46 protein-coding genes and 5 tRNA genes (2 of these 51 cut by a window edge) are annotated in these 57671 nt (G+C 44.2%); 8 read left to right on the top strand and 43 right to left on the bottom strand.

What is annotated here, in order from left to right; translation table 11 throughout:
• The 3 genes from X939_RS0108980 to X939_RS0108970 form a co-directional block, all read right to left on the bottom strand.
• Nucleotides 1–431 carry the 5' portion of a head GIN domain-containing protein gene (locus tag X939_RS0108980; protein WP_229236033.1) on the bottom strand. The gene continues 256 nt to the left of window position 1, outside the view, so only the first 431 of its 687 coding nucleotides appear in the window; its start codon is at nt 429–431; its stop codon lies off the left edge, out of view.
• A gap of 75 nt (nt 432–506) precedes the next feature.
• Nucleotides 507–3029: a PspC domain-containing protein gene (locus X939_RS0108975; RefSeq protein WP_025762923.1), complete on the bottom strand. Its 2523-nt coding sequence runs from the start codon at nt 3027–3029 to the stop codon at nt 507–509.
• A 39-nt stretch (nt 3030–3068) separates the two neighbouring features.
• On the bottom strand, nt 3069–3431 hold the full coding sequence (locus X939_RS0108970; protein WP_025762922.1) for a PadR family transcriptional regulator: 363 nt from the start codon (nt 3429–3431) through the stop codon (nt 3069–3071).
• A 248-nt stretch (nt 3432–3679) separates the two neighbouring features.
• Here X939_RS0108970 and X939_RS0108960 point away from each other — a divergent pair, with 248 nt between their 5' ends.
• The 5 genes from X939_RS0108960 (at nt 3680) to murA (ending at nt 11702) form a co-directional block, all read left to right on the top strand.
• Nucleotides 3680–4180 carry a dihydrofolate reductase gene (locus tag X939_RS0108960; RefSeq protein WP_131694722.1) on the top strand — a complete coding sequence of 167 codons (501 nt, stop codon included), beginning with the start codon at nt 3680–3682 and terminating at the stop codon, nt 4178–4180.
• A gap of 45 nt (nt 4181–4225) precedes the next feature.
• Nucleotides 4226–8134 (top strand): putative type IX secretion system sortase PorU2, encoded by a 3909-nt coding sequence (gene porU2, locus X939_RS22965; protein WP_025762920.1) that lies wholly within the window; start codon nt 4226–4228, stop codon nt 8132–8134.
• A gap of 23 nt (nt 8135–8157) precedes the next feature.
• On the top strand, nt 8158–9396 hold the full coding sequence (locus X939_RS0108950) for a hypothetical protein (protein WP_131694723.1): 1239 nt from the start codon (nt 8158–8160) through the stop codon (nt 9394–9396).
• A gap of 196 nt (nt 9397–9592) precedes the next feature.
• Nucleotides 9593–10285, top strand: a complete 693-nt coding sequence (locus X939_RS0108945; protein ID WP_025762918.1) for a DUF4290 domain-containing protein — start codon at nt 9593–9595, stop codon at nt 10283–10285.
• A gap of 109 nt (nt 10286–10394) precedes the next feature.
• Nucleotides 10395–11702: a UDP-N-acetylglucosamine 1-carboxyvinyltransferase gene (gene murA / locus X939_RS0108940; RefSeq protein WP_025762917.1), complete on the top strand. Its 1308-nt coding sequence runs from the start codon at nt 10395–10397 to the stop codon at nt 11700–11702.
• An 86-nt stretch (nt 11703–11788) separates the two neighbouring features.
• Here murA and X939_RS0108935 read toward each other — a convergent pair whose 3' ends face one another.
• The 17 genes from X939_RS0108935 to X939_RS0108855 form a co-directional block, all read right to left on the bottom strand.
• Nucleotides 11789–12118 (bottom strand): DUF3467 domain-containing protein, encoded by a 330-nt coding sequence (locus X939_RS0108935; protein ID WP_025762916.1) that lies wholly within the window; start codon nt 12116–12118, stop codon nt 11789–11791.
• A gap of 368 nt (nt 12119–12486) precedes the next feature.
• Nucleotides 12487–16809, bottom strand: coding sequence for a DNA-directed RNA polymerase subunit beta' (gene rpoC, locus X939_RS0108930; RefSeq protein ID WP_025762915.1), 4323 nt, complete (start codon nt 16807–16809; stop codon nt 12487–12489).
• A gap of 78 nt (nt 16810–16887) precedes the next feature.
• Nucleotides 16888–20748 carry a DNA-directed RNA polymerase subunit beta gene (gene rpoB, locus X939_RS0108925; RefSeq protein WP_374754296.1) on the bottom strand — a complete coding sequence of 1287 codons (3861 nt, stop codon included), beginning with the start codon at nt 20746–20748 and terminating at the stop codon, nt 16888–16890.
• A 344-nt stretch (nt 20749–21092) separates the two neighbouring features.
• A complete protein-coding gene (gene rplL / locus X939_RS0108920) occupies nt 21093–21476 on the bottom strand; it encodes a 50S ribosomal protein L7/L12 (protein ID WP_025762913.1) in 384 nt (127 codons plus the stop codon).
• Between the two features lie 94 nt (nt 21477–21570).
• Nucleotides 21571–22104, bottom strand: coding sequence for a 50S ribosomal protein L10 (rplJ, locus tag X939_RS0108915; RefSeq protein WP_025762912.1), 534 nt, complete (start codon nt 22102–22104; stop codon nt 21571–21573).
• A gap of 1 nt (nt 22105) precedes the next feature.
• On the bottom strand, nt 22106–22804 hold the full coding sequence (gene rplA, locus X939_RS0108910) for a 50S ribosomal protein L1 (protein WP_025762911.1): 699 nt from the start codon (nt 22802–22804) through the stop codon (nt 22106–22108).
• Nucleotides 22805–22834: 30 nt separating this feature from the next.
• Nucleotides 22835–23284 (bottom strand): 50S ribosomal protein L11, encoded by a 450-nt coding sequence (gene rplK / locus X939_RS0108905; RefSeq protein WP_025762910.1) that lies wholly within the window; start codon nt 23282–23284, stop codon nt 22835–22837.
• Nucleotides 23285–23360: 76 nt separating this feature from the next.
• A complete protein-coding gene (nusG, locus tag X939_RS0108900) occupies nt 23361–23915 on the bottom strand; it encodes a transcription termination/antitermination protein NusG (protein WP_025762909.1) in 555 nt (184 codons plus the stop codon).
• 34 nt (nt 23916–23949) lie between these two features.
• Entirely contained in the window at nt 23950–24141 is a 192-nt protein-coding gene (secE, locus tag X939_RS0108895) for a preprotein translocase subunit SecE (protein WP_025762908.1), read from the bottom strand.
• Nucleotides 24142–24158: 17 nt separating this feature from the next.
• Nucleotides 24159–24232: transfer RNA gene (locus X939_RS0108890), tRNA-Trp, on the bottom strand.
• 108 nt (nt 24233–24340) lie between these two features.
• A complete protein-coding gene (tuf, locus tag X939_RS0108885) occupies nt 24341–25528 on the bottom strand; it encodes an elongation factor Tu (RefSeq protein ID WP_025762907.1) in 1188 nt (395 codons plus the stop codon).
• A 117-nt stretch (nt 25529–25645) separates the two neighbouring features.
• Nucleotides 25646–25717: transfer RNA gene (locus X939_RS0108880), tRNA-Thr, on the bottom strand.
• Between the two features lie 338 nt (nt 25718–26055).
• Nucleotides 26056–26128, bottom strand: a tRNA-Gly gene (locus X939_RS0108875).
• 59 nt (nt 26129–26187) lie between these two features.
• Nucleotides 26188–26270: transfer RNA gene (locus X939_RS0108870), tRNA-Tyr, on the bottom strand.
• A gap of 169 nt (nt 26271–26439) precedes the next feature.
• Nucleotides 26440–27522 (bottom strand): outer membrane beta-barrel protein, encoded by a 1083-nt coding sequence (locus X939_RS0108865; RefSeq protein ID WP_025762906.1) that lies wholly within the window; start codon nt 27520–27522, stop codon nt 26440–26442.
• A 61-nt stretch (nt 27523–27583) separates the two neighbouring features.
• Nucleotides 27584–28384 (bottom strand): hypothetical protein, encoded by an 801-nt coding sequence (locus X939_RS0108860; protein ID WP_025762905.1) that lies wholly within the window; start codon nt 28382–28384, stop codon nt 27584–27586.
• A complete protein-coding gene (locus X939_RS0108855) occupies nt 28365–28955 on the bottom strand; it encodes an RNA polymerase sigma factor (RefSeq protein WP_025762904.1) in 591 nt (196 codons plus the stop codon). Before X939_RS0108855 ends, X939_RS0108860 begins: the two co-directional genes overlap by 20 nt.
• A gap of 149 nt (nt 28956–29104) precedes the next feature.
• Between X939_RS0108855 and murI the strand changes: the two genes are divergently transcribed.
• Nucleotides 29105–29914 carry a glutamate racemase gene (gene murI / locus X939_RS0108850; protein ID WP_025762903.1) on the top strand — a complete coding sequence of 270 codons (810 nt, stop codon included), beginning with the start codon at nt 29105–29107 and terminating at the stop codon, nt 29912–29914.
• Between the two features lie 57 nt (nt 29915–29971).
• Here the strand turns inward: murI and X939_RS0108845 are convergent, their stop codons facing one another.
• The 20 genes from X939_RS0108845 to smpB all read right to left on the bottom strand — a co-directional run bounded on the left by X939_RS0108845 (nt 29972) and on the right by smpB (nt 50115).
• Nucleotides 29972–30241 (bottom strand): CAMCR motif-containing small membrane protein, encoded by a 270-nt coding sequence (locus X939_RS0108845; protein WP_025762902.1) that lies wholly within the window; start codon nt 30239–30241, stop codon nt 29972–29974.
• On the bottom strand, nt 30238–30777 hold the full coding sequence (locus X939_RS0108840; RefSeq protein WP_025762901.1) for a DUF420 domain-containing protein: 540 nt from the start codon (nt 30775–30777) through the stop codon (nt 30238–30240). Before X939_RS0108840 ends, X939_RS0108845 begins: the two co-directional genes overlap by 4 nt.
• 4 nt (nt 30778–30781) lie before the next feature.
• The gene (locus X939_RS0108835; protein WP_025762900.1) at nt 30782–31429 is read right to left on the bottom strand and encodes a hypothetical protein; all 648 of its coding nucleotides are present in this window, start codon (nt 31427–31429) and stop codon (nt 30782–30784) included.
• 9 nt (nt 31430–31438) lie between these two features.
• On the bottom strand, nt 31439–31768 hold the full coding sequence (locus X939_RS0108830) for a cytochrome C oxidase subunit IV family protein (RefSeq protein ID WP_025762899.1): 330 nt from the start codon (nt 31766–31768) through the stop codon (nt 31439–31441).
• A 31-nt stretch (nt 31769–31799) separates the two neighbouring features.
• Complete coding sequence (locus tag X939_RS0108825; RefSeq protein WP_025762898.1) at nt 31800–32570, bottom strand: cytochrome c oxidase subunit 3; 771 nt, start codon at nt 32568–32570, stop codon at nt 31800–31802.
• Nucleotides 32571–32583: 13 nt separating this feature from the next.
• Complete coding sequence (locus tag X939_RS0108820; RefSeq protein WP_025762897.1) at nt 32584–33171, bottom strand: cytochrome c oxidase subunit 3; 588 nt, start codon at nt 33169–33171, stop codon at nt 32584–32586.
• Nucleotides 33172–33191: 20 nt separating this feature from the next.
• On the bottom strand, nt 33192–34085 hold the full coding sequence (gene cyoE, locus X939_RS0108815) for a heme o synthase (protein ID WP_044198850.1): 894 nt from the start codon (nt 34083–34085) through the stop codon (nt 33192–33194).
• Nucleotides 34085–35089 carry a COX15/CtaA family protein gene (locus tag X939_RS0108810; protein WP_025762895.1) on the bottom strand — a complete coding sequence of 335 codons (1005 nt, stop codon included), beginning with the start codon at nt 35087–35089 and terminating at the stop codon, nt 34085–34087. Before X939_RS0108810 ends, cyoE begins: the two co-directional genes overlap by 1 nt.
• Nucleotides 35064–36944 carry a cytochrome c oxidase subunit I gene (locus tag X939_RS0108805; protein WP_025762894.1) on the bottom strand — a complete coding sequence of 627 codons (1881 nt, stop codon included), beginning with the start codon at nt 36942–36944 and terminating at the stop codon, nt 35064–35066. Before X939_RS0108805 ends, X939_RS0108810 begins: the two co-directional genes overlap by 26 nt.
• Before the next feature lie 30 nt (nt 36945–36974).
• Complete coding sequence (locus tag X939_RS0108800) at nt 36975–38084, bottom strand: cytochrome c oxidase subunit II (protein ID WP_025762893.1); 1110 nt, start codon at nt 38082–38084, stop codon at nt 36975–36977.
• Nucleotides 38085–38105: 21 nt separating this feature from the next.
• Nucleotides 38106–39443 carry a hypothetical protein gene (locus X939_RS0108795; protein WP_025762892.1) on the bottom strand — a complete coding sequence of 446 codons (1338 nt, stop codon included), beginning with the start codon at nt 39441–39443 and terminating at the stop codon, nt 38106–38108.
• 37 nt (nt 39444–39480) lie between these two features.
• Entirely contained in the window at nt 39481–40089 is a 609-nt protein-coding gene (locus X939_RS0108790) for a c-type cytochrome (protein WP_025762891.1), read from the bottom strand.
• An 11-nt stretch (nt 40090–40100) separates the two neighbouring features.
• Nucleotides 40101–40631, bottom strand: a complete 531-nt coding sequence (locus X939_RS0108785; protein ID WP_025762890.1) for a DUF3341 domain-containing protein — start codon at nt 40629–40631, stop codon at nt 40101–40103.
• A 36-nt stretch (nt 40632–40667) separates the two neighbouring features.
• On the bottom strand, nt 40668–42113 hold the full coding sequence (nrfD, locus tag X939_RS0108780; RefSeq protein WP_025762889.1) for an NrfD/PsrC family molybdoenzyme membrane anchor subunit: 1446 nt from the start codon (nt 42111–42113) through the stop codon (nt 40668–40670).
• A 52-nt stretch (nt 42114–42165) separates the two neighbouring features.
• A complete protein-coding gene (locus X939_RS0108775) occupies nt 42166–45261 on the bottom strand; it encodes a TAT-variant-translocated molybdopterin oxidoreductase (RefSeq protein ID WP_025762888.1) in 3096 nt (1031 codons plus the stop codon).
• A 47-nt stretch (nt 45262–45308) separates the two neighbouring features.
• Nucleotides 45309–46538, bottom strand: a complete 1230-nt coding sequence (locus X939_RS0108770) for a c-type cytochrome (RefSeq protein ID WP_052353445.1) — start codon at nt 46536–46538, stop codon at nt 45309–45311.
• 314 nt (nt 46539–46852) lie between these two features.
• Nucleotides 46853–46926: transfer RNA gene (locus X939_RS0108765), tRNA-Cys, on the bottom strand.
• Between the two features lie 87 nt (nt 46927–47013).
• The gene (gene rpsA / locus X939_RS0108760; protein WP_025762886.1) at nt 47014–48816 is read right to left on the bottom strand and encodes a 30S ribosomal protein S1; all 1803 of its coding nucleotides are present in this window, start codon (nt 48814–48816) and stop codon (nt 47014–47016) included.
• A gap of 187 nt (nt 48817–49003) precedes the next feature.
• Nucleotides 49004–49516: an HNH endonuclease gene (locus X939_RS0108755; protein WP_025762885.1), complete on the bottom strand. Its 513-nt coding sequence runs from the start codon at nt 49514–49516 to the stop codon at nt 49004–49006.
• Nucleotides 49517–49656: 140 nt separating this feature from the next.
• Nucleotides 49657–50115: an SsrA-binding protein SmpB gene (smpB, locus tag X939_RS0108750; protein ID WP_025762884.1), complete on the bottom strand. Its 459-nt coding sequence runs from the start codon at nt 50113–50115 to the stop codon at nt 49657–49659.
• A gap of 391 nt (nt 50116–50506) precedes the next feature.
• Between smpB and X939_RS22960 the strand changes: the two genes are divergently transcribed.
• Nucleotides 50507–53731 carry a polysaccharide lyase family 8 super-sandwich domain-containing protein gene (locus X939_RS22960; protein WP_025762883.1) on the top strand — a complete coding sequence of 1075 codons (3225 nt, stop codon included), beginning with the start codon at nt 50507–50509 and terminating at the stop codon, nt 53729–53731.
• Between the two features lie 84 nt (nt 53732–53815).
• Here the strand turns inward: X939_RS22960 and X939_RS0108740 are convergent, their stop codons facing one another.
• Nucleotides 53816–54793, bottom strand: a complete 978-nt coding sequence (locus X939_RS0108740; protein WP_025762882.1) for a radical SAM protein — start codon at nt 54791–54793, stop codon at nt 53816–53818.
• A gap of 1 nt (nt 54794) precedes the next feature.
• Complete coding sequence (gene accD, locus X939_RS0108735) at nt 54795–55637, bottom strand: acetyl-CoA carboxylase, carboxyltransferase subunit beta (protein ID WP_025762881.1); 843 nt, start codon at nt 55635–55637, stop codon at nt 54795–54797.
• A gap of 249 nt (nt 55638–55886) precedes the next feature.
• On the opposite strand from accD, the gene X939_RS0108730 reads away from it, so the two are divergent.
• Entirely contained in the window at nt 55887–56429 is a 543-nt protein-coding gene (locus X939_RS0108730; RefSeq protein WP_084299369.1) for an NADPH-dependent FMN reductase, read from the top strand.
• Between the two features lie 26 nt (nt 56430–56455).
• Here the strand turns inward: X939_RS0108730 and ftsZ are convergent, their stop codons facing one another.
• On the bottom strand, nt 56456–57671 hold the 3' portion of the coding sequence (gene ftsZ / locus X939_RS0108725) for a cell division protein FtsZ (protein WP_052353429.1). It continues 200 nt past the right edge of the window; the window shows 1216 of its 1416 coding nt (coding positions 201–1416); the start codon falls outside the window, past its right edge — the gene reads right to left on this strand; it ends in the stop codon at nt 56456–56458.

Raw genomic sequence — 57671 nt, 5'->3', positions numbered from 1 at the left:
CTTAGCTCCAGAGAAACTTTTTCGGCCGACAAATCCATGACTACCTTAGACGCTCCAGACACCTCCACATTCATATTTTTCGTTCCGCTAAACCGTGCTATCTGGGCATTACTGGCCCCTGAGAAACTAATAGCCTCCAGGGAGGGCATAGTAATATGTAGCCTAACTTCATTACGTCGGTTTTGTTTAATATTTTTATCATAACCCAGACTGAAGGTCCCTCCTTTTACAGTAGACCGAAGGGCCGAAAGGTCTTCTTGGCTTCCAGTGGCTACAATATCATATTCAGCGCCTTGCACTATCTCCACTTTAAAGGCACTACCTAGTGATATCCTTGAGAATCCTTTTTCCGAGAATCGGCGGGTCTCTTGGCCATTTGCAACGCATGATAGTGCCAGTAAAAATAATAAAGTAAGAATATTGGTTTTCATAATTTCAGTTGTTTCTATAATAGATGTCCGATTTCCCAAAAGGTTGCACGGATTCCTATTCAAGAATTATAAAATTTATTGGTTCACTTCCACCTTACTAGCCCCAGAGGTATGCTTTTCCATATTTCCTACCCGGCCCATTTCGGCACGGGAAGCTCCTGAGGCAGAAACATCCGCTCTTTCTATCCGCATGCGGGTGGCATCTACCTTACAAGCTCCCGAAATATCCATTTCGACCTGATTGGCCGTCCCTTTTAAGGTCAATTTGGAAGCTCCCGACATGTCTACAACGAGCTGCTCCGTTTCTACATCTACCTCCGATTGCGTAGCTCCACTTACATCGATATAGAGCTTATTCAGGCCCTTAAACCCAGATACACGTGCTTTGTTGGCCCCGGATAACTCGAGACGTTCCAGACTGGGTGTAGTAATTACTAATCCTACCCTTCTCCATTTATTATTCCCAAAAATACTGAAATCGTCGGATCGGCTGACCCGTAGAGTGCCTCCTTCCACAGTTACCTCCATATCATCCACATCTTCCATATCTCCGTCTACGGTCAGGCTATATTCAGCCCCTTGTCGAATGCTAATGGCATAGGCCCCACCCAGATCTAGGCTATTAAAATCTCTTACTGGAAATTGCTTGATATACGTACCCCTCTCGCCGAGTTCCACTTCACTATTTGAATCATCTTCATAGGAATAAGACTCACCGGATTGCTCCTCTTCTGTCCTCAGGAAGCGTTCTGGCATATTGGTACATACTAGACCTGAATCGCGGAGCATGACCCAGCGAAGAGATTTCCAGTTGACATCCCCGTCATCAAGGTTATAGCGTTTCGCTGCCGATTGAGCATCACCCCAATGCTGACTGGCATGGTAGAAATTCTGACTCATGATAAATGTTTTACCATAGGGAACGTAAATGGTGAGGTCGATACGCTGGTTTCTAAAATTAGACAGCGCACCTAATGTCGGCCCTTCGTTCACTACCAGAGTAGAGTCATGCCAGCCTACCTGGTAGTCCAGTTTACCTGCAATGCGTCGGGCATCTTCTCTGCTGCGTCCTCGAGAATGTAACCTTTTCTCGATTCGGATGCTGTCTTCTACTGCAAAACCAGCCAGATGAACTTCCAGATCTAAGTGATCGGATTCATAATCTTCGGCTCTGTCTAAAGTCAGTGTCCCTGATGGCATTTCAAAAGACTCGGTTTGAAGGACTTCACCTCGGGTAGCAAAGTTGCGCTGATAAGAAATCCCGCCAATGGTCGCGCCAATGATCCCCACGATCCAGAGCCCGGCAAGAGTCAACCATACGGATGGGGGAGCTATCCGGCGGTTGGATAATAGAGTAAGTCCTAATAGTAAAAATACAATAAGTGGTATGGCTGCAGTCAGAATCCCAAACAGGATAAGTGTTCCAGGCAACTCCTGAAAGATCAGAAAAAAGACGGGCATACCATCCAGTGGAACCCAGCTCGTCAGACCCAAAACCACGCTGGCTCCAATAATGAGTCCGAGCAGAGAAGAGGCCGAAAAACCGACCAGCAACACCCCTACCAATACCCTAAGCACTGGGCCAAGGCCCTTAAATAGCTTACCCAAAGCCCCTATGATCATGGCAATGGCACGAAATGGGAATAGCACGATTTTAGAAAGTGCCGGCTCTTCCCCTGCACCCGCATCCAGATTAAGACTTTGTTTGATATTAGATTCAATATTAGACAGGGTAATAGGCTCCCCTTGCATTTCCATCTTCTCCGTAAGGGTATTGGCCGATGGAGCAATAACCCAGAGAACGATATAAATTAGTAATCCAGTACCGAAAAATAATATTGATATAACCCACAGGAAGCGGGCTACCCCAACGTCTATTCCAAAATAGGAAGCTATACCTGCTGCTACCCCGCCTACTACCTTCCGGTCGGGATTACGATAAAATTTCTTGATATTAACATCCTCTTCTAAAGTGGCAGATCCTGGAAAAGCCACCCACATGGCAATATATAAGATTACGATCAGTCCCGACAACGAACCAAACTCATCTTCCATATTAAGGTGCATCATGCCAGAGCCTGCAGGAAGCCCTACCACACCAATTAAGAAGCCTAATCGAACCCAAATAGCATCGATAGCGAAATAATTACCCAGCCCAGCTGCTACCCCTCCGATCAGTTTACGTCGTAAATCCCGATATAACTTACGTGGACCGGTTCTCGGTGCGAACCGAGCCTTTTCCTGCTCTGCCGTTTCGAAGGCCGGTTTAGGCTCTGATTGATCCTCACCGGAAACTTCCAGTGGATCGGCCATGATATCCTCCGACTCTTCTAATTCCTGAAAGTCGGCCACTGTCCCCATTGCCGTAATTAACTCCTCTACATCCTCCAGAGAAATTACCTGCTTGGCTTCCGACTTTTGTTTGCTATAAAAGCGCTCTGCTACTCGCGCTTCAATATCAGAGACAATCTCCTTACTATCGGCAAAGGAACTGAAGTAACGCTGTATCGACGCTAAATAATTTTTTAATTTGTCGTAGCCGTCTTCTTCTATGTGGAAGATCATGCCACCAATATTGATGCTAATTGTCTTTTTCATGATGCTGATAATCAAATATCTGTATAAGGATCGTTAGGTTCAGGATATCTCGGAGTCGCTCTTCCGTACTTCCTCTGTGCGCTTAATAACAAATGTTACCGAATCGACTAGCTCGAACCAAGTGGCCTCCATCGCCTTCATAAAAATCTTCCCCTCTTCGGTTAGTACGTAATACTTGCGCGGCGGACCAGATGAAGATTCAACCCATTTGTAATCCAGCCAGCCTGAATTTTTCAATCGGGTCAATAAGGGATAAAGGGTCCCCTCTACCACCATCATCTTGGCCGATGTCAACTCATCCAGCATGTCGGAAGCATATACCTCCCCGCGCGATATGATATGCAGAATGCAGAATTCGAGAATTCCCTTTCGCATCTGCACCTGGGCATTTTCTATCTTCATATCTTTGAATTATTTTAAAATCTTGCTTAATTTTTTTCATGGCTAATAGCTGCAAGCGTCATTGGTTCTCACAACCAACACTACAAAGGTATACACAGGTACTTTGCGATGCAAGGTACTGTGTTAATTATATTTTATTTTTCTGTTAAATGGACGGTTTTCAGGATAGGTGGCAATATGGAGATCAAAAACGTATTTTATAATATTTATTAATATATTGATGACTGAATTAACGGGATCTAATATCTGTGAAAGCGATACCAAAAATATACATCATTGCTGCCATGAGTGAGAACCACGTAATAGGCAAAGCCAATAGACTTCCGTGGCACTTACCAGATGAGTGGAAACATTTTAGGAGAATAACAGACGGGAAGGCCTTTATCACTGGACGAAAAAGCTTTGAGGCACCCGACGCGCTTCATTCTACTTACAAGAATGTCGTTCTCAGCAGGAGTGGCGCAAATATTCCCGATAGCACATTAGCACCAGACCTAGATACCGCTCTAGAACTGCTTCAAGATGAAAAGGAGATATTTATATTGGGAGGAGCAAGCGTATTCGAACAGGCGATCGATAGGGCTCAGCGATTATATCTGACGGTCGTACATGCACATCTGGATGGGGATGCCTTTTTCCCATCTGTCAACAGGGACCAATGGGAACTTACAACATCTGAATACCATGGAATTGACCAGGAGCATGTCTATGCTTTTTCTATGAACGTATTTGAGAGAAAGACTAAATAATGACTAAGTTTTTGTGTATATTAAGACCTGAAAGCGTCTGGAGACATGAACTTCGCTCAATCGCTTGGGGGCTTATCCATCTGGATTCTACTGTGGGGAAGTAATTTACTCAGAGCTCAACCCGATTGTACCCTAGACTGGACAGAGTCTGATCAATCATATCTACGGATTCCCATAGTACAAACGGGTTTTTATCAAATCTCCCGTGCGTCACTGCTTCTGGCAGGAGTGCCGGTAGACCAGGTCGACATAGACCAAATCAGGCTTTATAGACGAGGGCAAGAGCTCTCTCTGGAAGTAAAAAAATCAAAAGATGGAAGTTTTCAATCTTTAGGATTCTATGCTGAAAAAAATGATGGTCGCCACGAAGCGGCATTATACCTTAAGCCAGAATATCTTCCGCATCCATTCTACAGTCTTTACAGTGACACCGCCGTTCATTTTCTTGCCTGGCACCATAGACCCGAGCCAGCACAGAGGATAAAAGATTCCCAAGATTCGGGCAGTTACCAAGTTATCGACCATCATCTTCATGAGCATTTAAACATGCTGACAACCGACTATGTTGCCGGGCAATTTTACCCTCCTGAGAGCGGATATTCTAATGGATCGGTCCGAACAGAGTATGACCTTGGTGAAGGCTGGACAGGGCCCGCCATCAAACAAAATATCCCTTACATCTGGTCTATCCCCTTAGACCAGGCCCTATTTTACTCAGATTCCAGTATACATTTAAAGTTGTTATTGGCAGGAAGATCGGCAGGGCAGCACCGTACTACCCTCTTTGTCAGATTGGCCGATGGTTCAGCCCGAATGTTAGGAATACAACAATGGAGTGGCTACCACACCCTGGTCTATGATACCTCCTTATCGATTACCGACTTTTTCAACGCAAAGGAATTGAGGTTAGAAATACATTCCAATCTGGACAAAAGTGTCGTGTCCCTATCCTATGCCCTGCTCCGATATCCAAAAAAAAGTATATTCTCTTTGGGACAAGGTCAACATATTTGTCATTTCGAACCCGGAGCTAAGAGCTGGAAAATTGATAAAGACCCCTCATGGCACTTTTATGATATAAGCCACCCAACGACTCCCGAGAGAATCAGTGCAAAACAGGAGATACTATCCTGGAAGGGAACCAGAGTTCTTGCCATGAGCGAGCCTCTCAATATTTCTTTCCCAAAATTAGTACACTTTCCCTCTCTGCCATTCCAATCGGTCGACTATCTTATTCTTACACATGGTTCCTTGCGTCGCCCCCTAGAAGGGAAGGATGCCGTCCAAGAATATGCCAACTACCGGCAATCGGCCAATGGAGGGAACTTTCGAGTACTAATGATGAACATGGATGAGGTCGCCGACCGATTTCAATATGGTGATAGGGGACCTTTAGGGATTCGTAAGCTTATTACTTCCCTTCCATCCCTCCGCTATGTTTTCATCATTGGAAAATCCATAGACCCTCAAACGGCCCGTAAATCCACCAAAAGAGAAAGCCTGGATCAGGTGCCCAGTGCAGGCTGGCCCGGATCTGACCTCCCTTTGACAACGGCGCTTAATGGAAGAGGTGAATTTATCCCCTTAATCCCTGTCGGCCGCCTAAATACCGACAATCCTCTCCACATTCTAGATTATATGGAAAAGGTAAAAGGAATAGAGGGGGAGCCTGTAACTGCAGCTTGGCGCAAACGCATTCTGCACCTTAGCGGAGGACTTAGCCTAGCGGAGCGATCTGTTTTTCGGGAATATGTCGATGCTTTTGCAGGAAAACTCGAGGCCTCAAATCTGGTGCCCGATATATCTACTATTTCCAAACAAGGAGAACAAGCATCCGAACAATTTGGAATCCATGAACCGGTCAATCGGGGAGTAGCCCTTATGACTTTATTTGGCCATACCGGCCTCAACCGCTCCGATATTGATATAGGCCTAGCCTCAGACCCCCGCCGCCTTTACCAGAACCATCCTTTTTATCCTGCCCTGCTGGTTAATGGCTGCGCGATAGGTAACTTCTACTATAGCCAACCCACCCTGACCAACGACTGGATACTGGCGAAGGGCAAGGGAGCAGTTTTAGCGATCGCACATACACATAATGGATTAACAGCTCAGTTAAAACATTATACCGACAGTTTCTATGAGGTTCTCGCCGACTCATCTTTCCGCTCTAAAGGCTTCGGTGACATTCAACTGGAAGCCATCAAACGAAATATGGAGCGTTATCCGCATATACTTGATGGCATTACCAGCACACAAATGGCCCTTCAAGGTGATCCGGCAATAAAAATTTTTCCTGCCACCCTGCCCGATTACATCTGGCCACCTGGACACCTTCGCATTACCTCAGTATCCAGCAGCGAAGCTTCGGCCGGGCATGACAGCTTAAGATTGCAAATCAATCTATCCAATCAAGGAATATATCGGCCCGACAGCCTTTCTATCAACGTTTCCAGATATCAGGAGAAACAGCTGATTCAAGTTGAGAACCTTCGCACGGAAGCTCCCAGGTCTAAAAAATTGCTGGATATTATTATTCCAAACAGGATATTATCGGGTGGAAACGAGCAATGGTTTTTAACTATAGACCCTGACCATTTGTTAACGGAAAGCGATAAAAGCAATAACAGCGTTTCTCATACCTGGTATCTCCCTCCTGCAGGGGCCCAACCTCTATGGCCTGGAACAAATTTTACTACCGGAGCTACTGAAGTAACGGTAATGGCTCAAACTGCAAATGGGTTTCCAGATGGTCTAATTAAATTTGAATGGGATTCCGACAGTAGTTTTACCAGCCCAGACTATCAGCAACAACTGGTGTCGGCTAGGGACGCTTTAGCAAGTTCCCGCCAAATCCTCCCAATTAACTCTACCCTCTATTGGAGGGTTAGTATGGCAGGAGAAGGGAATAAATCGTCTCCCTGGCGTAGTATCAGTCAGCAAACCCCATTTTCGCCCTCCACCCCAGCACTGCCTGAAGGGATTGCGCTACCTACTTCAGGTGCTATTAGGCAAGTAATGGAAGGAGCCCCTTTCTCCTCCATCATTGTATTCAGGAATCTCGCACCCATTGAATTTACAGACTCTATAAAAGTTAGTCAAACCTGGCAAGCTGGCGGAAAATTCTCAGAAACGATTTATACATTCCCACCACCCGCTCCCTATGCAGAAGCTGAATTGACGATCCAATTACCTACCCTCGGTAAAGTAGGTCAAAATAAGCTTAGAATTGAATTTAACAGCAGCCGCATAGCGGAATTGAGCTACCATAATAACATCTGGCACCATGAATTTGAGGTAATACCCGACCTGGCTCCACCGGTATTGCAAGTACGTGTAGACGGACGACTGGTCAAGAATTATGAGGCCATACATCCGGAAGCAATTTTCGAATTCCAGATTATCGATAATCATCTTACTTATCCTCCCACAGACACTTCAGCACTACTCGTTTATCTTACCCGGGAGTGTTATGGCTGCTATGCCGAACGTCTGTATCTGGCATCAGCAGGTTGGGAACTTTCCCCATCCGGTACTTTAAAGATCACAACCCGTCCCGGCCTTCCCCTAGTCGCTGGCACCTATCTGCTGCAGGTTTATGCCCGGGACCGTAGCCATAATTGGGCGAAACCATACGAGGTAAAACTGAAAGTTCTTACGCCCCAACCTATCCATGATTATCGCGTGTATCCCAATCCCTCCAAAGATTGGGTGGTCTTCGAATGGACATTAGAAGGGGAACACCCTCCTCCTGGCTGGCAAGTGGAAGTATGGGACGCAAGTGGCCGGTGCATTATTCGGCATCATGGTTTACCCATTATAGGCCTAAACAGATGGTTATGGTTACCACGCGGACTTACTGCTGGCAGCTACTTTTACCGCATCCAAATCATTGATCCGAACATCAACTGGGGGTACACTTTGTCGGCAGGCCGGCTTGATTACCTACCATAAGACATTTTCTGAAAACTATAGTCGTGATGCAACCTAAGCTGGTAACCGACTCTTTCGACCACTATCTGCTGGCAATATGGCTCCTGCAAGTGTCACTTGTGCTGGGGCTCGCCTGTAGCAATCCCAATCATTATACTACAGTCGACTCCAGATATTATCTGGAAGGTGCCCAGAACATTTTGAATGGAAAGGGGTACAAGGTCCTGCAAAATGGGGTATTGAGTTGGAATAGTACTTTTCCTATTGGCTACTCAATAAGCATAGCCGCTATGGCCCAGATCACAGGCCTTTCGGTGCTTTGGGCTTCCAAATGTGTAAACTTAGCTGCTTCTGCCCTACTGCTTTATTGTTTTCGCCATTGGTTTGGTCCTTACCGTGCTGTATTAATGGGTAGTCTTCTATTGTCGGGGCCATTTATAAAACTTTGGGCCCATAGCTGGTCCGAACCTTTGTTCCTACTTGTGGTAATAAGCTGGCATAGGGGGTATACGCTCTTTTTGGAAAAAAAGAGCGTAAATCTCGCTCTAATAAGCCTTCTTTTGGGGGTGTTATTGTTTGTTGTTCGTTACGCAGGGGTGTTTATTCTACCCTTTGTTATCCTTCAGGGTATCGTGAAGCTTAGGCACCATTACAGGTGCGGAACCCGGGAGGGTGCACACCTTCAAGTGCTCATTATCTGTGGATGGACTTTCTCCATGATGGCGTATCTGTTTTATAACTATCTGCAATCGGGAAGTTATTATGGGGGAGATCGCTTTTCCGTCACATCCGAAGCAACAGCAATCTTCGGTCCATGGAGTTGGCCCGATATTGCTCTATGGGCAAATGTTTGGAGTAATTATCCTCCGCCCTGGAAAGAGGTCATCTACTTTTCCCGGTGTTTCCAAATTCTTTTAGGCCTTTATGTTATTTTCAGAATCTTAAGACGATGGGAACCTATGTCGCAAACGATCAGTCGCTGGGTGTGGCAACTCGCGTCACTGGGCTTCGTTTACCTGATATTTTTGTTTATCTTACGAATCTATAGCCCCTTTGATCAGTTGGGATATCGATTATTAGCTCCCTTTACATCCTTAATATGCTGGGCACTTTTAATATCCATTTCTACCCAGACATTAAGCCGAAAGTTGCATTTTATGGGCTTAGTCATACTGCTAATCAGCTGGATTACGCTTCTACCTGTAAGTCCACAAGGCATTTTGCGCCTCCAGCTGATGACCGGGCAAAGTCTTCCATCTAAAAGCGATTATAGAATGCCATGAATTGTTTCATCAAAACTTCTTATTTTTGTAAAGCCTGTTTGTAAGGTATACTTGATGATCCTAAGTTCTTTGAGTCAAGCAGGCATTTCCTGCGGGCATGGCACAGCCATCGCTCAGGAAGAATGGCAAGGTGTAAGCACGCTGCGGCATATATACTGAATGTTAACAGGCTCCTTAAGCTTTAAATACTATTTCCTTGAAAGAATACGGTAGTAACGTACAAAAATTAGCCGATCAGATCGTTAAAATGGAAGATCGGTCCAAACGAACCTTATATGCCCATATTTTGGTCGAACTCATGAGACAGATACATCCGAACATGAGGGATAACCAGGATTACACCAATAAGCTATGGGACGACCTTTATATTATGTCCGGCTTCGAACTGGACGTAGATAGTCCTTATCCCCCTCCATCCAAGGAGCTACTTGGCAAAAAACCACTGACGGTGGGCTATAATCAGCACAATTTGTCTTATCGGCATTATGGTCGGAATATTGATTTGCTATTGGAAAAAGCAATTCAAGCGGAAGATCCCGACGATCGCCTGGCCTTTGTTTCTTATATTTTCAAATTAATGCGCTCTTTTTTCAATACCTGGAACAAAGACAATCCGGAAGATCATGTCATTTTGGGACAACTGGAAAATCTGTCGAAAGGTAAACTAAAAGCCGAAATCGACTATATAAGGGCTAATGGCCCAATTGATGCGACGCCTAAGGACCGCAACACCAACGTGCATGAACGAAATAGGGCTAACCAGGCTAATTTCCGTCCCCCGAATCCTAATCAGGAGCGATACGGATCGCAGGGGCAACAGAACAGAAGTAGACCTAACAATAAATTCAGCAATAAAAACAATCGAAACAGGAAGAAAACGGGCAACTAATTTCTACCGGTTCAGCTTTAGAGCCTGTTGCATGGACTGTATCTGTAGTCCTTGCATGGTGGTTAGCATCAGTGCACATTTTTTTACCAAGATTTCGTCTTAAAGATACATGGCTTCATTTAAAATTACAGGAGATCGCCGCCTAAAGGGCGAGATACAGCCCCAGGGAGCAAAAAATGAAGCATTACAGATAATATGTGCTGTAATGCTTACCAAAGAGGTGGTGACCATACATAACATCCCAGATATACGAGATGTAAATCAGCTTATCAGTCTATTAGGGGACCTGGGCGTAAAAATAAATCGGCTGAGCCCATCCAGTATTCAATTTCAGGCCGACGATATTAACCTGGAACATTTGGAGTCGGAAGATTACCGAATCAAAGCGGCTGCCTTAAGAGGATCTGTTATGTTGTTAGGACCCATGCTGGCACGCTTTCGTAAGGGCCGTATACCACGCCCTGGAGGCGATAAGATTGGCCGCAGAAAAATGGATACCCACTTTCTTGGTTTTGAAAAACTGGGCGCTACCTTTAGTTATGATCGGGAAGACGGAGGCTTTTATAAGGTCGATGCAGACAATCTGAAAGGTGCCTATATGCTACTTGACGAAGCTTCGGTGACCGGTACTGCCAATGTGCTTATGGCTGCTGTGATGGCCGAAGGCCAAACAACTATCTATAACGCAGCCTGTGAGCCCTATTTACAGCAATTAGCAAAAATGCTGAATCGAATGGGGGCCAAAATAACAGGAATTGCTTCCAATCTATTGCGCATTGAGGGCGTATCTGAACTTAAGGGTACGGAGCATACGATTTTGCCCGACATGATTGAAATAGGCAGTTTTATCGGCCTTGCCGCCATGACCCAATCAGAAATTACCATCAAAGATTGCCAGATACCGGAATTAGGGATAATCCCTGATGTATTCAGTAAACTGGGTATCAAGATGGAATTCAGAGGAGATGATATTTTTATCCCTGCTCAGGAACATTACCGAATCGAAAACTATCTGGACGGTTCCACTCTTTCAGTAGCCGATGCCCCCTGGCCAGGCTTTACCCCCGACCTGTTAAGTATAGTATTGGTAACAGCCATACAGGCGCAGGGAACCGTACTTATTCACCAGAAGATGTTTGAAAGCAGATTGTTCTTTGTTGACAAACTTATTGAAATGGGTGCACAAATCATCTTATGCGACCCGCATCGCGCCACGGTAATTGGGCATAATAGAGAGGCTCAGTTAAGAGGGATACGTATGACATCCCCGGACATTCGCGCCGGTGTAGCCTTATTGATTGCAGCCATGTCGGCCAAGGGCGTCAGTATCATCGATAATATCGAGCAAATAGACCGGGGCTACCAGCATATCGATAGCCGTCTCAACGCAATTGGAGCCGAGATTATCCGCCTATAAAGGAACAAACTTTCATTTTATAAGAATCAGCCCTGTTTTGCCAAAGTGCAAGGCAGGGCTAATTTATTTGTTCTCTCAGGAGTAGATCAGGCTTCTCCTCCCGGACCTCCGAAGCTTATCGGAAAATCCATGCGAGGGTCGTTATCCTGAGTTTGCTGTATCGGTCCATATTGATCCTCATATTTCTCTATATTCTCTCTGAGTGCGCCAATCAGTCGCTTCGCATGCTCTGGAGTGAGAATGATTCTCGCCTTAACCTTAGCCCTGGGAACACCGGGCATGAGTCTGATAAAGTCCAGAATAAATTCTGAATTAGAATGAGCGATCATAGCCAGATTGGAATAAACTCCTTCCGCCATTTCTTCTGATAGCTCTACGTTAATTTGTTGCTCGTTTTCCTTGTTGATTTCTTCCATCTTATTATTTAATTTTTCAGGTCACTTCTCACCGCCCTGAAAATTACTAAATTTAAAAACCTATTCAAGTTAATTTTCAGGAAAACATCTCAGTTGTTTCACTAATCGTATGCCTCTACATCAAAAGTATCAAGGTATTCTTTGCCTAAAATGGCTTTAAGAGAAAAGTAGATGATGAATATTTTTCTAATATTTTCCTGCAGATGTTTAGCAGGGGAGCTGCGGATCTATCTAGGAGCAGGCAGAATTAAAATGCTCGACGACACCCCACCCGCTACGCTTATGAACCGGCTCTTAGAACTAATAAAAAGAGGCCGGTCGACATAACGTCAACCGGCCTCTTTTATATTTATAGGCTGCGAGTGCAATTAAGCTAATTCACGCTTTTTACGTGCTTGCTTTTCTTTGGACTCATTTAGAGCATCGAACTCATCCTGAGATCCTACCATCAGATTTGTATACTTACGCATACCCGTTCCGGCAGGAATCAAGTGACCTACGATTACATTCTCTTTCAGACCCTTCAGTTCATCGCGCTTACCACGAACAGCGGCTTCGCTCAGTACTTTGGTAGTCTCCTGGAAGGAAGCTGCAGACACGAAGCTTTCGGTACCAAGTGACGCCTGGGTGATACCCATCAACGTAGGTTTGGCAACGGCAGCCTGGGCATCTCTGGCTACTACCAGTTTCATATCCCGACGCTTCAAACTCGAATTCTCGTCGCGCAAACGGCGTACCGATATGATCATACCCGGTTTAAGAGTTTCCGAATCTCCAGCATCTTCTACTACTTTCATATCGATGATTTTGTCGTTATCCTCGCGGAAAACTACGCGGTCGACAGGTTGCATCTCAAGGAAGTTAGTATCACCGGCATCAAGGATTTCAACTTTCTGCATCATCTGGCGTACGATACACTCGATATGCTTATCGTTGATTTTTACCCCTTGCAGACGGTATACTTCCTGGATTTCATTAACCAGATACTCCTGTACTGCTGTAGGTCCTTTGATAGAAAGGATATCAGCAGGAGTAATCGCACCATCCGAAAGCGGATCACCCGCTCTTACGAAGTCACCATCCTGCACCAAAATATGCTTAGATAAGGCTACCATATAACGACGCTGCGTTCCGTCTCTTGATTCGATATGAATCTCACGGTTACCTCTTTTCACACCACCATAGGATACCACTCCGTCAATTTCAGTAACGGTTGCTGGGTTTGATGGGTTACGCGCTTCGAAAAGCTCGGTAACACGGGGAAGACCCCCGGTAATATCACGGGTTTTACCCACCACACGTGGAATTTTTGCGAGTGGCTGACCAGCTTTCACCGCAGCCCCGCTCTTCACAACCAAACGTGCACCTACAGGAAGGTTATAACCCTTTTCAGTCTGATCTTTCAGAAGGGTACTCTTTCCTGTAACAACGATTGCAGGGTTTTTGGTTTTATCCCGAGTTTCAATGATTACGGACTCCTGGAAGCCTGTTTGCTCATCAAATTCCTCGCGGTAAGTGATACCCTCTTCAATGGCATCAAATGTTACCTTACCCGTAAATTCGGATAGAATAACGGCGTGATAAGGGTCCCAAGTACAAAGTTCCTGTCCTTTACTAACCATATCGCCCTCTTTAACGAGCAAGTGAGCACCATAAGGTACGTTATTGCTAATTAGGAGTTGCTTGGTTTCTGGATGAACGATTTTCACCTCACCCGAACGGCCCATCACTACCGTGATATCATCGCCATCCTGATTTACGGATTTTACCATTCTCAGGTCTTCAAACTGAACCACACCATCGAACTTGGACTTGATATTGGCATCAACAGAAATGTTAGATGCCGTACCACCCACGTGGAATGTACGAAGTGTAAGCTGTGTACCTGGCTCACCAATAGACTGAGAAGCGATAACGCCAACGGCTTCACCGATATTAACCATCTTGGCTGAGGCAAGGCTCCGTCCGTAACATTTAGCACAGACTCCATTACGCGTTTCGCAAGTCAATACCGAACGAATTTCTACCGTTTCGATACTGGTTTCGTCGATATAATTAGCGATTTCTTCTGTGATTTCACCACCTGACTCAACAATCATTTCATTGCTAAGCGGATCATAAATGTCATGAACACTTACACGTCCCAGGATACGCTCCGAAAGGGGCTCAACGATATCCTCGTTATCTTTTAAGGCTGAAATTTGAATTCCGCGAAGCGTTTCACAGTCATTTTCCACTACCACTACATCCTGGGCCACATCATGCAAACGACGGGTTAGGTAACCAGCATCAGCCGTCTTAAGGGCTGTATCGGCAAGACCTTTCCGCGCACCGTGGGTTGAGATAAAGTATTCCAGAACGTCTAGTCCTTCCTTAAAGTTAGAAAGAATAGGGTTTTCGATAATCTCTCCAGCACCACCAGCAATATTTTTCTGAGGCTTAGCCATAAGACCCCTCATACCACCCAGCTGACGAATTTGCTCTCGTGAACCACGGGCTCCCGAGTGCATCATCATATAGATTGAATTAAAGCCTCCTTGATCCGTCTCAAGTTGTTTCATCAGGGTTTCTGTAATACGAGAATTGACACGCGTCCAGATATCAATTACCTGGTTATAGCGCTCATTTTCAGTAATAAGACCCATCAAATAGTTACTCCAAACGTTTTCAACGTCAAGTTTGGCTTGTTCGATCAGTTTCTCTTTCTCTTCGGGCACCATAACGTCGTTCAATCCCATAGACAGACCACCTTTAAAGGCCATTTGGAAACCAAGTTCTTTGATTTCATCCAGGAACTGAGCAGTACGTGCAACGCCCGCCATTTTATACACCAGACCAATTATTTGCTGAAGCTTTTTCTTGGTCAGAAGTTCATTAATATATCCTACCGATTCTGGCACAGCTTGATTGAACAAGATACGACCGGCCACGGTGTCAATAATTTTCTCTTCGAAGCTTCCATCATCATTGCGAACGCGCAGGCGGCACTTGATATTGGCATGCTTAGACAACTTGCCTTCGTTGATGGCAATGATTACCTCATCAGGACCGTAGAATATCTTACCTTCGCCCATAATTGGGAACTCAGGGGTATGCACACGGCCTTTGGTTACATAATATAGTCCCAAAACCATGTCCTGAGATGGTACCGTAATAGGGGCACCATTGGCAGGGTTAAGGATATTATGCGATGACAACATCAGCATAGAGGCTTCCAGTACGGCTTCCTGACCCAATGGCACGTGAACGGCCATCTGGTCACCGTCAAAGTCGGCGTTGAATGCCGTACAAACCAATGGGTGCAGCTGTATAGCCTTTCCTTCAATCAGCTTCGGCTGGAAAGCTTGAATACCTAAACGGTGAAGCGTTGGAGCCCGGTTGAGCAATACAGGGTGCCCTTTCAGCACATTCTCCAAAATATCCCAGATTACCGGATCCTTGCGATCCACAATCTTCTTGGCAGATTTCACCGTCTTCACGATGCCACGCTCGATAAGCTTACGGATAATAAACGGCTTGAAAAGCTCAGCAGCCATGTCTTTAGGAAGTCCACATTCGTGAAGTTTCAGCTCAGGGCCTACCACAATAACCGAACGACCAGAATAATCGACACGCTTACCCAATAAGTTCTGACGGAAACGTCCCTGCTTACCTTTCAACATATCGGAAAGGGATTTTAATGCACGGTTACCTTCAGAACGTACTGCATTCACCTTGCGACTATTATCAAAAAGCGAATCAACCGCTTCCTGCAACATACGCTTTTCGTTCCGCAAGATCACCTCCGGAGCTTTAATCTCGATCAGTCGCTTCAGACGATTATTACGAATAATTACCCGACGGTATAAGTCATTCAAATCTGAAGTTGCAAAACGCCCACCATCCAAGGGTACCAATGGACGAAGCTCTGGTGGGATTACCGGCACCATACGGATCACCATCCACTCAGGGCGGTTCTCGATACGGGTGTTGGCATCACGGAAAGCTTCAACCACCTTAAGGCGTTTAAGGGCTTCCGCCTTACGCTGCTGCGAAGTGTCGGTAGCCGCTTGGTGCCTCAGCTGGTACGATAACTCGTCCAGGTTGGTACGGCTAAGAAGCATTTCCAATGCATCGGCTCCCATTTTCGCGATAAACTTGTTGGGATCCGTATCGGGCAACATTTGGTTTTCGCGAGGAAGCTTATCTACGATATCCAAGTATTCGTCTTCGGTAAGGAAATCCAGGTAGCTTACGCCATCTTCTTCCTTCACACCCGCCTGTACAACAGCATACCGCTCGTAATAAATGATCTGATCCAATTTCTTGGTAGATAGACCCAATAGGTAACCAATTTTGTTTGGCAAACTACGGAAATACCAGATATGCGCTACCGGAACAACGAGTTCGATATGACCCATGCGCTCGCGACGTACCTTTTTCTCGGTTACTTCAACACCGCAACGGTCACAAATAATCCCTTTGTAACGGATACGCTTGTATTTTCCACAATGACATTCCCAGTCCTTTACAGGTCCAAAAATACGCTCACAGAAGAGTCCTCCCATTTCCGGCTTATAAGTCCGGTAGTTAATGGTTTCAGGCTGGGTCACTTCACCGAAGGAGCTCTCAAGGATCGATTCGGGTGAGGCCAGACTGATGGTCATTCTGGAAAAATCACTATTTAATTTTTTGTTCTTTTTGAAAGACATAATAAAAAGTCGTTTGTCTGTTAGTCGAAACTCAAATAGATTTCATTTCTTGGCGCCTTTCGGCGCCACGACTAAAAATTAGTCCAGTGTAATCTCCAATGCCAATCCACGAAGTTCGTGAACCAGTACGTTGAATGACTCCGGAATATTGGGTTTCGGAAGGTTCTCTCCTTTCACGATGGCTTCGTATGCTTTGGCGCGGCCTACTACATCATCGGATTTTACGGTAAGAATTTCCTGAAGGATATGGGATGCACCGAATGCTTCGAGCGCCCACACTTCCATTTCTCCAAAACGCTGACCTCCAAACTGTGCCTTACCACCCAACGGCTGCTGCGTAATGAGCGAGTAGGGCCCAATAGAACGGGCGTGCATTTTGTCGTCTACTAAGTGACCAAGTTTCATCATGTACATCAGACCTACCGTAACAGGCTGATCGAATTTATCACCGGTCAAACCGTTGTACAGATAAGTACGTCCCCATTCTGGCAGTCCAGCCTCAGCAAGTTCAGCCGCAACCTCCTCTTCGGTAGCACCATCAAAAATTGGTGTCGCATAGCGACGACCCAGCTTAAGACCGGCCCAGGCAAGAATGGTTTCATAGATCTGTCCGATGTTCATACGAGAAGGTACCCCTAGTGGGTTCAACACGATGTTCACCGGCGTTCCATCTTCCAGGAATGGCATATCTTCATCGCGAACAATACGGGCAACTACCCCCTTGTTTCCGTGACGACCCGCCATCTTATCCCCTACTTTCAGCTTACGTTTCTTAGCCACGTAGACTTTCGCAAGTTTTACGATTCCTGCAGGGAGTTCATCACCTACTTCAAGAGCGAAGCGATCACGCTTAAAGCGTCCCATCAATTCACTACGAGCATTTAGGTAATTTTTCAATACCAAGGATACTTGCTGATTTACCTGCGGATCTTCCGTCCAGTTATCAGTCAATACATCACCAATAAGGTTTACCTCTTCGGCTACGGCATATTGGCTCTCATCACGGTATGGGTTGTTGGCTGGGAATAAGTTCTCAGAGATATTTCTCACATTGAACTTCATGCCCTGGCTAATCAGCTCATCGCCAAACTTATGCTTCACTCCTTGGCTTGTAGCACCGTCTACAAGTTGTACCAACTTTTCAATTACACGGCCACGAAGTGCAGTAAGATCACGACCATATTTTTTCATTAACAGACGGAGCTCGTCCTTATGCTTAGCACGCTCCTCCTTGGTAGGACGAGAGAACAATTTGGTATCGATAACCACGCCCTTCATCGAAGGAGGTGCCTTTTTGGAAGCATCTTTCACATCGCCCGCTTTGTCTCCAAAGATGGCCCGCAACAACTTCTCTTCAGGAGTAGGATCCGATTCTCCTTTCGGGGTGATTTTACCAATCAAAATATCCCCTTCTTTGATTTCAGTACCCACTTGTACGATACCATTTTCGTCAAGATTTTTAACGGTTTCCTCACTCACGTTAGGAATCTCCGCCGTTAATTCTTCTTCTCCACGTTTGGTATCACGAACTTCCAGTTCAAATTCTTCAATATGGATCGATGTGAAAATATCGTCACGAACCACCTTCTCAGAAATCACAATCGCATCCTCAAAGTTATATCCCTGCCAAGGCATGAAGGCCACAAGTAAGTTACGACCCAAGGCAAGTTCACCGCCTTCGGTACCGTATCCCTGACAAAGCGGATCACCCTTCTTCACTTTCTGCCCCTTCAACACCATCGGTTGTAAGTTCAAACAAGTATCCTGGTTGGTGCGACGGAACTTCACAAGGCTGTATGAAACGCTATCATCAATGAAGCTTACCAGACGATCGGCGTCAGTACGGTCGTACTTCACAACGATCTTGGTCGCATCTACGAATTCAATTTCCCCATCTCCTTCTGCTACCACCAAAGCACGGGAATCCATCGCTACGCGCTTCTCCAGGCCGGTCCCTACAATAGGAGCCTGAGGACGTAACAAAGGAACACCTTGGCGCTGCATATTAGATCCCATCAAGGCCCGGTTCGCATCATCGTGCTCCAAGAAAGGAATCAAAGAGGCTGCTACCGAAACGATCTGGTTAGCCGCAACGTCCATATAGGAAGCTTGGGCTGGATCAACCATGGGGAAGTCCCCTTCAAAACGGGTTTTAATTTTTTCTACCGTAAAGTTCCCTTCTGCATCGACCGAAGCATTAGCCTGGGCAATATATTTAGAATCTTCTTCTTCGGCAGTCATATAAATCAACTCCTTAGTCAACTTACCTGACCCATCGATAACCCGGTAGGGAGTTTCGATAAAGCCCATGCCATTTACTTTTGCAAATACACATAGGGAAGAAATCAGTCCAATATTAGGACCTTCAGGAGTCTCAATCGTACACAGTCGTCCGTAATGGGTATAGTGAACGTCACGTACCTCAAAACCGGCTCTTTCTCGAGAAAGACCACCCGGTCCAAGTGCGGACATACGACGTTTATGGGTAATTTCAGCCAAAGGGTTGGTCTGATCCATAAACTGCGAAAGCTGGTTGGTACCAAAGAATGAGTTAATCACCGACGATAGAGTACGGGCATTGATCAGATCGACAGGCTTGAAGTCCTCATTATCCCGAACATTCATTCTTTCTTTGATGGTACGTGCCATACGTGCCAAACCAACACCAAACTGAGCGTAAAGCTGCTCGCCTACCGTACGAACACGACGGTTGGAAAGGTGATCAATATCATCGACAACGGCTTTGGCGTTGATCAGTCCAATCAGGTATTTCACAATAGAGACAATATCTCCAGTGGTCAACACCCGAACATCCAGGCTGGTATCAGAACCCAATTTCTTGTTGATACGGTACCGACCTACATCCCCTAGGTCATAGCGTTTGTCGCTAAAGAATAGGCTTTGAATTACATCACGTGCAGTTTGCTCATCTGGAGCCTCTGCGTTACGTAATTGACGATATATCTGCTCAACAGCTTCCTTATCGGAGTTGGAGCTATCCTTTTGCAGCGTATTATAGATAATATTATAATCGGCCACATTCATGTCTTCCTTATGCAGGATGACAGATTTCTGACCCGATTCAACGATAATCTCAATATCTTCGGGCTGGATGGTAGAATCACGCTCCAGAAGCACTTCGTTTCTCTGAATCGATACTACTTCTCCAGTATCTTCATCTACGAAATCTTCAGTCCAGGTACGTAATACCCGCGCTGCCAACCGGCGCCCCACTGCTTTCTTAAGATTGCTAGGCGTAGCGGTAATTTCTTCTGATAGACCGAATAAGTCAAGTATATCTTTATCGGAACCAAAACCAATAGCCCGCAACAGGGTAGTTACAGGGAATTTTTTCTTCCGATCGATGTAAGCGTACATCACGTTATTTACATCGGTAGAGAACTCGATCCATGAACCTTTAAAAGGTATGATACGAGCAGAATAAAGTTTAGAACCGTTGGTATGCTTACTCATAGAGAAGAACACACCCGGGGAGCGGTGAAGCTGAGAAACGATAACGCGTTCAGCACCATTGATCACGAAGGATCCACGCTCGGTCATATAAGGAATATTTCCTAGGAAAACTTCCTGTTCGATGGTCTCGAATTCTTCATGATCGGCGTCGTTACAGATCAGTCGTAACTTAGCCTTTAGAGGCACAGCATAAGTAAGTCCACGGTCAATAGACTCATCGACGGAATACTTAGGTGGCTCAAGAAGGTAGTCGATAAACTCCAAAACGAAGTTATCGCGAGAGTCAGCAATGGGGAAGTTTTCGGCAAAAACTTTGTACAATCCCTCGCCTGAACGGTCTTCGACAGAAGTGTCAAGGCTAAAGAAATCGCGGAAAGATTGAACCTGAATTCCTAAAAGGTCTGGATAATCGAGAATCGGATTGATTCTGGAAAATTTTTTTCTGGGTATTATTTGTGTAGCCAAGGCTATGTTTGATTTGGGTTAACAGAACAAAAAACAAAGCGTAGAGGTAGCAATATACAACACGCCGTTGTGCAAATTAGTTTAAAACCGCAATCGTATTGCCTCGTAGAGAACTAATGATGGGTCATCCCTATGCTTCTTTTCTACGAGTAAAGAAGTGTCTCGGATCGACCAATCTTGGAAGAAAGGCAGCACAGGCTACGATACTAGGGCCTGAACGCCAATGGGATTTATTTGGACCAAGAAGAGAGAGGCCAAATTTTAAAATGCAAATAAGAATAGACCTGACTGAAAGCCAGGCCTATTCTCGGTTATATCGAAGGTATTGAAACCTGTAGTGTCAATTACTTAACCTCTACTTCAGCACCAGCTTCTTCAAGTTGTTTTTTCAAAGCTTCCGCTTCGTCTTTAGCAACTCCTTCTTTAACGGCCTTAGGAGCACCGTCAACTAGTTCTTTAGCTTCTTTCAAGCCAAGGCCAGTAAGGTCTTTCACTAATTTTACAACTGCAAGTTTACCAGCACCGGCTGACTTCAAGATAACATCAAAAGATGATTTTTCTTCTACAGCAGCGCCTTCACCAGCACCACCAGCAGGACCTGCCATCATCACTGCACCAGCTGCTGCTGGTTCAATGCCGTACTCGTCCTTAAGAATTGTAGCCAATTCGTTCACTTCTTTAACCGTTAGGTTAACAAGCTGTTCCGCGAAAGCTTTCAAATCTGCCATTTTTATTTTTGATTTTGTGATTATACAATAGAATGATTAAAAAAGAGCTCTGTTTAAATAAACCCCGGGGAGCTCAACCCGGTTTCTAATGATATTAGTCTTCTTTCTCAGACAAAGTCTTGATGATACCAGCCAATTTGCTACCGCCACTCGAAAGGGCACCGATAACATTTTTAGCAGGCGATTGCAACAATGCGATCACATCTCCAACCAATTCCTGCTTTGATTTCAGGGTGGTAAGGACTTCAAGCTGGGCTTCGCCAACGAAAACTGAGGAATCTACAGAAGCTCCTTTGAACTTGAGTTTATCCGAACCTGTTTTCTTCTTGAATTCTTTGATCAGCTGTGCAGGAACTTTACCTGACTCCGGGTGAAACATTATCCCAGAGAATCCTTTCAACACTTCTGCATCGAAGGGGGTATAATCTGTTTCTAATGTTTCTAGCGCTTTCTTAATCAGGGTGTTCTTTACTACGCGATACTCGATACCTTTCTCGAAGCATAGGCCCCGAAGGACATTTACCTCACCTACAGACATTCCTGCCGCAGAAGTAATGTAAAAGTATGGCGTGTTCGAGAATTTCTGACTCAGTTCGTCAATAATTAATGATTTCTCTTCCCGTGTCATATTATAATCCTGGAATCGTGTTTTTATCAATAGTAACACCCGGGCTCATCGTGCTAGACAAGTGAATGCTCTTTACATAGGTACCTTTGGCTGAAGAAGGCTTCAAACGAATTAACGTATTGAGTACTTCTTGTGCGTTCTGTGCAAGTTGCTCGGTTCCAAAAGAAACCTTTCCAACACTTGCATGAATAATTCCTGTTTTGTCGACTTTAAAGTCGATTTTACCAGCTTTTACTTCTTTTACCGCTTTACCAACTTCAGGTGTAACAGTACCCGATTTAGGATTTGGCATCAATCCACGAGGACCTAATACCTTACCTAACCTACCCACCTTTGCCATTACACTAGGCATAGTGATGATCACGTCAATGTCGGTCCAGCCTTGCTCTATCTTTTGGATATATTCGTCAAGACCTACATATTCTGCTCCGGCTTCTTTCGCTTCTTCCTCCTTATCAGGAGTACACAAAACAAGTACACGAACGTTTTTACCAGTACCGTGGGGGAGTGTTACCACACCACGCACCATCTGATCTGCTTTCCGAGGATCTACGCCCAAACGAACGTCGATATCTACAGAAGAATCAAATTTAGTATAGGAAATCGTCTTCAGTACATCCGCTGCTTGTTCAAGCGAATAAGCTTGTTCTGCGTCGAATTTCGAAAGAGCTTCTTTTTGCTTTTTGGTCAGTTTTCCCATGTCTTTTTTTCTTTAGCGCAAATTATACGCTTAGTTGTTTTCTTCCCACGGGGCTTTGCCTGCTACAGTAATACCCATACTACGAGCCGTTCCCGCAATCATTTTCATCGCTGAATCAATTGTAAAACAGTTAAGATCCGGCATCTTTGTTTCAGCAATCGTGCGCACCTGATCCCATGATACGGAACCAACTTTTACACGGTTAGGCTGAGCCGAACCAGATTTTACTTTTGATGCATCTAGAAGCAAAATTGCGGCCGGGGGGGTCTTAATGACGAAGTCAAAAGACTTATCCTTATAGTATGTAATAACTACCGGCAATACCACACCCATTTTATCCTGGGTACGGCCATTGAATTGCTTGCAAAACTCCATGATATTCAAACCCTTGGCACCTAATGCAGGTCCAATTGGAGGAGAAGGATTGGCTTGGCCACCCTTTACCTGTAGTTTGACGTATCCACTTATTTCTTTTGCCATTGTTTTGGAATTTGTCGGTTCATTGAATGGTTAACGGTATCATGCAAGTGGAAGCTTACCCTGCCCGCTAATTCGCTCAACTATCCTTTTCTACTTGTGCGTAACTAAGTTCTACGGGTGTATTACGCCCGAATATTTTTACAACTACATTGAGTTTCTTTTTCTCATCGAACACCTCTTCAACCACGCCGATAAAGCCACTGAAAGGACCGTCGACCACCTGAACCGTTTCACCTTGCAAGAAGGACAAGCTTGGTGCTTCTTCTTCCTGATCGGCCTCTTCGAACTTCCCTAAGATGCGGTTGATTTCTGACTGGCGCAAGGGCACCGGAACCTTGGAATTGCCTTCTGAATTACCCAGAAATCCAATTACCCCTGGAATGCTGGTGATAATGTGTAGTACCTCCCCTTTTGAAAGATCGGCCGAAATAATGATGTATCCAGGAAAAAAATTCTTTTCACGAACCCGCTTCTTTCCGTTACGCATCTCATAAATCTTCTCCGAAGGAATAAGAATTTGAGGAACATGTTCCGTTAAGTTCTGACGTGAAATTTCATTTTCTATGTAGGACTTGATCTTCTTCTCCTGCCCTGACACAGCTCTTAATACAAACCAATTTAGACCACTCATACCGTACTGGGGGGATTGTCTTTAATAATAGCCTTTAAAAAGACTGATAAAACAGTTTGAGGGCGTTCTCAAAAACAAGATCCATCACGCCTACCACGAAGGCAAAAATAAGAGATCCTACAAGCACCAATGTGGTGTTAGACTGAAGCTCCTTGAAGCCAGGCCACGTCACATGCTGGGTGATTTCTTCCCACGATGCTTTTATAAACGAAGTAAATTTTTCCATGTTTCCTATTTACTTTTTGGCACGGGTGGAGAGATTCGAACTCCCATCAACGGTTTTGGAGACCGCTATTCTACCCTTGAACTACACCCGTATTTTGACGCAATCCGATTGTTTCGGGCTGCAAAGATACTTACATATCTTATAAAAAACAAGTGCACCTCAGAGGAAATGCACTTGTTTTTCAATTATTTATCTTGAATTAGTCAGCAATCTCTGTAACCTGACCAGCACCTACGGTACGTCCACCTTCACGAATCGCGAAACGAAGACCTTTTTCCATAGCAATTTTGTTGATCAACTTTACATTGATGGTGATGTTATCACCAGGCATAACCATCTCAACTCCTTCTGGAAGAGTAATTTCACCTGTTACGTCCGTAGTACGGAAGTAGAACTGTGGGCGATACTTGTTAAAGAAAGGAGTGTGACGTCCACCTTCTTCTTTCGAAAGTACGTAAACCTCGCCTTTGAACTCAGCATGAGGCTTCACAGAACCTGGCTTACAGATTACCATTCCACGACGGATATCCTCTTTGTTAATACCACGTAGCAACAAACCAACGTTGTCACCAGCTTCTCCACGGTCAAGGATCTTACGGAACATCTCCACACCTGTTACGGTAGATTTCAAGTTCTCAGCTCCCATACCTAGGATATCTACAGGATCTCCAGAGTTAATCACACCACGCTCGATACGACCAGTTGCAACAGTACCACGACCAGTGATCGAGAATACGTCTTCAACAGGCATCAAGAATGGAAGGTCTGTCATACGTGGAGGAATTGGAATGTAGCTATCTACAGCATCCATCAAATCCACGATGGTTTTAACCCATTTCTCTTCTCCGTTCAATCCACCTAGGGCAGATCCTTGGATCACAGGAATGTTGTCGCCATCATATTCGTAGAAGCTCAATAGCTCACGAATTTCCATTTCTACAAGCTCAAGAAGCTCAGGGTCATCAACCATATCCACTTTATTCATGAATACAACAAGTTGAGGTACACCTACCTGACGAGCCAAAAGAATGTGCTCACGAGTCTGTGGCATAGGACCATCTGTAGCCGCAACCACGATAATCGCTCCATCCATCTGCGCAGCACCAGTAACCATGTTCTTCACATAATCCGCGTGACCTGGACAGTCAACGTGTGCGTAGTGACGATTTGCTGTCTGGTATTCTACGTGTGATGTATTAATGGTAATACCACGCTCTTTTTCCTCAGGTGCATTGTCAATAGAAGAGAAATCACGTTTCTGTGACAACCCTAGATTAGCCAATACAGTAGTAATTGCCGCTGTCAAGGTAGTTTTACCGTGGTCAACGTGCCCGATAGTACCAATATTTACGTGGGGTTTCGAGCGGTCAAACGTCTCTTTTGCCATGTCTTAAGTACGCTAAAATTAAGTTATTACGAATTTATTAAACACTATATAATGACTCAACATAGGGACTAGTCGCTTTGGACTTACTGGACCCTATCGGAATCAAAATTTTTTATGAGCCATTGAGGGGATTTGAACCCCTGACCTCTTCCTTACCAAGGAAGTGCTCTACCCCTGAGCTACAACGGCAATATATCAAGTTCTTTAAAATCCCACTTTTGGGATCTTTCTGCACTGGAGCCTGGGAATCGAATCCTGAATAAAACATTTCCTTACCAAGGAAGTGCTCTACCGTACGACGGACCACCCTGAGCTACAACGGCAATATATCAAGTTCTTTAAAATCCCACTTTTGGGATCTTTCTGCACTGGAGCCTGAACAAAAAACTCTGGCAACACTATCAGCAAAAGACACCTACCAGATAAACCCTGAATCCAGGACAGCTATCCTTAACAACCAAAAGCGATCAGCGAAAGGGTTCGAATTGAATGTTTTCGCTGATCGCTTGACGGTGCTTTTAAAATTGAGCGGAAGACGAGGTTCGAACTCGCGACCTATAGCTTGGAAGGCTATCGCTCTACCAGCTGAGCTACTTCCGCAATCGTAACATGCAATGACTAGATACTGGTATAACTAATCTTAAAGCTTGCATATACTGTGGGGGCGGATGGATTCGAACCACCGTAGGCATACACCAGCAGATTTACAGTCTGCCCCATTTGGCCACTCTGGTACACCCCCTTTTTCAATATTTCAACACAACCGTGAAAACCTCTTGTCTCACTTTTGGAGCTGCAAAATTAGGTTGAATTTTCATATTGTCAAACAGTTTTAAGAAAAAAATTTAAACTTTTTTTTCTTAAAACGTTGATATGACCATTATCACATTGATTCACAAATATTTATACTACTATAATTTGATTCCAAAATTTATCATTCGAACAGCAGGACCATGGTCCGCCTTAAAGACATCATTGATATCGTACTGAACAAATAAATTCAGGAAGTTTCGGATGCCCACTTCGGCCGATATACCGTATCGCAAATCATTCACGAAATAATCGGCCCGCACCTTGTCTACATCTTTGGTTCCTTCCTGACGTACCTTGGTATAACCTCCTAAACGGTATCCACCATACACGCCTGCACTGACATAAGAGACCAGAGTATTAGAAAAAGATAATGTAGGCATAAGTGAAACATTCAGATAAGGTAAAACCTGCTTGCTCTTTTTAAGTTCAACAGCTGCCCCATTCTGATCGATGACGGATTGGTAACGAACCTGATCATCGCCTTTAATGATGGTTTTATCACTTTCAAACATTAGGTTATTCCAGGAAAAATCTGCTCCTAAATCGAGAAATAAACCCACCTTCTCCGATTTTACCAATTGGCCGCTCGCTATGTAGCCTAGTTTCACATAGCGCGAACCGAAGGGTCGTAGGGCATAGTCGCTTTTGGTATACCCAGGTGTTAACTCGTTTTTGGAATAGGTATTGAAACCCAGAGAAATATCGAATCCTTTCCGAGGACTGGATCCCTTTACTTTTTTATAGAAGTGACGTCCCTTATTCATATGGTCTGTCCAGTCACCATTTTCTTTTTCTTCTTCTTCTTCCGATTCCACGGCAACTGCACCCCTATCCGATTTGATATGTACACCATTGATGTCAACCCTTACGTAATCTCCCCCTTTACCGTCCGATTCTTTCAGATACTGACTCCCGTTAAAGTCTTCCACGATAATGCTCCCATCCGTTTTACTGCTATCCAGTCTTATTTTAAGATCCATTAACAGTGCATTCAAATCATACTGTAACAGTTTTTCCAACTCCTTTTGGTTCTCACCTAGTATGACAAGTTTGGTTTTATTCCCGATGGTAATCACAATAGAGTCGCGATTAATGGGGTTCAAGGGATATCCTGGAATACTAGCCATAGCAGCACTACCCATTAGGATAAGTGTCCATATCAAAATTGAAATGCGGTTCATAGTTGTTATTTTTAGTGGTTTTTCAAAATTTAATTCTTCTTGAGATATCAGTCTACTGTCCCTATTCGACTGGTTTATTACGTCTGCTGCGGGTTGGATTGCCGCTATCCGCTCCGGTTAAGCGTTCATCGACCCGTACTAAAAGTGCCTTAGGGTTGATACCTACCTCGTCCCAGTCTACAGGGTCTCCGGACTTGACATTTTTAAGCTGCTGAAATAAGCGTGAAAATTTCCCCGATTTTTCGTTGCTCATGCCCTCAGGCTCCTCTACTTTCACAATGATAACCCTACTCTCCTGCTCGGTCGCTGATGGCGAAACGGGGATTTGAGCCAAGAGTACTTCTGCCTTTTCTTTTTCTATTGGAGAGGGTACCGCCGAGCGTTCCCGCATCTCCGGCTGAGCCTGCTCATAGTTATCTACTTCCGTTTTATTCGTTTTGGTCAATGTAACATCCTGGCTTGCGGCCTTTATCAGCTTCCTCGGCGGAGCTACAGTGGAGGCTATAGCCTGGGGCCGAGGGTCGGTCTTCACAGGTTCCGAAGAAGACGCTCTGCTTAGGTTAGGTTCCATTTCGGGAGATGTTACACGGTTATCTATAGCTGCCACCGCCTTAACTTCCTCAGGCAGGTTCACACCTATAGAACGTTCAGTCCTGTATTGGGATGTTCCCCACCGAACATTCTGATAAATCAGCACTCCTCCTATTAAGAGGGAAGCTGCAACGTACCAATAGAAGCCCATTCGTTTGCTATTGGATTTGGTCGTATTCCCCGACAATTTATTCCAGGCCTCTTCAGAAGGCTCTATACGATGATTTTTTAGTCTATCTCTGAATATATCATCAATCGGACGCTTTATCATGATTCGTTAGTTTATACATTTCTTGATCTAGTATAGATAATCTTTTTTGCAATAATTGCCGGGCTCGATGTAGCTGAGACTTTGATGTACTCTCCGATATATCCAGCAACTCTGATATTTCTTTATGGCTATAACCTTCTATGGCATATAAGTTAAAAACCGTACGATACCCCGTGGGCAGTTCCTGAATGAAACTCAGCAGCGATTCAGCTTCCATATCCGCATCGGCCGCAACTCCATCGGCGTAGTATTCGGCATTAAGGTGCAGGGATTCCTCCATTCCTCTTTTCTGCTTACGGAGATATCCCAGGGCCTCGTTAACTATGATACGTCGTATCCAACCTTCGAGACTACCTTCTCCATTAAACTGATCTATTTTACTAAAGACCTTGGTTAACCCTTCTATCATAACATCCTCCGCCTGCATACGATCGCCTATATAACGGACACAAATACTTAACATATTTGGTGCATATCGGTCATACACTTGCCTTTGCGCTTTGGCATTTCCCTGCCTGAGTGCACTGACTAGATGCTTGTCTTGATTGAAAAAGGCTAAAATTCGACCCATTGCTAGATATTGATTTCACCGTTAAGATGCTGGAATGTCATGACAAGGTTGCATGCCTACATTACTTTTTTTTAAAAATTAGAAATATATGATTTTCTTCATTTAGCTTAGCCATTAAAATATCAATATAACCATTAAATGCGAAGGCTATGCTTAATTCGGCAGCACCGATTGGAATCTTTGACAGTGGAATTGGCGGCATGACTGTGGCCAGTGCAGTCACTAAACTCCTCCCTTTAGAGAATACCATCTACTTTGGTGACACCGCGCACCTTCCTTACGGTGATAAGTCCACCGCTGCCATTCAATCCTATGCCATCAAGATATGTAACCTGTTATTACAGAAAGAGTGCAAGCTCATTTTAATAGCTTGTAACTCGGCCTCTGCAGCAGCATTCGAACTGGTTAAAGCTTATGTAGGTAGCAAAGCCCAGGTGATGAATGTGATCGATCCGGTTGTGGACTATGTTAAAGAGCACTATCCCGGAAAAACGATTGGTCTGATAGGAACCAAGCAAACTGTTATGTCCAATGTTTATAAGAAAAAGATAATGGACCTAGATCGTCATATCAAATTGAAATCCCTGGCTACCCCGCTTTTAGCACCGATGATCGAAGAGGGATTCTTCGACCATAGCATCAGCGAAAAAATCATAGAAGCTTATCTGGCCGACAGCTCACTCGATGATATTGAGGCTTTAATTTTAGGTTGCACACATTATCCGCTCATCAAGCCGGAGATAGCCTCATTTTACCAAGGTAAGGTGGAAATTCTGGATAGCTCAGAAATTGTGGCCAAATCTTTAAAAGCCTGGCTAGAACAACATTATTTACAGAATGAGAAGGGGATGGGTCATCGACAATTCTATGTGTCAGACTACACTCGATCCTTCGAAGAGTCGACGAAAACCTTTTTTGGAGAGCAAATTCAGCTGGAGCATTACCCGCTTTGGGAGTAATGCTAAATCAAAAAAAGCGAAACCACCAGGTTCCGCTTTTTTTGATGCCCAAAACTCTTACCCCATTCGGGATAATGCAAGGGCACGTTGTTCCGCTTTAAACTTTTTACTTTTCTTCACCCATAAATAGGCTATAACGGCAACGATAAGATAGGGTGTCACGAACAAAAACATAATGCCCGTATTGAGGCCAATGCCTACGTTATTACGTCCGTTTCCTATAGAACTTTCAACCGAACCCCTGCACATGGCACATTGGGCGTAGCCTTCGTGGCCAACTAAAAGGACCAGAAGCATCACTGAGAGAATAACTAGTATTTTTTTCATGTATAATAAGGACTAATCATTAGATAAACGACAACACCACTGATACTAACATATAACCATATGGGAAGCCCCCATTTAACAGCTTTTCTATGATCGTCCAGCTGCCGTGTATAGCCGAAGTAAATTGCCCGAAGTACAAACCAAACAACAACTATGGACAATACAATATGCGAAATAAGCAAAAAGAAATATATTGGCCTTAGCAACCCTTCTCCCCCATAGGGTGTAGAGTCATTGGAAACATGGTAGAGGATATAACATACCAGAAATACAGATCCCAGCAAAAATGCCGAAGTCATTGCCTTCCGGTGCCCCTCGATATTACCTTTCTTTATATAAAAATAGCCTACAAGAAGGCAAACTGCTGTAAGGGAGTTAATTACCCCTATTACATGTGGCAGCGACTTAGTCCAGCTACCCAGATCGACTTTTTGACGAATACCCAGCAAAAATGCCACGGTAATGGGGACCACTATGGCTAAAACACTAATGACATTTCTATACAGTGGCTTATCTTCAATAACTCTTCCTGCCATGATTTTAAATATTGCGATGCTTTAATTGATAATCTAATATTCTGATTTCCGCCAAAAGTCGGTCCAACTCCTCGGTATCACTCAAATCGAAATAGCCACGTGTATAGCCTTCTGTGTCTATCAAAAACAACCTGGAAAAAGAAAAGTTCGTTTTAGATCCGTCAGCACTTTTGTAAATATTCAGTTCAGAGGCTAAAGCATTATTTCCTTTCTCTAAAGAGATAAGATGAGCCTGCCAGGTATTGGAACCCATTCCATACGATTGCCCAATGGTCTTTAATTCCAGACCATCTGTGAGTGTTACTAGCCTTAGGTTCGGTACGGCGCTATTCAATTTGGCAATTCTCGACAGGTACTCTAAATACCGCACACAACGATCATTACAGTTGGCAGGCAGGAAACCTATTACAGTAATGCTACCACCCAACTCGATCCGGTTAAGGCTGCTATCTGCATTTACAAGTACAATCTCTTTTCTGCGAGTAAAAACCGTATCATTTCCCTTCATTATTACCTTACCGAGGGTATCGCGTGCCGGATTTAAATACGGCAACTCGAAATGATTGGTAGTAAAACCTTTCAGGAAAATAAAGATTAAAGCCGGTATTGCTAATGTTAGGATCAGCAACCCGGCTTTAGTATATTTTTTCATACTGAATTTTTATCCAAAAATGGCATCAAAAACAGCGTTCCCTTCTAGAAGCAAGGCCAGAATAAGCCAGGCCACAAATACAATAGGAACGAGTATACTCCAAATCAAAGATTTGGTTTCGTGCTTTAAGTGCATAAACTCACCCACAATATAAAATGCCTTTACAATGGTCATCACGATAAAGATCGTGATTTTTAAAGTACCATGAGGCACCGTAAAAGCAATTAAGAATTCAAGAGCCGTTAGAATCAATAAAATCCAGAAGGTTTTCCAAATGGCCTTTCTTTGCTCGGCCCCTGCATTGGGATCGGTATTTTGAATATGATGCGCGTCTGCCATAATGATATATAATTAAAGGTCTTTTTGAAGATTAAACCAGATAGAAGAAGGTAAATACGAATACCCATACCAAGTCGACAAAGTGCCAGTAAAGACCGACCTTCTCAACCATTTCATAACTTCCACGACGGTCATAGAAACCAGTAGCGGCTCTGAAGAAAATCAGAATATTCAGAATAACACCACTAAAAACGTGAGTACCATGGAATCCGGTAATAAAGAAGAAAAAGTCAGCAAAAGCGGCAGGACCGTATTCATTCACGGTCAGGTTGGCTCCAAAGACAGTTTTCTCTACCATTTTTCCATTTTCCATAATGGTCATTAACGTACCATTATCGGTACCATGAATAAAGTGAGCCCACTCCCAAGCTTGGCAACCTAAGAAGGTGAAACCACCCAAAATTGTCCACAACATGTATTTTTCAACATTGGCACGATCCATTCGATGACCAGCTTCCACTGCCAAAACCATGGTAACACTACTGGCAATCAAGATAAAAGTCATAATCCCTACAAAAACCAGAGGAAGGTACATGCCATGCAAGAAAGGCACAGCCGCATATACCTTTTCAGGAATTGGCCAATATAAGTTAGAGTTAACAAAGTCAGCTACTTCACCAGAGTAGGCAGGAAAACTAAAGCGCTGATATCCATAGGCTACCAGAAGAGCTGAAAAGGTAAAGGTATCTGAGATGAGGAAAAACCACATCATCAATTTTCCATAACTCGCTTTCATGGGCTCAATTCCACCCATCCAAAATTTGGGTTCTACCGCGCCAGGTGTTGTTACATTTGAAGCCATTGGTAAAAAATAATCAATTAAAGGTCAATAAAAAAACAAATAGGTATACCCAAAGTAAATCTAAAAAGTGCCAGTATGTCACACAGATCTGAATCTGACGCATATTTTTTGCACTTACTTTCAATCTAAAAGCGGCTATCATAGCAAAGATAAGCACCAAAAGGCCACTGATAATATGGAAACCGTGTAAACCAGTAAACACATAGAAAAACGATCCCGACGGGTTACCCACGAAATACACGTTCATGTCCACCAGATTTTTCCAGCCTTCAAACTGCATGGCCAGGAATATTAATCCCAGCGCAAAAGTAATAGAAATTGCCAGCTTCAATTGGTTGAACTGATCTTTTTTTGCCATGATATAAGCCCAGTGCATGCTAACACTACTCAGAAGCAATACACCTGTACTGTACCAGAAAATAGTAGGCATTTGAAACTCAAGCCAATTCCCTTCTGCCCGGCGTACGAGGTAAGCACTGGACTGAGAGGCGAAAAGCATGACAATGGTTACCAAAAATAACCATAATATAAATTTCACAGGATCCATCGAAAGGGTTTCCTCGGGTTCCTCCTTAATATTTAACTGCTGAACATTCTCCATAACTACACAAAATTAATCAATCACAATTTATCCAACAAAAATGCTATCTGAACGATAGGTAAATATAAAAACGATCCGAACATGAGTTGCTTTGCTGTTTTATCGGTGCAAGTTCGCATGAGGTGGAAAGTCTGGGCCAAAAATAAAACGCCAAATAGAGTGGCAATTAAGGCCGAATTAAGTCCTGTCATTCCCAACTCATAAGGAAGCCAACCTATCGGAATCAGAAAAACAGTATAAATCATAATCTGCAAGGTAGTATCCGTGTCTTTAAGTCCGTTAGCAGGTAAAAGTTTAAAGCCCGCACGTTTATAATCTTCGTCTAAAACCCAGGCGATTGCCCAGAAATGGGGAAACTGCCAAAAAAACTGAATTGCAAATAAGATTCCAGGCTCCAGACCAAATTGATTGGTAGCGGCCACCCATCCAATTAATGGAGGAAAAGCACCTGGAATGGCTCCTACAAAAACGGCTATAGGACCTACCCGTTTGAGCGGCGTGTATACAAAGCCATATAGTACCAGAGATAACAGAGATATCAACGCGGTACTAATATTAAACATAAAAGCGAAAATAGCCAGGGATCCAATCCCTAAAACAACACACCAAACAATGGCCTGATCCACACTGATCCGGCCATTGGCCAATGGCCGGGAGGCTGTACGCTTCATCAATTTATCCAAATCTTTCTCCAGGATTTGATTGATAATATTGGCCGATCCAGTGATAGCAATAGATGCAACTACAAAAGCCACAAGCTGCACAAAGTCGACCCTTGAAGTACCCAGGCAGTAACCCATAGCCCCAGAAAAGGCAATAAGAGACGCCAAACGAAATTTCAATAATTCGAAAAGAATTCCGATACTCGCCTTCGGGTTATGAACACTTAAAACACTATTATTTATTGATGTCATTATGATACTTTTTCAGTTCCTCCTATAAAATCCTTAGAAGGCCTAGTTCTTAAGAAAACGATATACTGTAATCCCATCAGCAGTATGCCCATGGTCAAATGTAGAGGTTGAGCAAATGCTGGAACCCCAAAGTATGCCATAATTATACCTGTCATCGTTTCTAGGCCTAAAATAACCACGCACCCTTTAATCAAATTTCCAACAGTCGAATAAACGAGCATATTTTTTTTGATCAAATAAAACCAATAGAGGTTGGCACCTAACACCACAATTGAGAAAGAACGATGTATATAAAATCGGAAATCAAGCTCATCAATCCAGCTCTGACGAGCATCATATCCTAGCATTCTTACCACTTCGTCAATATTCTCTCGTACCTGCGTACCCAGCATTACCTGAACTAAAGTCAATATCAAAACCAGTATGCCGATTTTGGATATTTTTGGAGCCGCCGGGAACACTACACCCTTAAACATCCGGCTGGCAATAAAATAGAGATGAGTCAGAATTCCTACGATGATAATAGCCACGAACATATGTAGGGTCACCATCACCGGATGCAATTCAAAGCTTACCACCTTCGAGCCTAACCAGCCCTGGAATGCTACCAGTAGAAATCCACTTAATCCTAGCCATACCAATTGCCGTCTGATATTCCAGAAAGGCAATGTAGATAGAAGTGTCAGAAAGATCATAAAACCTGTCAGCACTCCTAATAACCGGTTTATATATTCTATCCACGTCTTCACGGGATTGAATTCTACCTCACCCTTTAATTTGGCCCCATAAATCTCCTTATAATTATGGGGGAGTTCTGAGACTTCGGTTGGAGGAATCCAGGTTCCAAAGCATCGGGGCCAATCGGGGCAACCCATTCCGGCACCGGTACTTCGCACCACTCCTCCGGCCATTACCACCAGATAGAGGGTAATGATCGTATTTAAGGCCATTCGTCTCAATCGACGAATGGCCTTTGAATCAATGTGCTGACTTAAACTGGTCATTAAAATTTTGGGCCTCTATATCTTTCTCGGAAGCAATCAGCTCATTTTCATGAGGGAAATTCGACTCCAGAGTCTGAGAATAGGGTATGTTTTGAGGAATAAAATCTTCCTTAGCACCAGGCTTACTGTAGTCATAAGACCAACGGTAAACAGCTGGTATCTCACCTTCCCAGTTACCATGACCAGGGATAATTGGTGTAGTCCATTCCAAGGTATTAGATTTCCAGGGATTTTGTGGAGCAACCTTACCTTTAAAAATGCTATAGAAGAAGTTCCAAAGGAAAATAAACTGCGCCGTGAAAGAGAATATTGCAGCTGAAGTGATGAACAAGTTCATGTCCATAAACTTATGCGTGAAATCGTAGCTGGTGAACTGATAGTAACGACGAGGGAAACCCGCGATACCAACATAGTGCATTGGAATAAATATGGCATAGATTCCAATAAAAGTCATCCAGAAGTGTAGCTGGCCAAGGGTAGGATTCATCATCCGACCGAACATCTTCGGGAACCAGTGGTAAACACCAGCAAAAAGTCCAAAAGCTGAAGCAGCACCCATTACTAGGTGGAAATGCGCCACTACGAAATAAGTATCGTGTAATTGAATATCCAAGGCACTGTTACCAAGAATAATACCAGTCAGACCACCGGAAACAAACAAAGATACCAGACCAATGGAGAATAACATACCAGGTGTAAATACAATATTACCTCTCCATAAGGTAGTGATGTAATTAAAGCCTTTTACTGCTGAAGGCACTGCAATGATCAACGTAAGGAACATAAATACAGATCCTAGGAAAGGATTCATACCTGTTACGAACATATGGTGAGCCCAAACAATAAAGGCAAGGAAGGCAATACCCAGCATAGAAGCAATCATGGCACGATAACCAAAGATAGGCTTACGTGCATTGGTAGCAATCACCTCAGAAGTAATTCCAAGACCAGGTAATAATACAATATACACTTCAGGGTGTCCTAAGAACCAGAATAAATGCTGAAATAAAATCGGGCTACCACCAACATTGGGAAGAGCTTCACCATTGATATAAATATCAGAAAGGTAGAAGCTTGTACCAAAGTGACGGTCCATAATCAACAATAATACGGACGATAGCAATACTGGGAAGGAAATTAGTCCTAAAACGGCAGTGATCAAGAACGCCCAGATAGTCAGCGGCAAACGATCAAAAGACATACCCCGGGTCCGAAGGTTGATAACCGTGGTAATATAATTGATACCCCCCAAAAGCTGAGAGACGATAAAAAAGGCCATACTAGTCAACCAAAGCGTCATCCCCATTCCAGAACCTGGGTGAGACTGAGGCAAGGCGCTAAGCGGTGGATAAATTACCCAGCCACCAGCTGCTGGACCAGTCTGAAGGAATATCGAGGCAAACATGATGATACTGGCCAGGAAGAAGAACCAGTAAGAAAGCATGTTCATAAAGCCTGAAGCCATATCCCGGGCACCGATCTGAAGAGGAATTAAGAAGTTACTAAAAGTACCGCTCAATCCCGCCGTAAGTACAAAGAATACCATGATAGTACCATGCATGGTAACCAGGGCTAAGAAAAAGTTAGGATCCAATTTTCCAGAATCGCTGATCCATTGACCCAATATAGGTTTAAGCCAGGACAGATTAGAATCGGGCATCCCCAATTGAATCCGGAAGATTACTGACATGGAAATACCAATAACGGCCCATACAATACCTGTGATCAGGTACTGCTTCGCGATCATTTTATGATCTTCACTAAAAATATATTTCTGCCAGAAGTTTTGAGAATGATGGTGCTCATGTACTTCCGCATGTTCGTGAATGCTTTCCGCTCCTACGATAGCTGACATATCTTTTAAATGTTTTATTGTAGTTAATAATTAACGGAGGCTGCTCGTTCCCGATCCAACACTTCCAGCAGTAGTACTATCTGCAGCAGCCGTTACGCTTCCTTCAGGCACATATTTCATCGCCTTAGCTTTCAGATTATCAGGAACCTTGGCAAGGTACTCAGGATAAGTAGCCAAGAAGGTAGCTTGCTCAGCACACCATTTCCGGTAGCTTGCTTCGTCTTCCACAATAATCTTAGTTCCCATAGAAAAGTGTCCCATTCCGCAAATTTCGGTACAAGCAAGCTCGTAGTTAAAATTGGGATCGTTCAATTCTGCACGCATATCGGCAGTAGTTTTATCGGCTACAAACCAAAATTTAGTAGGCATACCAGGAACTGCATCCATTTTCACACGCATATGAGGAATAAATACACTATGCAAAACGTCCCGAGCTCTAATTTTCAAAAGTACGGGTTTGTTCACCGGAATATGAATGGCACTAGCAGGGCCCATAAAATCATCAAATGAATTCTCATCAGAAAGATCTATACCCACTTCATTTTGCGCATCAATTAAGCGATAGTCATAATTACCGAGTTGGTTATCGTTGACACCACTATAACGGGTAATCCAGTTAAACTGTTTTCCAGTAATTTCAATCACTTCCGCATCTTGAGGTGCATCTCCAGTAATATCAGACCAAGCCCTCCAACCAGTGAATACTAGCAATGCCATCACAATAGCAGGAATAATGGTCCAGATCAATTCAAGTTTATGATTGTCCGGATAGAAAGATGCCGTATTTCCTTTCTTATACTGGTACTTCCAGGAGAAGAAGAAAATGAGAACGTTGACGAAGATAAAGGGGATGGTAAGTACACCCATTGAAAACCAGAACAAATCATCTGTTCTTCTGCCATGGATAGAAGAAGCTACGGGCAAGAATTCGCTACGAGCATCTAAGTAAGACCATAATACGGCCGCACCACCAACGATAAGAACGACGAGGAACATGGCCCCGTTAAAGCGGTTTCCAGTATGCTTTATCTCATCAGTATCGGCAGACTTAAACGATTTTAAAACATTCTGCAAACGAGCGATAACGATTCCCGTAAGCACAACAAAAACTAAAGCAACTAATGCGATAATATAATACATGTCAATTAGAGTTTATAACGATTAAGCTATATCGTGATGTAAAGATTCTTCCAACATTGGATGATTCCTTGGTATCAGATTAGCTTTCGATAGTTGCGAGGCAACTGACCAAGTAAATGCACAAATAAACACAAGGAAAAATCCCCACTCCAACGGACCAAACGAAGCCTCACTACCTACAGAACCGGGCATGATATTCGTATAAAAGTCCATATAGTGACCAATAATCACAGACCAGCAAGCCACCTTCAAAATAGATGGAGTAAATTTCGAATCGCGGGTCATCAGAACCAGGAAAGGAAAAAAGAAATTCAAGAACAATGTAATGAAGAATGGTGCTTTATAATAACCATCGTGTCCACTGAAACGTTCTATAAAATATATCGTTTCTTCTGGTAAATTGGCATAGTAAATAAGCAGGAATTGGGCAAACCATACGTAAGTCCAGAAAATGCTAAAGGCAAATACAAACTTACCCAAATCACGGAGATGGCTTTTATTGACTGCCCGTAAGTATCCTCGGTCACGAAGCATTACAACCGTAAGGGTAATAACAGCCAAACCAGCTACATGCCAGCTCGCGAGGGTATACCATCCAAACATGGTAGAAAACCAGTGGGTGTCAATAGACATAACAAAGTCCCAGGCAGAGGTAGAAGAAGTTACCCCGAAAACCACCAAGAAAGCGGTTCCGAAGCGAATGGATTTTTCATAAAATTCTGTTCCACCCAATTCATCTTCCTGAAGAGAAAGATTACGGATTACTTTCCACAACCAATACCATACAACAAAGTAAAATATGAGTCTTCCTATGAAGAAAGGAGTATTTAAATAACCTTGTTTACCGGCAATAATGGGATCATATTCGGGGCCACCCACTTCATAAAGTCCTTCATGAGTCCAGTGAAACAGATCGTGCCCACCGAAAATAAAGGTTAATAGAAGAACGATACCAGTAAAGGGCAAAAATGCAGGCATAGCCTCAGGCACTCTTTTGAATACCGCAGACCAGCCGGCTTGTGCCAGGTGATTATAGGAAATAAAGAATAGGCCAATTACAGAGATACCGGTAAAATAAACGCCATTAACCCATAGGTTGGCCCAAATACGTTTTACCCATCCAGCAGTATGGTGTCCTTCTGCTGCTGCGGCTGCGTGTTCACCGCCAGCATGTGCTGCTGATGCCGCTTCGGCTCCGTGAGCCGCCACTTCATGTCCGCCACCACCATTGGCCGCCAGATACGCTCCAACCAGAACGAGTGCCACGCCGACAGCTCCTCCAATCATCAAGTTTCTCTTAGCCCCTGAGGTGAATTCAAACCGTTCTTCAATAGAAGGAATCGAATGTGCTGATGCCATTATTAAATATTATTAATTCTCAGTTATCAAAATTTTATTAAGATCCTTTCTGCAACTTCTGCACATAATGTACAATTTTCCAACGCTCCTCAGGAGTAACCTGAGAGGCATGTGGCCACATACGCGCCTTACCAAAGGTGATGACATGGAAGATATGTCCTTCATTCATGTTCTTATAAGCATCACTCGCGTAATTAGGAATCCCTTTGTACATATCTCCAACTTTGCCGTCTCCAGCGCCGGTAGCGCCATGGCAATGCTGGCAGTAACGATCGTATAATACTTTTCCTTCAGCCAACGATTTCTCGTTCAGCGGAATTGGGTTTTTCAAAATTCGGGCTGCTACATCTATGCTATCGGCATGTAGGTTATATACCATCAGATCTACCCGTGCCGAATCGCCCGTTCCAAATTCAGTATTATAATTGCGGCGAGCCACTGTACCCGCCACAGGCAGGCGCATGCTAATGCCCATCGGATTGATAGGGTTTGCTTCTACCTGACGAAAGGGTTCATAACCTACCGACACATACATATTCGGAGCATATTCCTTTCCAGGGCTTTGGGGATCCTTGCCACAACCGGCAACGAAAACCATCATGATTAATGATGCTCCTATTAGTTTATATAAATTTCCTAATTTCATCTTACTCTCCATTAAAATTGTTTGATGTTAATCTCTTCTGCACCACTGTCTCTTAGGGCTCTAGAAATCTCATCCTCACTCATGGCATTGCTCCCCATATTAATGGCCATGATAAATTTATTATCGGTCGATCGTAGGTCGAAACGGGGATGAAAATGTGTACCTGGTCCCATTCCATTTGAGATGAAAAAGGTAGTCACCATTCCGAATGCCGTAAAAAGTACAGTCAACTCGAAAGTAATGGGGATAAAGTTGGGGAATGAGATAGGATCCTTTCCACCAATAATCATGGGCCAGTCCACTCCCATAGTCCAGCACATCAGCGTTAGGGCGCAAATACATCCCGTCAAACCAAACATAAAAGCGGCTATACCGATGCGGGTACGAGGATGTCCAAGTGCTTCGTCCATTCCGTGAATAGGAAAAGGAGAATAGACTTCTTCAATTTTAACGCCTGCCTTCCTTAATTTCGGAACAGCATGCAATACGGTGTCATCGTCGTCGTAGACACCCACCAAATATTTACCTGTTAACTCTGCCATTTCAAACTTATATTAAATGCGCTTCGATTAATATGACTATTCTTTGTCCTTATCATAGCTAGGAACCCGCTGACCAACATTATTCAGATCGTGCCGCACTTTGGCCACTCCAGCAATCTTCTTAGGTAATTCAGCAGAAGTGGAGCGAATGACTGCTTTTACTTCGGCCATGTTGATTACCGGTAAATACTTAGAGAACAAAAGGAATAGGGTGAAGAACAGACCAAAAGAGAATAAATAGTCACCAATATCATACATTGTGGGAGAGAACATCGCCCAGCTAGAAGGCAGGTAATCGCGGTGAAGCGAAGTTACAATAATCACAAAACGCTCGAACCACATTCCTATGTTTACAATCACAGAAATAAAGAAGGTAAAAGTAATGCTTCTACGTAGTTTTCTAGACCAGAACAACTGGGGAGAAATAACGTTACAGGTCATCATAGCCCAGTATGCCCACCAGTAAGGACCAGTCATACGGTTAAAGAATGCATAATACTCATATTCCACGCCACTATACCAGGCAATAAAGAATTCGGTAATGTATGCCACCCCTACTACAGAACCCGTAAGTGTTATTACCTTATTCATCGTTTCGATATGCTCAAGCGTAATATAATCCTCCAGACGATAAACAACTCTGGTGATCAACATCAGATTCTGAACCATAGCAAATCCTGAGAAAATAGCTCCTGCAACGAAATAGGGAGGAAAAATCGTTGTATGCCATCCTGGAATTACAGAGGTGGCAAAGTCCATACTTACAATGGTATGTACAGAAAGTACTAGAGGTGTAGACAGACCTGCAAGAATCAAACTGATGTATTCATAACGAGACCAGGTCTTAGCCGATCCGTCCCAACCCATGGCAAATAAACCATACATCAAACGGGATACTTTGCTAGTTGCACGGTCGCGAATGGTTGCCAGATCCGGGATCAGACCAATATACCAGAATACTAATGAAACAGAAAAATAAGTACTAATCGCAAAAACGTCCCACACCAATGGAGAGTTGAAGTTAACCCAAAGTGAACCGAAGGCGTTAGGTAGAGGAAGGGCCCAGTAAGCCATCCAGGGACGCCCCATGTGCATTAGGATAAAAGAAGCAGCGGCCAATACGGCAAAAATAGTCATCGCTTCTGCTGCTCTGTTAATGGATGTTCTCCACTTTTGACGGAAGAGCAAAAGAATAGCCGAGATAAGCGTACCAGCGTGACCAATACCTACCCACCAAACAAAGTTAGTGATATCCCATGCCCAGCCAACTGTTTTATTCAAACCCCAAACACCCAGACCTTCCCACCAGGTCCATGCTAGACAGTATGAACCATATCCCAAAACAAGCAATGAAATACCAAACGCTATTTTCCACTCTTTGGTTGGTGCACCCTCTACATGGCGGCAGATGTCCTCCGTCACGTCTGCATACGTTTTACCACCTTGGACAAGTGGTTCTCTTACGGGTGAAGTAACATGCATACTACTTTAATTTATAATGATTTAATCTTCAAACAAATTCAAAAAAATACAATTAGGCGTGCTCTTTTGGAGCTACTTCTTTGGCCGCCTTAGCATCCTTGTTTCTCACCTTGGTAAGGTATGACACCTGTGGTCTAACGTTGATCTCTTCCAACATGTGGAAAGCACGTCCTTCAATTTCCTCTGCTAATAATTTAGAAATTCTACTTTCCGAATCATTCATATCACCGAAGGTAATCGCATTGGTAGGACAAGCCGAGGCACAGGCTACATTGATATCACCATCCTTAACAGTACGTCTTTCTCTTTTGGCGGTAAGCTTTCCTTCCTGAATGCGCTGAACACACATTGAGCATTTTTCGATTACACCACGTGAACGAACTGTAACTTCAGGGTTGATGACCATCTTACCCAGGTCGTTATTGAAGTTATAATCGAAATTATCGTTATCGAAATACTTAAACCAGTTAAAACGTCTTACTTTATAAGGACAGTTGTTGGCGCAGTAGCGAGTACCTACACAACGGTTATAGGTCATCTGGTTAAGTCCTTCAGAGCTATGTGTAGTTGCCAATACTGGACAAACCGTCTCACAAGGAGCATTATTACAGTGCTGGCACATCATAGGCTGGAAAGTAACTTCAGGATTCTCAGAAGCAATTTCCAATCCACGAAGATCTTCTACATCGGCATCACTGCTATAATAGCGGTCGATACGCATCCAGTGCATCTCACGGCTATTGATGATCTCCTGACGACCTACTACAGGTATATTATTTTCTGACTGACAGCCGATCACACAAGAGCCACATCCGTAGCAAGTATTCAGATCGACAACCATTCCCCATGAATGGTTTTTGTATTCATGTCCATTCCAAAGCGAAAGATTGGTAGCATCTACTACTCCGTCCGAAGTTGGAATTTTTGGAATGAAACGGCCCGCTAGCGGATCCTTCTGGAATTGTCCCAAAACAGTTTCCTGCAATACCGATTTACGGTTCATGACCGTGCCATGAGTTTGGGTCTGGGCTACCTCGCGGAAGTCTCCAGTTTTGGCAACTGTAACTTCTCCTGGAGCGAATGAAAGGAATCCATTATTGAAAGTGGCCAGAGGGTAAGCATTCTTCCCGACCCCGTCGGCCGACTTACCAGCCTTTTCACGACCATATCCTATAGCAATGGCAACCGTTCCATTGGCCTGTCCGGGCTGCACCATTACGGGAAGTTCTATAGCCTTTCCTTTAAAGTCAACTTTCACAACATCTCCCTGAGCAAACCCTAGTTCGGAGGCGGTGAACTGGGAAATCATTGCAAAGTTATCCCAACAGGCTTTGGTTACCGGCTCAGGTAATTCCTGCAACCAGGGATTATTAGCTGCTGATCCGTTACCCATCCCTACATTTTCGTATAGAGCAAGTTCCAATCCGGAAGCAGTAGCTTTGTATGTCTTTCCTATAGCCGCAGCTGCTGCATCTACATCGCCAGCAAAAGTGCTACCCGCACCCGTAGCTGTAGAAGGAGCCATATATACCCCGTCGTGCAGCGACTTTACCCAAAAGGATTCGTAGTCGCCTTTACCGCCTTGCGTATATACATTTTTGCGCCAATTTGCTTTTACGTATTCATGATAATCGTCCTTTGCACCAGCCCATTTCAATAGGCTCGTTTGAGCCTGGCGGGTATTAAATACCAAACTAATGGTAGGCTGTGTAAGGGTATATAGTCCAGCTTTAGGCAAAGCATCGTTCCATGACTCCAGGTAATGAGGAGCTGGACAAATAAATTTCATTAATGAAGAGGTTTCATCGGCCCGGTCATTGAAAGAGACGCTAAGGCCTACCTTCGGAAGGGCTGCAGCAAGCTCCGCTCCCCGAGGATGATCGTAAACCGGATTGGCACCCATTACGAAAAGAGCATCTACTTTTCCACCCTTCACTTCGTCTACCAATTGGTTCATCGCCACATCATTACCCTGACGAGTATAAGACGGAGCATCCAAATTGATGGTGCTACCATAGCTACCTAATAGTCCATTGATGGCATTTACCACTACCTGCACCGATGGATCGTTTACACCACAAACTACTAAGGCCTGCCCCTTCGCCGCTACCAGGTCATTAGCAGCCTTGTCTAGATGTGCCACATCTATGTTTGCACTACTGATAGACTTTCCTCCTGTTTTTGCAGCTACTTTGTTGTACAATGCACTTACTACCAGTCCCAATTGAGATGGCTTAACGGCGGTACGGTAGTCAGCGTTAGAGCCAGTCAAAGACAAAGTTGTCTCAAACTGATAGTGGCGCGACATATCCTTCTTACCGTCTTTGCTGCTGCTAACCCGGCGGGTCTCTGCAAACTGACCTGCAAACATTTCAGGGGCAATCCAAGAACCTTGGAAATCAGCGGCAATACTTACAACAGTCTTAACTTTACTAAAGTCATAAGAAGGAACTACGGCTTTTCCGAAAGAAAGTTCGTTGGCTTTAATGAGTCCCGAAACCGAATTAGCATCGTACATAACGTGCTGGGTGGTGGGATATTTAGCCGTAAAGTCGGCAATAACCGATTTGGTAGATGGACTCAGAATGGTATTGGAAAGGATGCGGATTGCACCACCTTTTGCGGCAATCTGGCCCAGCTGTGCCATGATTTCCTTATCTACCGATTCCCAGGAGACTTTGGTATCATCTCCTTTTTTAGGACCTCTTAATTTTTCGTTATCGTATAAACCTAAAAGAGAAGCATGTACCCGTGCTCCAATTCCGGTAAAACCAGTACCTATATCATTTGGCTCAATCTTAATGGGTCGCCCTTCTCTTGTTTTTACCAAAATACTGGCAAAATCGCCCCCTTCTGTATAAGATGAGGCGTACCAGTTGGCTAGGGTTGGGAATTCCCCAGCAGGCTTATTCACATAAGGTATAGCCTTTTTTACTGGGGTTTCACAGGCAGCCAAAGAAACGGCCGCCATACCAAAACCTAATACTTTTAGAAAATCACGGCGATTGGATCCAGTACCATCCACTAAACTTTCGTACTGGGTATCTGTAGGGGCATCTGCAAACTCTGATCCAGCATTCTTTACGAATTTTTCGTCGTTGCGTAGTTCTTCGAGTCCCCTCCAGTATCTTTTATCAGAATTTTTCATAAAATTTCAATACAAATGCGATGTATTCTGCTGTTAATTTCCTTGTATTAATAGTGGCACTTTGAACATTCCAATCCACCAATATCTTCAACTTTTAGAGCCTCTTGGCTCTCAGATGCGTGCAACTGTACCAGATTATCGTAGTACTCATTACCCTTGGTATTAACATCTGTCTTCCGGTGACAGTCGATACACCATCCCATAGTCAGGGAGGAGCGTTGCTGTACCACTTCCATTTTCTCTATTTCCCCATGACAAGTCTGACACTCCACTCCGGCTACATTTACGTGCTGAGAGTGATTGAAGTAGGCGAAGTCAGGCAAGTTGTGAACCCTTACCCATTCAATAGGCTGGTCGTTCTCGATGGAAGTATAAATTTTCTGAATTTCAGGAGACTCCTTCTTGATCACTCCGTGACAGTTCATACAAATGTTGGCTGAAGGAATATGAGCAGATTGTCCTCTATTCGCGCCGGTATGGCAATAGTTACAATCGATCTTATATTCTCCGGCATGCAATTTATGTGAAAAAGCGATAGGCTGCTTAGGAGCATAACCTTGCTGAACCCCTACTCCAAAGGCACCGTCTACGGTAGCTTTCAAAGCAAGAAGAGCAAATACCCAGATCACAGCGGAGCGAATCGCAGGATCGGAAACCACACCCTTAAGGGATTTGGTAAGACGACCCATGAAGTCACCTTCTGAGGCTGAGCTATCACCGCCATTCACCGCTTTGCTCAGAATCGTTACGATTACCAATAGCACACCCAGAACGAGTAACATGACAATTACTAGGGCTACCAGAACCACCATAAACATATCGGAAGGTCCGCTGCTGGCGGCAGCACCACCTGCGGCGGGAGCGGCTCCAGCTGCTGCTTCTGCAGGAGCGGCCGTTGCCGCATTATCTACATACGCAAAAATAGCTTTGATGTCTTCTGGCGACAGGCCAGGAAAACTGGTCATCTGCGCTTTCGAATATTCATTATAAATTTTCACCGCATAAGGATCCCCAGCGGCGATCATCGCTTGTGAATTCTTTACCCACTTAATCAACCAATCCATGTTATTACGGTCGGTAGCACCTTTTAATCCAGGTCCTACGACACGCTCATCAGTAATGGCATGACATTGGGCACAATTATTCTTGAATACCGTTTCGCCATGGGCAATATCGGCGCCACCGGCGTCTGCAGCTGCTTCCTGGGCGGAAACAACATACGGTAAACTAAGAACAAGGGTTAATGCGAACGCAATTAACCGGCTTGAACACTTCAAGGTAGGAAAAAACTTTGAGCCTTCTCGGAATGGTATATTCATAATAAACTATGCATTATTCTTCAATAGACAAAACTAGCTCACGATTCCTTATCCACAAAAGTATTTTAATTATATTTTGTAGTGCCGTCTTATTTATAATACTTCTAATTAATAGAGTATCCAATTTGCCCCTTAACAAAGACTAAACGACTCTGCAACAGTGAATTACAAAAAAAATAGAGCCATGTAAATTCACAAATTTGCAAATTTTCATAGCTCTATTTCTATGGCACTTTCCTAGCAAAATGAAAGCCCATACTATCAGATATGTATGGAGGTTCCGAGCGGATTCGAACCGCTGTAGAAGGTTTTGCAGACCTCTGCCTAGCCACTCGGCCACGGAACCAGGAAGGATTAGCGGAGGTGAATCCGCTAATCCGGTGCAAAAGTATAAAATAATTTGGCTATTCAGCCATCTCATCTATAATATTTGCTATTTTTTTTCCTTCTTCTCGTTTTCTTCGAATTGTTCCTTCAAAGCAGACAAGACGCTCAGATCGCCAAAGGTAGATTTCTCTTCCTTCTCTTGGCTAGCTGCCTTCGCAGGAGTTGGCTTAGGAGCCTTCTCTTCTTTCTTCTCTTCAGAAGGAGCAGGAGCTTTAACCTTCGAATGAGTAAGTACGATTTTCTTTTCGTCTTTCAGGAATTCAAGAACGGTGAAGTCCAGGCTCTCACCTACTTCCGCAAGTGTACCATCTTCTTTGGCCAAATTCTTGATAGCAGATATACCTTCGATTCCGTAAGGAAGCTCAAGGGTAGCAAACTTATCTCCTTTTGCAACGATGGTGCTACGGTGCACGGTACCCACTGCAAAGATTGACTCGAAAGTATCCCATGGGTTTTCTTCCAGTTGCTTATGACCCAAAGCCAAACGACGGTTGTCTGTATCCAGCTCAAGAACTACTACTTCCAATTCATCATTCACCTTCACGAAGTCGGAAGGATGCTTGATTTTCTTGGTCCATGAAAGATCAGATACGTGTACCAATCCATCGATACCCTCTTCAAGCTCGATAAACAAACCGAAGTTAGTAAGGTTACGTACTACCCCCTTATGGCGTGTACCAATCGAGTACTTATCTTTAAGGCTTGCCTGAGTCCAAGGATCTTCGGTAAGTTGTTTGATACCAAGAGACATTTTGCGCTCTTGACGATCCAGGGTCAATACCACTGCACCAATCTCGTCGTTTACATTCATAAACTCCTGAGGATTGCGCAGGTGCTGAGACCATGACATTTCAGAAACGTGGATCAATCCTTCTACACCAGGCTTGATCTCAAGGAATGCACCGTAATCGGCAACATTCACAATACGTCCTTTCACTTCAGAACCAACTTGAATCTCTTCTTCAAGAGAATCCCATGGGTGCGACTGAAGTTGTTTTAATCCTAGTGAAATACGCTTTTTCTCTTCGTCGAAGTCGAGTACTACTACGTTCAATTTCTGATCTAAAGCCAATAGGTCGGATGGATGGTTGATACGTCCCCATGAGATATCGGTGATATGCAAAAGTCCATCTACACCTCCAAGGTCGATAAACACCCCGAAGTTGGTCATGTTTTTGATCACACCTTCCAATACCTGACCTTTTTCAAGGTTATTCAATATTTGCTGACGCTGAGCCTCAAGATCTTTTTCAATTAGGATCTTATGAGAAACAACGACGTTGTCATTTGCATAGTTGATTTTAACAACCTTAACTTCCATACGCTTTCCTACGAAAACATCGAAGTCACGGATTGGCTTCACGTCGATCTGAGAACCTGGCAAGAAAGCCTCAATTCCGAAGATGTCCACGATCAAACCACCCTTGGTTCTTCTTTTTACATTGGCATCAATAACCACATCCTCATCGAAGGATTTCTGGATATTATCCCAGGCAGTGATTACCTTAGCTTTCTTACGTGAAAGCACCAATTGTCCTTGTGCGTCTTCCTGGTTCTCTACGTATACTTCTACCTCGTCACCGATTTTCATCCCAGGGATGTCACGGAATTCGTTAGATGAAACGATACCATCTGACTTGAAACCAATGTTCAGGATTACTTCGCGATCTGTAATACCTACAACGATTCCCTTAACAACCGCTTTTTCCTGTACAGGAGAAAGGGTTCCTTCATACATTTGTTCTAGGCTCTGGCGATCAGCTGCTGAATAGCTCTTTCCAAAACCTTTGTCTTCTGCTTTGTCCCAATCAAAATCGGGTAATTCTGGTGTTTGTTTTTCCTTAGACATATATAGGAATTAGCGCCCTGAAATACATCAACCAACGGGCTATTTGGCTGAAAATAAGTGAAATGTACTATATTATAAAAATGAGCTTGCAAAGGTAAGTCATTAGTAATCAATAAGCCAGTAGTTGTCCAAATATTTCATGATATTTAGACTAGGCTGTGAGAAAAAGCAGTAATAAGAGGCAATATCAGCTATAAACGCGGCTCTTCACTCCTAAATATGGAAGCCATTCTTCAGGAGCAATGTCCGAATAATCACGAATAAACATCAAAAAAGAGGGTCGAAAGGGCCTTTGTTTCAGAGGCATACCGGCTTCTTCCGGTGTGAGATCTCCTTTCTTCGAATTACAACGTTTACATGCCGTGGATAAATTGTCCCAGGAAGTACGCCCCCCCCGGGACTTGGGAATGACATGGTCCAGAGTAAGATGCTCATGTGTGCCGCAATACTGACAGCGGTTCCGGTCTCTTTTGAAGAGATTATGCCGCGTAAGGACGACACCCCTATAAGGAATATGAATATAACGATTCAGCCGAATCACTACCGGCATAGGATATCGATCCCGCACCGTCCGAAGATGCTCATCAGGCGAATGTGCTAACATCTCCGCCTTATTCATATAAACCAGCAAAAAGGCCTTTGGAGCCGTACAAACACTTAAGGCGCTGTAATCTTGATTGAGAACCAATACTTTACCCATGGGACAAAAAGGGGTTTCGTTCCGACAATATAGGTATTTTTAAAAAGAAATCGATTCAAAATAACAAAAATTACGACTGGGACCTTGGCCATTTTTACTTTATTATAAAGAAGAACTGCCCTATTCGCTCTGAAAAGCTGTTAGAAGCGCATCCGATCGGTTTCCCGCTTCACATCCCGCTCCTTAATGCTGTCTCTCTTGTCATATAGCTTCTTCCCTTTTGCCAGAGCAATGTGTAATTTCACCAGCCCCCGCTCGGTCGTAAACATTCGTACCGGAATGATTGTCAGGCCCTGATCCTTCATACTCTCCGTAATTTTCTTGATCTCGCGACGCGTAACCAACAGCTTTCTGTCCCGCATGGGCTCATGATTATAATGAGTACCCTCCGTATAAGGTGAAATATGCAGACTCCTTACGAAAAGCTCTCCTTCCATTAGCAAACAATATGAATCCTGAAAATTCACTTTCCCCTGCCTGATCGATTTCACTTCAGTTCCCGTAAGGGCAATTCCAGCCGTATACTCCTCAAGGAAGAAATACTCAAATGAAGCCCTGCGATTCTTTATATTAACCTGCTTTACCAATTTCTCTGCCATACATATTCTAATTAATCATTTGTAAAATTAGTCTATTGCCCCCATTCTACCAATCCCTGATAATCTAAGCGCTCAGAATGGTTGTAATAGTAAATATTTTGAAGTCAAGCATTCTCAGTGGAATTACCCTCCACCCTTTTTTATCTTACTGGTTTAGTTGTCAGTGACAAAACTTTAATACTGATGAGTAATGAAAGGACTCCATTCACTTTAATAATAAATTCCATATTATACACCGTAAAGTCATATTCCACTATGATAACCCGTAAAAGCTACATAACCTTAGCTTCCAATTCGCCAGCCAGAAGAAAAATTCTGTCGCCTCCTTGAGGCACATCCCTTAGACTGGCCTCAGTAAACAAAACCTATCCCTAACCTAACCATTCTGCTTATGAAGTCGACCCTACAGTTACTACACCTCCTTTTAGCAATATTTGCGTGCTCGATCACAAGCCGAGCGCAACCCGCAGACGACCTGGAAGTGATTATGGACCGCATCTTTACACGCTATCAAACCAGCGCCTCTATAAGCAGCATAGATGCCGCTGTAACGAGTCACCTCAACGCCATGCAATCTGACGGGTCCTGGTCCGACATCGACTATCAGGATCACGCTCAGTCTAATTGGCAGCCCGTACGGCATACCGGACGGATGGCCGAAATTGCCAGAGCCTATGCCCATCCTGGAAGCATACATTATGGAGATTCAACTGCGCTCGCGAGTTTGAACCTGGCCATAGGCCACTGGCTGGGAATAAGTCCTGAACCATCGAGCACGAACTGGTTTTTTGTTACCATAAGCGTGCCTAAGGACATTGGAAATTTGTTAATTAGTCTTCGAAAGTCGCCCGGATCTATTTCTTCAACCTTAGAAAATCAGCTATTGGCATGGATGACAAAAGGAGTCCCGATCACAGCCTCACCCAGTAAGGATGGCTCTAACCTGACTGATGTAGCACAACATTACATTATGCGCGCCTGCCTTACCAATGATGGAGGACTCCTCAGCCAGGCCATTACTGCCACCTCTAACTCCATAGCTATTACTACAGGAGAAGGAATCCAGATGGACTATTCCTACCAGGCACATGGTGCCCAGCTATATGTCTACGGATACGGGCGGGAATATGTATCGGGGATTTGTAATATTGCCCCGCAAGTCACGGGAACAGCCTATGCCATTCCGGCGGAAAAACTGGCCATATTCTCAGGTTTCGTACGCAATTCATTTATCAAGGCTTCCCGTGGCTCATATACCGACTTTAATGTCTATAACAGAGGCATCAGCAGGCCGAATAATGGCAAAGCTGATTTCGTACTAATTGAAAAACTGAAGGAGTTTGACCTGCCAGAATATAATCAGGAATACGAAAATGCCATAAATAGAATGAAAGGTATCTGGGCACCTTCTGAACAAGTAGCACCTGAGAACCGACATTATTGGCGATCGGACTATACCGTACATCACCGCCCTGCTTATATGTTTGGTCTGCGGGGAAGTTCCACCCGGACAGTTAAAGCTGAAAACGGGAACGGAGAGAATCTCAAGGGCTATTACCTTACTGAAGGCGCCACCTATATTGCCGTGAATGGGAATGAATATTATAATATCTATCCTGTATGGGACTGGAACAAAATACCGGGCACGACCGTCCCGGCAATTACCACCTTTCCCCTACGTCCGGCATGGGGGAATTCGTCGGGCACCAGCAGCTTCGTAGGCGGAGTCTCCGACGGCCTATATGGCTTGAGTACCTTTGCCATGAACGAATACAATACCCAGGCCAAAAAAGCATGGTTTTTCTTTGACGAAGAAATCGTATGCCTGGGAGCGGGCATTACCTCTACTGCCTCCCAGACCATTAACAGCACGCTCAATCAATCCCTTTTGGATGGTTCCGTGCATATTAAAACCTCTGCGGGGGAGCAAACACTTCCCATGGGAACCTACTCATCCCCCAATGACATCCAATGGGTGCTTCACGATAGCGTTGGTTATTTCTTTCCAAACGGAGGAAAAGTCAAATTGAGCAGTCAGATACAGTCGGGAAGCCAAGCGGAAATTAATTCCATCTATTCTAACACGCCCATCAGCAAAGATGTTTTCAAGTTGTGGATCGACCACGGGGTAACTCCCGTTGATAGCAACTATGCCTATATCATAGCCCCTGGCAAGACCAGCACAGTGGCGATGAACAGCTACGCTATGTCAAATATTAAGATCCTTTCTAACACGAAGACCATTCAGGCCGTCAAGAATCTTGTATCAAATATGATGCAGATAGTGTTTTATGAGCCAGGAACCTATGCTAGTCCTGAACTAACCCTAACCGTAAATCGCCCTATTACACTTCTGGTTAAGGATCTGGATCAGCCCGAACTAACCCTATTTGCCGCGGACCCAACCCAGACACTTCCCGATGTTCATATCGGAGTTCAGGCGCCTCAAATTGTGGGTATGCGCCAACTTGAACTTACCCTCCCAGATGGGCAAATGGCGGGGAGCAGCATTTCTGGAGTTATTAACAGCAGTAGCCCCCTCTACACTGCTCCGCCCCTACCTCCTATTCAAGATAGCTTCCCGGCCATAGCCGATGGCTTCGTCAGAAACGGAACATATGCCGACACCAACTATGGCACAGCCAACACCCTCACCGTCAAGAATGATGGAGTGGGTTACTCCAGAGAAAGCTACTTTATGTTTGCACCCAAAAATATAAGTACCCCAATCACAAAGGCCACGTTACGACTTTACAGAACCTATGGTAACTTAGACGCTCATACGACCAATCTGGTAGTACATCAGACCTCGACAAGCACCTGGACAGAGACGGGCCTCACTTGGAATAATAAACCCTCAATCGGCACGCAGCTGGCAACACAACCCGGCCAGTCTTCTTCGGGCATAATGGAATGGGATGTTACAGACGTTATTCAAAATTTACCTGCCGGAGAACCATTTTCCGTACGGCTGTCATCAACCTCTTTAGGAGGCAAGACAGATATGCAATTCTCCTCAAAAGAGGCTGGTGTAGCCGAGAACCGCCCCTTACTGATCATTGAGTCTTCCCCAAGCTTACCGGTTAATTATCGCTTCGTACGTGGCCACCGCCAAGAGGATGGATCAGTTCATCTCGATTGGGAAACGAGTGAAGAGCAAAACCATGCTGGCTTTGTAGTGGAGCGCAGCCTAGACGCCCAGCAGTTTGAAGCCGTAGCAACTCTGGAAATGTCCCCTTCCCAAATCTATCGTTTCGTGGATATGGAGTATGCAAAACAAGAGTCCGGAACTCTTTATTACCGTTTAAAACAGCTCGACCTGGACGGAAGCGTTACCTTCTCCCGCATTATTGCGGTTGAGGCTCAGGACCTAGGGGCAAAATTAAGGATGGGACCTAACCCTACACACGGGCGGGTGGAGATACAATTCCCAGGTCTACCCGAGAAAGGCAGTTTCCTACGTATTTTTAGCTTAGATGGGAAAGAAATTGGGATTCAGTCGATCCTGGAGAGCAGGCATGTGATTGACCTTAAAGCGCAGCCACCTGGAATCTATTTAGTAAATATATATTCTACACAAGGCCTTACGAAGGTGCTTCGTATTATGCGACATTAAGTATTAAATCTCATTGGCTACTTCTATGGCGCTTTTATGTACAAATAATGTAAGGGCCCGGAAGTAGCCAATACAACCCGCGTTTTATGGACTAAGAAGTCGTTTCCAGGTTCCTTTCAAACGGCTATATTTTAGCGTGCTGGGCAGGGCTTTCCACCAATATCGGTTCATCTCTACGGCAAAAGAGGGTTGCATATAGCAATTAATGGCACAGCCTTCACAAGCAGGTAGGCGCCCTTCGAGGGCCACCAGTTTCTGTACCTCTTCCGAGTTATATAAAGCAAAGAGGTTATTTTGAATTTCAAAATCTTTTAACCCCAGGTGATAGCAGGGCAATATTAATTTATTCTCGGGAGAAATTACTAATGTCGTACTAGCAGCCTTACACACCGGGTCGGCCATCTTATTACCTCCATCAAGGCGCAGCTGTATAAAGGCCTCATTTAGGTATACATTCTTTTGCTTTCCCCACCAGCTCAGTTCCTTTAAGGCTTCCGGAGTTAGGCTATCACCAACCCCATTATACTCAAATACAGGATTCAGTATAAGAACTAAATCATTTGGAATACAAATTTCTTCGTACAGTTGTCTTATCTGACCAATATTGGATTCAAAGACCGTAAAAATTATATCGGGACGTTCGCCCAGACCCCGCGCAATGTCAATGGATTCCATCACCTTGTCAAAGCATTTGACTTTACGAGAAGCATCATGCTCCTCCCGAACTGGCGAATCCAATGAAAAATGTAGCATATCGACCAGCCCCTTAAGCCTTTCGGCATACTTGGGGTAAAGCAGGCCATTGGAAGTGACAGTCGTGATCATTCCATGGGACTTGGCCTCTCTCAAGAGGACATCCAGCTGCCGATGCAGGAGGGGTTCTCCACCGGTAAAATCAATCACCTTGACACCCAGACGCTTAAGGTCCTTTAAGTTTTCTCTGAAATTTTCCAGGGTAATATAAGGTGATGGTTTTTCCCATATATCACAGAAACCACAAGCCGCATTACAGCGATAAGTTACGTAATAATTGCATAGTACAGGATGGGATACCAGTCTCATATCAACGAAGCATAGTCAACAGGCTCGAAAGTTTATCTTTCAAATCTTTCCGATCGACGATAAAGTCCAGGAATCCATGTTCAAGAACAAATTCCGCGCTTTGAAAATCCTTTGGAAGATCCTTGCCAATAGTCTCACGAATAACCCGGGGACCTGCAAATCCGATTAGGGCACCTGGCTCGGAAATATTAAAATCTCCTAGCATGGCATATGAGGCGGTGACACCTCCTGTAGTAGGATCGGTCAGTAAAGATACATAAGGAATTTTGGCCTCTAATAACTGCGCCAATCGTGCCGACGTTTTGGCCATTTGCATAAGCGAGAAGCCGGCTTCCATCATCCTGGCGCCGCCAGATTTGGAAATCATAAGAAAAGGAGTCTTATGCTGAAGGGAGTAGCTAATGGCTCGGGCAATTTTCTCTCCTACTACCGACCCCATGGAGCCGCCAATAAAATTAAAATCCATAGCCGCTATCACCAGTGGACTTCCGTTCATTTTACCATGGCCGGTCCTAACAGCGTCGCGAAGGCCCGTTTTAGACATGGTAGCTTTTACCCGGTCGGGATAGGCTTTGGTATCGACAAACTTCAAAGGGTCGCCAGAGGTGAGTTCCACATCCAGCTCTACAAACTCGTTATCGTCAAACAATAGTTCGAAGTAGGCCTCTGAGCCAATTTTTTCATGGTAATTACAATGAATACAAGTATAGGCATTGAGCTTATGCTCTCTGGTTGCCGATATTTTCTTACAATTAGAACATTGGTACCATAATCCATCTGGCGCTTCGCGCTTCATTTCAGTGGGAGTGATAATACCTTTTTCTTTACGAATAAACCAAGACATGTTGATAGTTGGGTTGTGACCTTTAACAAAAGCCTGTGCAGCAATTAATTAAGCAATATACTTACTACAGTTAGGGGTCAAAGATAATAATAAATCTTCGGTATCCTGAAACAGCAACTTGGGAATGACCATTTATCCCCCCCAGAAAGCCAAGTTTTACGTATCAATAAGAACAAAAAGGAATAAATTTTGTTAGACTACTGAACCATGCTTTGATGCGCCAGACCATTATAGAATTGCTTTTAAGAAATGACAAATACATCTTTACCTATTGTACTTATTGTAGGCACCAACCGCCCCAGCTCTATGTCAGCAAAGATAGCTGGGTACTATCAAAAGGTGCTGACCAGTTTGGGACAGCCTAGTATCATCCTAGATCTCATTAATCTTCCCCACGACTTTACCGTATCCGCTCTTTATGAAAATACAGGAAAGAACGAAACATTTAATGGTTTGAGGTCTCTTTTGGAGGAGACAAATAGATTTGTCTTTATCGTTCCGGAATATAACGGATCGTATCCGGGCGTGCTTAAGGCCTTTATAGATGGTCTGCCCTATCCTAATAGTTTTAATAACAAGAAGGCCGCACTGGTAGGATTATCGAGCAATGCACAAGGAGCTACGATTGCCCTTAGCCACCTGAACGACGTATTTAGCTATTTGGGGATGAATACACTGGCATTGAGAGTAAAGTTAGCGCAGATCCGTATGCACTTCGACGGAGCCGACATTACCAATCCACTATACAAAGAACTTATAGCTCTTCAAGCGCAACAGTTACTTTCGTTTTAAAACAAAAAGAGGGCTTTCGCCCTCTCTTATTTTAACCAATGCTGTTCCATTTCGCTGGCTGGTATTATGGGTCTTCTCCATAGCTCCAGCCTGCTTCTTTTATATGCCGCACCTTCCAAATCCTGGTATTTCACCACTCCTTCTCTAAAGGACATTACCATGGCAGTAAGTCTTTCCATTTCTTCCTGATCCCAGGGTCCATCATTCTCGGGCTCTGCATAGGAAATATTCATATCTGCCGAAGGCATCGTGATACTGGTGGCGTCCAAATCCAAATCGATTGAAGAGGTAGGCGTCGCCTCTAATTCAGCCGTACTGTAACTGGCTTCTTCTTCAGCATGCCCATAGGCGTCTCCTACTGGTAGTTCCGGAGTACGCCCTTCTGTCCTTATTTCCATCCCGGGAATAGGTGATTCCACACTGTCAAATCCAGCAGCCACAATTGTCACACGAAGACGCTCATCAAGAGAATCGTCGGTAATGGTTCCCAACTTAAACATTCTTGCTTCACCACCTACCTGAGAAAGCACGTAGCGCCATATTTCGCGCTGCTCTTTCATAGTGGCCTCATTTTTCTTACTGGTAGCCAAAGTCACCAAAATCCTTTTGGCGCCTTTAATATCCCGGTCATTTAACAGCGGGGAGTCGAGCGCTTCCTGAATGGCTATGCGCGCTCTTTCACTACCTTTCGCTTCCGCAGTACCCATTACCGATTGACCGGCTCTTTTGAGCACTTTCTCAACATCTTTAAAGTCCGTATTGATATTTCCGCTAGTGGTAATAATCTCGGAAATACTTTTTACAGCATTTAATAATATCCCGTCCGCTTCGGCAAATGCCTGGGTGAGGGTCATGTCTTCGTACAGCTCTTCCAGCTTATCGTTCAATACCACCAGTACGGTATCGCTATATTCCTTTAACTGCTCTATACCCTCCAGAGCCTGTTCTTTTTTGTCCAAGCCCTCCCAGGTGTAAGGAGCCGTAACTACTGCTACGGTGAGCTTACCCATTTCTTTGGCCAGCTGGGCGATCACCGGAGCGGCACCGGTACCGGTACCACCGCCCATACCAGCGGTAATAAATACCATCTGGGTAGATCCGCCCAATAATGCTTTAATTTCTTCAATAGTCTCCAATGCCGCCTCTTTCCCTTTCGTAGCATCGGTTCCTGCTCCCAGTCCTTGTGTAAGGGTAGCTCCTAACTGAATTTTTACCGGAACGGGGCTATTGGCTAATGCTTGG

This window comes from Dyadobacter tibetensis Y620-1 (assembly GCF_000566685.1).
In the GTDB taxonomy this organism is placed as follows: Bacteria; Bacteroidota; Bacteroidia; order Cytophagales; family Spirosomataceae; genus Dyadobacter; species Dyadobacter tibetensis.
This window is presented reverse-complemented; position numbering and strand designations above follow the sequence as displayed.

What these genes read in the sequence shown, in the direction of transcription:
- rpoC (WP_025762915.1), bottom strand. Translation starts at nt 16,809, where the DNA reads ATGTCTTTCAAAAAGAACAAAAAATTAAATAGTGATTTTTCCAGAATG.
- secE (WP_025762908.1), bottom strand. Translation starts at nt 24,141, where the DNA reads ATGGAAAAATTTACTTCGTTTATAAAAGCATCGTGGGAAGAAATCACC.
- X939_RS0108835 (WP_025762900.1), bottom strand. Translation starts at nt 31,429, where the DNA reads ATGAAAAAATATACTAAAGCCGGGTTGCTGATCCTAACATTAGCAATA.
- rpsA (WP_025762886.1), bottom strand. Translation starts at nt 48,816, where the DNA reads ATGTCTAAGGAAAAACAAACACCAGAATTACCCGATTTTGATTGGGAC.
- X939_RS0108810 (WP_025762895.1), bottom strand. Translation starts at nt 35,089, where the DNA reads ATGACCAGTTTAAGTCAGCACATTGATTCAAAGGCCATTCGTCGATTG.
- murA (WP_025762917.1), top strand. Translation starts at nt 10,395, where the DNA reads ATGGCTTCATTTAAAATTACAGGAGATCGCCGCCTAAAGGGCGAGATA.
- rplK (WP_025762910.1), bottom strand. Translation starts at nt 23,284, where the DNA reads ATGGCAAAAGAAATAAGTGGATACGTCAAACTACAGGTAAAGGGTGGC.
- nusG (WP_025762909.1), bottom strand. Translation starts at nt 23,915, where the DNA reads ATGAGTGGTCTAAATTGGTTTGTATTAAGAGCTGTGTCAGGGCAGGAG.
- X939_RS0108865 (WP_025762906.1), bottom strand. Translation starts at nt 27,522, where the DNA reads ATGAACCGCATTTCAATTTTGATATGGACACTTATCCTAATGGGTAGT.
- X939_RS0108785 (WP_025762890.1), bottom strand. Translation starts at nt 40,631, where the DNA reads ATGGCAGAGTTAACAGGTAAATATTTGGTGGGTGTCTACGACGACGAT.
- X939_RS0108855 (WP_025762904.1), bottom strand. Translation starts at nt 28,955, where the DNA reads ATGGGTCGAATTTTAGCCTTTTTCAATCAAGACAAGCATCTAGTCAGT.
- porU2 (WP_025762920.1), top strand. Translation starts at nt 4,226, where the DNA reads ATGAACTTCGCTCAATCGCTTGGGGGCTTATCCATCTGGATTCTACTG.
- X939_RS0108845 (WP_025762902.1), bottom strand. Translation starts at nt 30,241, where the DNA reads ATGAAAAAAATACTAGTTATTCTCTCAGTGATGCTTCTGGTCCTTTTA.
- rplJ (WP_025762912.1), bottom strand. Translation starts at nt 22,104, where the DNA reads ATGACACGGGAAGAGAAATCATTAATTATTGACGAACTGAGTCAGAAA.
- X939_RS0108975 (WP_025762923.1), bottom strand. Translation starts at nt 3,029, where the DNA reads ATGAAAAAGACAATTAGCATCAATATTGGTGGCATGATCTTCCACATA.
- X939_RS0108775 (WP_025762888.1), bottom strand. Translation starts at nt 45,261, where the DNA reads ATGAAAAATTCTGATAAAAGATACTGGAGGGGACTCGAAGAACTACGC.
- X939_RS0108830 (WP_025762899.1), bottom strand. Translation starts at nt 31,768, where the DNA reads ATGGCAGACGCGCATCATATTCAAAATACCGATCCCAATGCAGGGGCC.
- X939_RS22960 (WP_025762883.1), top strand. Translation starts at nt 50,507, where the DNA reads ATGAAGTCGACCCTACAGTTACTACACCTCCTTTTAGCAATATTTGCG.
- X939_RS0108825 (WP_025762898.1), bottom strand. Translation starts at nt 32,570, where the DNA reads ATGGCTTCAAATGTAACAACACCTGGCGCGGTAGAACCCAAATTTTGG.
- X939_RS0108795 (WP_025762892.1), bottom strand. Translation starts at nt 39,443, where the DNA reads ATGGCATCAGCACATTCGATTCCTTCTATTGAAGAACGGTTTGAATTC.
- X939_RS0108800 (WP_025762893.1), bottom strand. Translation starts at nt 38,084, where the DNA reads ATGTATTATATTATCGCATTAGTTGCTTTAGTTTTTGTTGTGCTTACG.
- X939_RS0108755 (WP_025762885.1), bottom strand. Translation starts at nt 49,516, where the DNA reads ATGGGTAAAGTATTGGTTCTCAATCAAGATTACAGCGCCTTAAGTGTT.
- X939_RS0108790 (WP_025762891.1), bottom strand. Translation starts at nt 40,089, where the DNA reads ATGAAATTAGGAAATTTATATAAACTAATAGGAGCATCATTAATCATG.
- nrfD (WP_025762889.1), bottom strand. Translation starts at nt 42,113, where the DNA reads ATGCATGTTACTTCACCCGTAAGAGAACCACTTGTCCAAGGTGGTAAA.
- rplL (WP_025762913.1), bottom strand. Translation starts at nt 21,476, where the DNA reads ATGGCAGATTTGAAAGCTTTCGCGGAACAGCTTGTTAACCTAACGGTT.
- X939_RS0108970 (WP_025762922.1), bottom strand. Translation starts at nt 3,431, where the DNA reads ATGAAGATAGAAAATGCCCAGGTGCAGATGCGAAAGGGAATTCTCGAA.
- cyoE (WP_044198850.1), bottom strand. Translation starts at nt 34,085, where the DNA reads ATGACATCAATAAATAATAGTGTTTTAAGTGTTCATAACCCGAAGGCG.
- X939_RS0108935 (WP_025762916.1), bottom strand. Translation starts at nt 12,118, where the DNA reads ATGGAAGAAATCAACAAGGAAAACGAGCAACAAATTAACGTAGAGCTA.
- X939_RS0108840 (WP_025762901.1), bottom strand. Translation starts at nt 30,777, where the DNA reads ATGGCAGGAAGAGTTATTGAAGATAAGCCACTGTATAGAAATGTCATT.
- X939_RS0108820 (WP_025762897.1), bottom strand. Translation starts at nt 33,171, where the DNA reads ATGGAGAATGTTCAGCAGTTAAATATTAAGGAGGAACCCGAGGAAACC.
- tuf (WP_025762907.1), bottom strand. Translation starts at nt 25,528, where the DNA reads ATGGCAAAAGAGACGTTTGACCGCTCGAAACCCCACGTAAATATTGGT.
- accD (WP_025762881.1), bottom strand. Translation starts at nt 55,637, where the DNA reads ATGTCTTGGTTTATTCGTAAAGAAAAAGGTATTATCACTCCCACTGAA.
- smpB (WP_025762884.1), bottom strand. Translation starts at nt 50,115, where the DNA reads ATGGCAGAGAAATTGGTAAAGCAGGTTAATATAAAGAATCGCAGGGCT.
- X939_RS0108860 (WP_025762905.1), bottom strand. Translation starts at nt 28,384, where the DNA reads ATGATAAAGCGTCCGATTGATGATATATTCAGAGATAGACTAAAAAAT.
- X939_RS0108805 (WP_025762894.1), bottom strand. Translation starts at nt 36,944, where the DNA reads ATGTCAGCTATCGTAGGAGCGGAAAGCATTCACGAACATGCGGAAGTA.
- X939_RS0108740 (WP_025762882.1), bottom strand. Translation starts at nt 54,793, where the DNA reads ATGAGACTGGTATCCCATCCTGTACTATGCAATTATTACGTAACTTAT.
- rplA (WP_025762911.1), bottom strand. Translation starts at nt 22,804, where the DNA reads ATGGGAAAACTGACCAAAAAGCAAAAAGAAGCTCTTTCGAAATTCGAC.
- X939_RS0108730 (WP_084299369.1), top strand. Translation starts at nt 55,887, where the DNA reads ATGACAAATACATCTTTACCTATTGTACTTATTGTAGGCACCAACCGC.
- murI (WP_025762903.1), top strand. Translation starts at nt 29,105, where the DNA reads ATGCTTAATTCGGCAGCACCGATTGGAATCTTTGACAGTGGAATTGGC.